Annotated in this window: 60 protein-coding genes, 4 tRNA genes and 1 pseudogene (1 of these 65 cut by a window edge); 35 read left to right on the plus strand and 30 right to left on the minus strand. The window is 71.5% G+C overall.

Annotation, left to right across the window (positions count from 1 at the left end; all coding sequences use genetic code 11):
- Positions 1 to 424 precede the first annotated feature (424 nt).
- The 4 genes from WMR31_RS17950 to WMR31_RS17965 all read left to right on the plus strand — a co-directional run bounded on the left by WMR31_RS17950 (position 425) and on the right by WMR31_RS17965 (position 3804).
- Entirely contained in the window at positions 425 to 1639 is a 1215-nt protein-coding gene (locus WMR31_RS17950) for a DUF222 domain-containing protein (protein WP_340540263.1), read from the plus strand.
- 75 nt (positions 1640 to 1714) lie between these two features.
- Entirely contained in the window at positions 1715 to 2221 is a 507-nt protein-coding gene (locus WMR31_RS17955) for a cysteine hydrolase family protein (protein ID WP_340540265.1), read from the plus strand.
- Between the two features lie 56 nt (positions 2222 to 2277).
- A complete protein-coding gene (locus WMR31_RS17960; RefSeq protein WP_340540266.1) occupies positions 2278 to 2745 on the plus strand; it encodes a MerR family transcriptional regulator in 468 nt (155 codons plus the stop codon).
- 24 nt (positions 2746 to 2769) lie between these two features.
- The gene (locus tag WMR31_RS17965) at positions 2770 to 3804 is read left to right on the plus strand and encodes an aldo/keto reductase (protein WP_340540267.1); all 1035 of its coding nucleotides are present in this window, start codon (positions 2770 to 2772) and stop codon (positions 3802 to 3804) included.
- Between the two features lie 12 nt (positions 3805 to 3816).
- Here the strand turns inward: WMR31_RS17965 and WMR31_RS17970 are convergent, their stop codons facing one another.
- On the minus strand, positions 3817 to 5766 hold the full coding sequence (locus WMR31_RS17970; protein WP_340540268.1) for a flavin-containing monooxygenase: 1950 nt from the start codon (positions 5764 to 5766) through the stop codon (positions 3817 to 3819).
- 167 nt (positions 5767 to 5933) lie between these two features.
- Between WMR31_RS17970 and WMR31_RS17975 the strand changes: the two are divergent.
- The 5 genes and pseudogenes from WMR31_RS17975 to scpC form a co-directional block, all read left to right on the plus strand.
- A pseudogene (locus WMR31_RS17975) lies at positions 5934 to 6404 on the plus strand (nitroreductase family protein); the annotation flags it as partial.
- Between the two features lie 160 nt (positions 6405 to 6564).
- Positions 6565 to 8160: a class I adenylate-forming enzyme family protein gene (locus WMR31_RS17980; RefSeq protein ID WP_340540269.1), complete on the plus strand. Its 1596-nt coding sequence runs from the start codon at positions 6565 to 6567 to the stop codon at positions 8158 to 8160.
- 104 nt (positions 8161 to 8264) lie between these two features.
- Positions 8265 to 8831, plus strand: a complete 567-nt coding sequence (locus tag WMR31_RS17985; RefSeq protein ID WP_340540380.1) for a TetR/AcrR family transcriptional regulator — start codon at positions 8265 to 8267, stop codon at positions 8829 to 8831.
- Positions 8828 to 9940 carry a CaiB/BaiF CoA transferase family protein gene (locus WMR31_RS17990; RefSeq protein ID WP_340540270.1) on the plus strand — a complete coding sequence of 371 codons (1113 nt, stop codon included), beginning with the start codon at positions 8828 to 8830 and terminating at the stop codon, positions 9938 to 9940. The genes WMR31_RS17985 and WMR31_RS17990 overlap by 4 nt, the downstream gene beginning before the upstream one ends.
- Before the next feature lie 34 nt (positions 9941 to 9974).
- A complete protein-coding gene (gene scpC / locus WMR31_RS17995) occupies positions 9975 to 11492 on the plus strand; it encodes a succinyl-CoA:acetate CoA-transferase ScpC (RefSeq protein ID WP_340540271.1) in 1518 nt (505 codons plus the stop codon).
- Positions 11493 to 11499: 7 nt separating this feature from the next.
- Here scpC and WMR31_RS18000 read toward each other — a convergent pair whose 3' ends face one another.
- Positions 11500 to 12054 (minus strand): dihydrofolate reductase family protein, encoded by a 555-nt coding sequence (locus WMR31_RS18000; protein ID WP_340540272.1) that lies wholly within the window; start codon positions 12052 to 12054, stop codon positions 11500 to 11502.
- A 108-nt stretch (positions 12055 to 12162) separates the two neighbouring features.
- Between WMR31_RS18000 and WMR31_RS18005 the strand changes: the two genes are divergently transcribed.
- A complete protein-coding gene (locus tag WMR31_RS18005; protein ID WP_340540273.1) occupies positions 12163 to 14274 on the plus strand; it encodes a heavy metal translocating P-type ATPase in 2112 nt (703 codons plus the stop codon).
- The gene (locus WMR31_RS18010) at positions 14271 to 15110 is read left to right on the plus strand and encodes an aldo/keto reductase (protein WP_340540274.1); all 840 of its coding nucleotides are present in this window, start codon (positions 14271 to 14273) and stop codon (positions 15108 to 15110) included. The genes WMR31_RS18005 and WMR31_RS18010 overlap by 4 nt, the downstream gene beginning before the upstream one ends.
- A gap of 103 nt (positions 15111 to 15213) precedes the next feature.
- Here WMR31_RS18010 and WMR31_RS18015 read toward each other — a convergent pair whose 3' ends face one another.
- From WMR31_RS18015 to mftR, 3 genes are all read right to left on the minus strand, one after another.
- A complete protein-coding gene (locus WMR31_RS18015) occupies positions 15214 to 16950 on the minus strand; it encodes a Kelch repeat-containing protein (protein WP_340540275.1) in 1737 nt (578 codons plus the stop codon).
- Complete coding sequence (locus WMR31_RS18020; RefSeq protein WP_340540276.1) at positions 16947 to 17435, minus strand: SigE family RNA polymerase sigma factor; 489 nt, start codon at positions 17433 to 17435, stop codon at positions 16947 to 16949. The genes WMR31_RS18015 and WMR31_RS18020 overlap by 4 nt, the downstream gene beginning before the upstream one ends.
- A 67-nt stretch (positions 17436 to 17502) precedes the next feature.
- The gene (mftR, locus tag WMR31_RS18025; protein ID WP_340540277.1) at positions 17503 to 18093 is read right to left on the minus strand and encodes a mycofactocin system transcriptional regulator MftR; all 591 of its coding nucleotides are present in this window, start codon (positions 18091 to 18093) and stop codon (positions 17503 to 17505) included.
- 84 nt (positions 18094 to 18177) lie between these two features.
- On the opposite strand from mftR, the gene mftA reads away from it, so the two are divergent.
- The 8 genes from mftA (at position 18178) to WMR31_RS18065 (ending at position 24295) form a co-directional block, all read left to right on the plus strand.
- Positions 18178 to 18303 (plus strand): mycofactocin precursor MftA, encoded by a 126-nt coding sequence (gene mftA, locus WMR31_RS18030; RefSeq protein ID WP_340540278.1) that lies wholly within the window; start codon positions 18178 to 18180, stop codon positions 18301 to 18303.
- Complete coding sequence (gene mftB / locus WMR31_RS18035; RefSeq protein WP_340540279.1) at positions 18303 to 18575, plus strand: mycofactocin biosynthesis chaperone MftB; 273 nt, start codon at positions 18303 to 18305, stop codon at positions 18573 to 18575. Before mftA ends, mftB begins: the two co-directional genes overlap by 1 nt.
- Positions 18572 to 19825 (plus strand): mycofactocin radical SAM maturase, encoded by a 1254-nt coding sequence (gene mftC / locus WMR31_RS18040; RefSeq protein ID WP_340540280.1) that lies wholly within the window; start codon positions 18572 to 18574, stop codon positions 19823 to 19825. The genes mftB and mftC overlap by 4 nt, the downstream gene beginning before the upstream one ends.
- 12 nt (positions 19826 to 19837) lie before the next feature.
- Complete coding sequence (mftD, locus tag WMR31_RS18045; RefSeq protein WP_340540281.1) at positions 19838 to 21082, plus strand: pre-mycofactocin synthase MftD; 1245 nt, start codon at positions 19838 to 19840, stop codon at positions 21080 to 21082.
- Positions 21083 to 21085: 3 nt separating this feature from the next.
- Positions 21086 to 21769 (plus strand): mycofactocin biosynthesis peptidyl-dipeptidase MftE, encoded by a 684-nt coding sequence (mftE, locus tag WMR31_RS18050; protein WP_340540282.1) that lies wholly within the window; start codon positions 21086 to 21088, stop codon positions 21767 to 21769.
- On the plus strand, positions 21766 to 22530 hold the full coding sequence (locus tag WMR31_RS18055) for a mycofactocin-coupled SDR family oxidoreductase (protein ID WP_340540283.1): 765 nt from the start codon (positions 21766 to 21768) through the stop codon (positions 22528 to 22530). Before mftE ends, WMR31_RS18055 begins: the two co-directional genes overlap by 4 nt.
- Positions 22527 to 23924, plus strand: a complete 1398-nt coding sequence (gene mftF, locus WMR31_RS18060) for a mycofactocin biosynthesis glycosyltransferase MftF (RefSeq protein WP_340540284.1) — start codon at positions 22527 to 22529, stop codon at positions 23922 to 23924. The genes WMR31_RS18055 and mftF overlap by 4 nt, the downstream gene beginning before the upstream one ends.
- 221 nt (positions 23925 to 24145) lie before the next feature.
- Positions 24146 to 24295, plus strand: a complete 150-nt coding sequence (locus tag WMR31_RS18065) for a hypothetical protein (RefSeq protein WP_340540285.1) — start codon at positions 24146 to 24148, stop codon at positions 24293 to 24295.
- Positions 24296 to 24386: 91 nt separating this feature from the next.
- Here WMR31_RS18065 and WMR31_RS18070 read toward each other — a convergent pair whose 3' ends face one another.
- The 3 genes from WMR31_RS18070 to WMR31_RS18080 form a co-directional block, all read right to left on the minus strand.
- Positions 24387 to 24689: a HepT-like ribonuclease domain-containing protein gene (locus WMR31_RS18070; protein ID WP_340540286.1), complete on the minus strand. Its 303-nt coding sequence runs from the start codon at positions 24687 to 24689 to the stop codon at positions 24387 to 24389.
- Between the two features lie 46 nt (positions 24690 to 24735).
- Positions 24736 to 25179 carry a helix-turn-helix domain-containing protein gene (locus tag WMR31_RS18075; protein ID WP_340540287.1) on the minus strand — a complete coding sequence of 148 codons (444 nt, stop codon included), beginning with the start codon at positions 25177 to 25179 and terminating at the stop codon, positions 24736 to 24738.
- 219 nt (positions 25180 to 25398) lie between these two features.
- A tRNA-Val gene (locus WMR31_RS18080) sits at positions 25399 to 25470 on the minus strand.
- 240 nt (positions 25471 to 25710) lie between these two features.
- Between WMR31_RS18080 and WMR31_RS18085 the strand changes: the two genes are divergently transcribed.
- On the plus strand, positions 25711 to 26127 hold the full coding sequence (locus tag WMR31_RS18085) for an SsgA family sporulation/cell division regulator (RefSeq protein ID WP_340540288.1): 417 nt from the start codon (positions 25711 to 25713) through the stop codon (positions 26125 to 26127).
- A gap of 33 nt (positions 26128 to 26160) precedes the next feature.
- Here the strand turns inward: WMR31_RS18085 and WMR31_RS18090 are convergent, their stop codons facing one another.
- A complete protein-coding gene (locus WMR31_RS18090; RefSeq protein ID WP_340540289.1) occupies positions 26161 to 26979 on the minus strand; it encodes an aminotransferase class IV in 819 nt (272 codons plus the stop codon).
- Positions 26980 to 27128: 149 nt separating this feature from the next.
- On the opposite strand from WMR31_RS18090, the gene WMR31_RS18095 reads away from it, so the two are divergent.
- The 3 genes from WMR31_RS18095 (at position 27129) to WMR31_RS18105 (ending at position 27449) form a co-directional block, all read left to right on the plus strand.
- Positions 27129 to 27201 (plus strand) — tRNA-Gly (locus tag WMR31_RS18095).
- Between the two features lie 57 nt (positions 27202 to 27258).
- Positions 27259 to 27332: transfer RNA gene (locus tag WMR31_RS18100), tRNA-Cys, on the plus strand.
- A 42-nt stretch (positions 27333 to 27374) separates the two neighbouring features.
- A tRNA-Val gene (locus tag WMR31_RS18105) sits at positions 27375 to 27449 on the plus strand.
- A 325-nt stretch (positions 27450 to 27774) separates the two neighbouring features.
- On the opposite strand, the gene WMR31_RS18110 is transcribed toward WMR31_RS18105, so the two are convergent.
- The 4 genes from WMR31_RS18110 to WMR31_RS18125 all read right to left on the minus strand — a co-directional run bounded on the left by WMR31_RS18110 (position 27775) and on the right by WMR31_RS18125 (position 31728).
- A complete protein-coding gene (locus tag WMR31_RS18110) occupies positions 27775 to 27978 on the minus strand; it encodes a hypothetical protein (RefSeq protein WP_340540290.1) in 204 nt (67 codons plus the stop codon).
- A 49-nt stretch (positions 27979 to 28027) separates the two neighbouring features.
- Positions 28028 to 29122: a potassium channel family protein gene (locus tag WMR31_RS18115; RefSeq protein ID WP_340540291.1), complete on the minus strand. Its 1095-nt coding sequence runs from the start codon at positions 29120 to 29122 to the stop codon at positions 28028 to 28030.
- A 9-nt stretch (positions 29123 to 29131) separates the two neighbouring features.
- Positions 29132 to 30184, minus strand: a complete 1053-nt coding sequence (locus tag WMR31_RS18120; protein ID WP_340540292.1) for a YihY/virulence factor BrkB family protein — start codon at positions 30182 to 30184, stop codon at positions 29132 to 29134.
- 83 nt (positions 30185 to 30267) lie between these two features.
- Complete coding sequence (locus WMR31_RS18125) at positions 30268 to 31728, minus strand: glycine hydroxymethyltransferase (protein ID WP_340540293.1); 1461 nt, start codon at positions 31726 to 31728, stop codon at positions 30268 to 30270.
- 346 nt (positions 31729 to 32074) lie between these two features.
- Here WMR31_RS18125 and WMR31_RS18130 point away from each other — a divergent pair, with 346 nt between their 5' ends.
- Genes WMR31_RS18130 through WMR31_RS18145 form a run of 4 tightly spaced genes read left to right on the plus strand, consistent with a single transcriptional unit; the run spans position 32075 to position 35493 of the window.
- On the plus strand, positions 32075 to 33793 hold the full coding sequence (locus WMR31_RS18130; RefSeq protein WP_340540294.1) for a nitrite/sulfite reductase: 1719 nt from the start codon (positions 32075 to 32077) through the stop codon (positions 33791 to 33793).
- The gene (locus tag WMR31_RS18135) at positions 33790 to 33948 is read left to right on the plus strand and encodes a hypothetical protein (protein WP_340540295.1); all 159 of its coding nucleotides are present in this window, start codon (positions 33790 to 33792) and stop codon (positions 33946 to 33948) included. Before WMR31_RS18130 ends, WMR31_RS18135 begins: the two co-directional genes overlap by 4 nt.
- Positions 33945 to 34691 (plus strand): phosphoadenylyl-sulfate reductase, encoded by a 747-nt coding sequence (locus tag WMR31_RS18140; RefSeq protein WP_340540296.1) that lies wholly within the window; start codon positions 33945 to 33947, stop codon positions 34689 to 34691. Before WMR31_RS18135 ends, WMR31_RS18140 begins: the two co-directional genes overlap by 4 nt.
- Before the next feature lie 34 nt (positions 34692 to 34725).
- The gene (locus WMR31_RS18145) at positions 34726 to 35493 is read left to right on the plus strand and encodes a sirohydrochlorin chelatase (protein ID WP_340540297.1); all 768 of its coding nucleotides are present in this window, start codon (positions 34726 to 34728) and stop codon (positions 35491 to 35493) included.
- Positions 35494 to 35690: 197 nt separating this feature from the next.
- Here WMR31_RS18145 and WMR31_RS18150 read toward each other — a convergent pair whose 3' ends face one another.
- The 14 genes from WMR31_RS18150 to WMR31_RS18215 all read right to left on the minus strand — a co-directional run bounded on the left by WMR31_RS18150 (position 35691) and on the right by WMR31_RS18215 (position 45873).
- Positions 35691 to 36089, minus strand: coding sequence for a DUF3037 domain-containing protein (locus tag WMR31_RS18150; RefSeq protein WP_340540298.1), 399 nt, complete (start codon positions 36087 to 36089; stop codon positions 35691 to 35693).
- The gene (locus tag WMR31_RS18155) at positions 36086 to 36844 is read right to left on the minus strand and encodes a HipA family kinase (RefSeq protein WP_340540299.1); all 759 of its coding nucleotides are present in this window, start codon (positions 36842 to 36844) and stop codon (positions 36086 to 36088) included. The genes WMR31_RS18150 and WMR31_RS18155 overlap by 4 nt, the downstream gene beginning before the upstream one ends.
- The gene (locus WMR31_RS18160; protein WP_340540300.1) at positions 36841 to 37686 is read right to left on the minus strand and encodes a PPK2 family polyphosphate kinase; all 846 of its coding nucleotides are present in this window, start codon (positions 37684 to 37686) and stop codon (positions 36841 to 36843) included. The genes WMR31_RS18155 and WMR31_RS18160 overlap by 4 nt, the downstream gene beginning before the upstream one ends.
- A 9-nt stretch (positions 37687 to 37695) precedes the next feature.
- Positions 37696 to 38445, minus strand: a complete 750-nt coding sequence (locus tag WMR31_RS18165) for a GNAT family N-acetyltransferase (protein WP_340540301.1) — start codon at positions 38443 to 38445, stop codon at positions 37696 to 37698.
- Positions 38446 to 38448: 3 nt separating this feature from the next.
- Positions 38449 to 38943, minus strand: a complete 495-nt coding sequence (locus WMR31_RS18170; protein WP_340540302.1) for a phosphoribosyltransferase — start codon at positions 38941 to 38943, stop codon at positions 38449 to 38451.
- A gap of 33 nt (positions 38944 to 38976) precedes the next feature.
- Positions 38977 to 39618 (minus strand): regulatory protein RecX, encoded by a 642-nt coding sequence (locus WMR31_RS18175; protein ID WP_340540303.1) that lies wholly within the window; start codon positions 39616 to 39618, stop codon positions 38977 to 38979.
- A complete protein-coding gene (gene recA, locus WMR31_RS18180) occupies positions 39602 to 40651 on the minus strand; it encodes a recombinase RecA (protein ID WP_340540304.1) in 1050 nt (349 codons plus the stop codon). The genes WMR31_RS18175 and recA overlap by 17 nt, the downstream gene beginning before the upstream one ends.
- 202 nt (positions 40652 to 40853) lie before the next feature.
- Complete coding sequence (locus WMR31_RS18185) at positions 40854 to 41048, minus strand: DUF3046 domain-containing protein (RefSeq protein WP_340540305.1); 195 nt, start codon at positions 41046 to 41048, stop codon at positions 40854 to 40856.
- Entirely contained in the window at positions 41045 to 41983 is a 939-nt protein-coding gene (locus WMR31_RS18190; RefSeq protein ID WP_340540306.1) for a class I SAM-dependent methyltransferase, read from the minus strand. Before WMR31_RS18190 ends, WMR31_RS18185 begins: the two co-directional genes overlap by 4 nt.
- Positions 41984 to 42201: 218 nt before the next feature.
- Positions 42202 to 42681, minus strand: a complete 480-nt coding sequence (locus WMR31_RS18195) for a hypothetical protein (protein WP_340540307.1) — start codon at positions 42679 to 42681, stop codon at positions 42202 to 42204.
- Positions 42678 to 43238 (minus strand): DM13 domain-containing protein, encoded by a 561-nt coding sequence (locus WMR31_RS18200; protein WP_340540308.1) that lies wholly within the window; start codon positions 43236 to 43238, stop codon positions 42678 to 42680. Before WMR31_RS18200 ends, WMR31_RS18195 begins: the two co-directional genes overlap by 4 nt.
- A 37-nt stretch (positions 43239 to 43275) precedes the next feature.
- The gene (locus tag WMR31_RS18205; protein WP_340540309.1) at positions 43276 to 44070 is read right to left on the minus strand and encodes an ABC transporter permease; all 795 of its coding nucleotides are present in this window, start codon (positions 44068 to 44070) and stop codon (positions 43276 to 43278) included.
- A gap of 67 nt (positions 44071 to 44137) precedes the next feature.
- Complete coding sequence (locus tag WMR31_RS18210; protein ID WP_340540310.1) at positions 44138 to 44932, minus strand: ABC transporter permease; 795 nt, start codon at positions 44930 to 44932, stop codon at positions 44138 to 44140.
- Positions 44932 to 45873 (minus strand): ABC transporter ATP-binding protein, encoded by a 942-nt coding sequence (locus tag WMR31_RS18215; protein ID WP_445321648.1) that lies wholly within the window; start codon positions 45871 to 45873, stop codon positions 44932 to 44934. The genes WMR31_RS18210 and WMR31_RS18215 overlap by 1 nt, the downstream gene beginning before the upstream one ends.
- 53 nt (positions 45874 to 45926) lie before the next feature.
- Here WMR31_RS18215 and WMR31_RS18220 point away from each other — a divergent pair, with 53 nt between their 5' ends.
- Both WMR31_RS18220 and WMR31_RS18225 read left to right on the plus strand, forming a co-directional pair.
- Complete coding sequence (locus WMR31_RS18220; RefSeq protein WP_340540311.1) at positions 45927 to 46319, plus strand: RidA family protein; 393 nt, start codon at positions 45927 to 45929, stop codon at positions 46317 to 46319.
- The gene (locus WMR31_RS18225; RefSeq protein ID WP_340540312.1) at positions 46316 to 46798 is read left to right on the plus strand and encodes a hypothetical protein; all 483 of its coding nucleotides are present in this window, start codon (positions 46316 to 46318) and stop codon (positions 46796 to 46798) included. Before WMR31_RS18220 ends, WMR31_RS18225 begins: the two co-directional genes overlap by 4 nt.
- A gap of 176 nt (positions 46799 to 46974) precedes the next feature.
- Here the strand turns inward: WMR31_RS18225 and WMR31_RS18230 are convergent, their stop codons facing one another.
- Positions 46975 to 47430, minus strand: a complete 456-nt coding sequence (locus WMR31_RS18230) for an HNH endonuclease (protein ID WP_340540313.1) — start codon at positions 47428 to 47430, stop codon at positions 46975 to 46977.
- Between the two features lie 105 nt (positions 47431 to 47535).
- Entirely contained in the window at positions 47536 to 49167 is a 1632-nt protein-coding gene (locus WMR31_RS18235) for an N-6 DNA methylase (protein ID WP_340540314.1), read from the minus strand.
- 66 nt (positions 49168 to 49233) lie between these two features.
- Between WMR31_RS18235 and WMR31_RS18240 the strand changes: the two genes are divergently transcribed.
- From WMR31_RS18240 to WMR31_RS18265, 6 genes are read left to right on the plus strand one after another with little or no spacing between them, the layout of a single operon-like run.
- Positions 49234 to 50574, plus strand: coding sequence for a nicotinate phosphoribosyltransferase (locus WMR31_RS18240; RefSeq protein WP_340540315.1), 1341 nt, complete (start codon positions 49234 to 49236; stop codon positions 50572 to 50574).
- On the plus strand, positions 50571 to 51140 hold the full coding sequence (locus WMR31_RS18245) for an isochorismatase family protein (RefSeq protein ID WP_340540316.1): 570 nt from the start codon (positions 50571 to 50573) through the stop codon (positions 51138 to 51140). Before WMR31_RS18240 ends, WMR31_RS18245 begins: the two co-directional genes overlap by 4 nt.
- Entirely contained in the window at positions 51137 to 51859 is a 723-nt protein-coding gene (locus tag WMR31_RS18250) for an NUDIX hydrolase (RefSeq protein WP_340540317.1), read from the plus strand. Before WMR31_RS18245 ends, WMR31_RS18250 begins: the two co-directional genes overlap by 4 nt.
- 9 nt (positions 51860 to 51868) lie before the next feature.
- Positions 51869 to 52360: a flavodoxin family protein gene (locus tag WMR31_RS18255; RefSeq protein ID WP_340540318.1), complete on the plus strand. Its 492-nt coding sequence runs from the start codon at positions 51869 to 51871 to the stop codon at positions 52358 to 52360.
- 26 nt (positions 52361 to 52386) lie between these two features.
- Positions 52387 to 53226 carry a septum formation family protein gene (locus WMR31_RS18260; protein WP_340540319.1) on the plus strand — a complete coding sequence of 280 codons (840 nt, stop codon included), beginning with the start codon at positions 52387 to 52389 and terminating at the stop codon, positions 53224 to 53226.
- Entirely contained in the window at positions 53219 to 54070 is an 852-nt protein-coding gene (locus tag WMR31_RS18265; protein WP_340540320.1) for a septum formation family protein, read from the plus strand. Before WMR31_RS18260 ends, WMR31_RS18265 begins: the two co-directional genes overlap by 8 nt.
- Positions 54071 to 54240: 170 nt before the next feature.
- Here WMR31_RS18265 and era read toward each other — a convergent pair whose 3' ends face one another.
- Positions 54241 to 55135, minus strand: partial view of a GTPase Era gene (gene era / locus WMR31_RS18270; RefSeq protein ID WP_340540321.1) — the 3' portion only. 53 nt of this gene lie beyond the right edge of the window; 895 of the gene's 948 nt are visible here — the last part of the coding sequence; the start codon falls outside the window, past its right edge; it ends in the stop codon at positions 54241 to 54243.

Genomic DNA, 55135 nt, shown 5'->3' on the forward strand with positions numbered 1-55135 from the left:
CCGGGTGGTGGGGTGGCCGCGCGCGTAGTCGACCGACACCCGCCGTCAAGGATCGCCTTCGGCGCCCGCTTCGCGGCGGACTTCGTCCGTCCTTGACTGCGGGTCCCGGTCGGTCGACTCATCCGGCGCGCTGCCGGCACGGGCTCCGCCCGCGCCGCCGCCTGCGCGGCCACCCCTGCTCGCTCCGCCGTCGCTGATTCGTCCGCGCCTGATTCGCGCGGCTCGCGTTTCCGGGGTCGGTTGCGAGGTTTCGTCGGCGCTGGTCGGGCTCGTTCCTCGCCCTCCCAGCTTGCTCAACCTCCGAGAACGGCCCACTCGCCGGAGGTTGAGCAAGCGAGCGCCAGCGAGCGCCGACGAAACCCCGGCACCCCAAGATCCTCTAGAACACACTAGCGAATACTCGTCATGAGAGGTAGAATCAGACATGGCCGCCACCACCGACCCCGGAACCGGGCACCCGCTCGCGGTACTGGTGGCGCGGTTCAAGAAAGACCTCACCGGCCACGTCGACACCCCGCTGTGGAGCCTCGACGCCGACGACACCACTGCGCTGTTGGTCGACCTGGCCGAAGTCACCGCCAGCCTCGCCGAGCTCGAGGCCCGAGCGGTGACCCAGGCCGAAGCGTTGGACCTGCCGGGCTCGATCGGCGCCCGATCGGCCAGTGCGTGGCTGCGGCGGCTGGTCCCGATCACCCCCGGCCACGCGCACCGCGCCACCCGCCTCGCCCAGGAGCTCGCGACCCACGAACAGACCCGGGTCGCGGCCGCAGCAGGCCGGGTCTTACCGGACCAGGCGCAGGTGATCGTTGCGGCGGTCGACGAACTCGACCCCGAACACCGGGATCTGGCCGAGAAGCACCTGATCGCAGAAGCGGCCCATCACGACGCGAAAGCGTTGAAGATCCTCGGCCGCCGCATCCTCGAAGTCATCGACCCCGCTCGGGCCGACGTGCACGAAGCCCGCCTGTTGGAGGCCGAGGAAGCACGCGCGCGGAAGAAGACGTCGTTCGCGATGTACGACGACGACCAAGGCCTCACCCATGGTCGGTTCACCCTGCCGGCCGCGCAGGGCTCGATGCTCCGCAAAGCCCTCACCGCGCTCGCCGCACCCAAACACGTCCGTGCGACCGACGGCGCGGGGTCGTATGACTACGCCAAGCCCACCCCGCAGAGACTGGGCCTGGCGTTCGCGGAGTACGTGGAGCGGTTCCCCACCGACCGGCTGCCCAAGGCCGGCGGGCTCAACGCCACCGTCATCGTCACCATGCAACTGGAGACCCTGCTCGGCGGGTTGAAGGCAGCCCACCTCGACACCGGCATCGACATCTCACCCGGCCAGGCCCGCCGCCTCGCCTGCGAAGCAGGGATCATCCCCGCCATCCTCAACGGCAACAGCGAGGTCCTCGACCTCGGCCGCACCCGCCGCTTCCACACCCCAGCCCAACGCATGGCGATCGGCCTCGAACAGACCCACTGCCAGACACCAGGCTGCGACACTCCCGCGGCGTTCTGCCACACCCACCACACCCACTCCTGGCAAGACGGCGGCGACACCAACACCAAGGACGCCCGACTCCACTGCCCCTTCCACCACCACCAACTCCACGCCACCGGACAAGCCCACCCGATGCGGACCTAAGCCGACCTTCCTCGACCGCGATCGTCTATCACGCACCTTGCGCTGGAGTCCACTCGAATTCGTACTGTCGCCCGCATGGACCTATCGGACCTGCTCTCCGAGCCGAACAGGCTCGCCCTGGTCGAGATCGACCACCAGGACTGGGTCCTCGCGCTCGGCCACCGCGACCCGATCGAGGCGGCCGGCGCAGTCCGTGCGCTCGTGCGACAGGCGGGAGCGCTCGTCGTGTGCACGCGCTATCTCGGTCCGCTCCCGGACGAGGCGGCCGCGACCGATGGCTCCAGCGCGTTCGCGCCCGGACTCGCGCCGGCTCCGGGGGACCTGGTGCTGACCAAGTACGGCGTCGACGTCACCGACAATCCCGACGTGGTCGACAACCTCCGTCTCCGCGGCATCGAGCGGGTCCTGCTCACCGGCGCGCTCACCGAGCACGGCGTCGCGGCGGCGGCGCGCTCGCTCCTGGTGGCGGGCTTCGAGGTGGGGGTCGTCGGCGCGGCGTGCGCAGGAGCCTCGGCCGCTGGTCACGCGGCAGCGTTGGACGAGCTCGCGGTCGCGGGCGTCCCGGTGGTGGACCTCACCTGATCGGCGATGATCCGCACCTTGCGTTGGAGTGCACTCCAAGACCTACTGTCGAAGACATGACCACCAGCACCGCCGACGTGAGCACCTCCCCCGACGAATCAGTCGGCATCGCGGAGGTGGCCGCGGCCACCGGACTCACCCAGGACACCCTCCGGTGGTACGAGAAGGAGGGGCTGCTGCCCGCGCCGCCCCGGGGCACCGACGGACGACGCCGCTACGACCCGGCCGCGGTCCGGCTGGTGCAGCTGCTGGTCCGACTGCGGCGTACCGGCCTGCCGGTGGCACAGATGCGCGCCTTCTCCACCATGGTCGCCGAAGGCGCCGCGACCCACGGACGCCGCCGCGCGCTGCTCGCCGAGCACCGCACCCACCTGCTGGCCTCCATCGCCCAGCTCCACGACGACCTGGCCGCCCTCGACGCGAAGATCGAGCACTACGACGACCTGATCGCGCGCGGCCTCGACTGCGGCGAGGAGCCGATCACCGATCCCCTGGTGCGCGCCGCCCAGGCCGCCACCCGCTGACCCGACCACGCGAGAGGAAGCCTCATGAGCTCCACCGACCCTGCCCACCCCACCGTCGACCTCGGCGGCCTCGAGGTCAGCCCGATCGGCTTCGGAGGCATGGCGCTGAGCCACGTCTACGGCGGCATCGACCACGCCGACGCCGCCCGTGTGCTGCGCGAGGTGATCGACGCCGGCGTCACCTTCATCGACACCGCCGACGTCTACGGCGAACCCCGCCCCGGAACCAGCGGCCCCGCGGGCACCAACGAGGAGCTCGTCGGCGAGGTCATCGCGCCCGTGCGCGACCGGGTGCAGCTGGCCACCAAGTTCGGCATCACCGGTGCCGTCGGAGCCGACGGCACCCCCGTACGCGGCGACCGGGCCTACGTCCGCGCCGCAGCGGAGGCCTCACTGCGGCGGCTCGGCGTCGACCACATCGACCTGTACTACATGCACCGCCGCGACCTGAGCGTCCCGATCGAGGAGACCGTCGGCGCCATGGCCGAGCTGGTCGCCGAGGGCAAGGTCGGCCGCCTCGGCCTGTCGGAGGTCACCGCCGACGAGCTGCGCGCCGCCGTCACCGAGCACCCCATCGCCGCCGTGCAGAGCGAGTGGAGCCTGTGGTCGCGCGACGTCGAGGCGCACGTGGTGCCCACCGCCGCCGAGCTGGGCGTCGGGTTCGTGCCCTACTCGCCGCTGGGTCGCGGCTTCCTCACCGGCACGATGACCCGCGAGTCGGTCCAGCAGACCGTGATCGCCGGCGCCGAGCGCTTCGGGGAGCACTTCGACGCCAACCAGGCCGTGGTCGAGCAGGTTCGAGCGGTGGCCGAGGAGCTCCACGCGACCCCGGCCCAGGTGGCGCTCGCCTGGCTGCTCCACCAGGGCCGGCGCTTCGACGTCGCCACCGTCCCGATCCCCGGCTCGCGGCGCGTCGAGCGGACCGTGGAGAACCTCGGCGCGCTCACCCTCGAGCTCAGCGAGGACCAGGTCGCCCGACTCGACCGGGTGGCCGACCTGGCCGTCGGCGGGCGCAACATCGTGTCCGACCCGCGCTGGATCTCCAGCGGGCGGGAGTGAGGCACGCGAGACTCAGGCCCGCGCAGACGTCCGGGCGGGCTCGAGGAGATAGTCGTCCAGGTCGATGTCGCGGGTCATGGTCCAGTAGTCGATGATCCGCCACGGGACCACCGCCACCACGCGACCCTCGGCGTTGCGGTACCAGTTGTCCATCGCCGGGTGGGTCCAGACCATCCGCGCGTGTGCCTCGTCGACGCGCCGGTTGTAGTCCGCACAGACCTCGGCGCGGCATTCGAGCACCGCGAGTCCCTCGCGGTCCATGGCGGTCAGGGCGGCCATGATGTAGCGGATCTGGCACTCCAGCATCGTGATGAAGCTGCCGCCGTGGCCCAGGGCGGTGTTCGGGCCCGTCATCACGTACAGGTTTGGGAAGTCCGGGATCGTGACCCCGAGATAGGCGCGTGCGTCGTGGTCGCCCCACACCTCGCGGGTGGTCCGCCCCGAGCGGCCGCGGATGTCCATCGGGTAGAGCAGCCGGTCGGTGTGGAAGCCGGTGGCCAGGATGACGACGTCGAAGTCCCGCTCGTCGCCGGCGGTGTCGACCAGGCCGGTGGGGGTCACCTCGGCCACACCCTCGGTGACGAGCTCGACCTGCGGACGGCGGAGCATCCGGTACCACCCGTTGTCCAGGAGCATCCGCTTGCCGAAGGGCGGGTAGTCGGGCAGCGACTTGGCCACCAGGTCCTCGCGGTCGCCGAGCTCGTCGCGCAGGTAGCGCTCGTAGAAGCGCCGGTGGCCGTGGTTGGCGGCGTTGATCGAAGCCCGCTCCTCGGGCCAGTCGGGGTCGACCTGCAGTGTCGGATGCACCTTGTCGTTGAAGATCCACGACAGCCGGGCGCGGTACCAGCGCCGGTAGAACGGGACGTGCGCCATCACCCAGTGCACGTCGTCCCCCACCTGCTCGAAGTAGACGTCGTTGGGGGCGATCCACTGCGGTGAGCGCTGGTAGACGGTCAATGACTCGACCGAGTCGACGATCGCAGGACCGATCTGCATCGCACTCGCGCCGGCGCCCACGATCGCCACCCGTTTGCCGGCCAGGTCGGCCACCTCCAGGCCCTCGGGCCAGCGGGCCGAGTGGAATAGTCGGCCCTCGAAGGAGTCGAGCCCCGGCAGCTCGGGCACCTTGGGCCGGTTGAGCAGCCCGACCGCGCTGATCAGCACCGGAGCCTCGAGCTCGGACTCGGTGCCGTCGGCCGCGCGCGTGCTGACCCGCCACCGCTGCGCGGCGGCGTCGTAGTGCGCCCCGGTGACCTCGACGCCGAACCGGATCCGCTCCCTAAGCCCGTGGGCGTCGGCGAAGGCGTCGAGGTAGCCCTGCACCTCGTCGCGCTTGCCGAAGTGGGTCGACCAGTCGTGGTCGAAGAAGGAGTAGGAGTACAGGTAGCTCGGGGTGTCGACGCCGGCGCCGGGGTAGCGGTTCTCGAACCAGGAGCCGCCGACGCCGTCGTTCTTCTCCAGCACCACGTGGTCGATCCCGGCCTCGGCGAGGCGCACCGAGGCGAGCATCCCGGCGATCCCGGCGCCGATCACCACCGCGCTGATCCCATGCCCGTCCGCGAGCCGTCGCACCCCGGGCTCGGGAGTGCCGTGGATGATCTCGGCCATCATCGGCGCGAACTCGTGGGGGATCTCCTCCCCCGCGGTGAAGTCGAGCAGTTCGACGACGTCGGCCTCGCTCGGCTCGGGGATCGCCGCCGGCCGGCCGGCGGCGTACGCGCGGACCGCATCGGCGACGGCGTCGCGGATCTCGGCCTGGACGTCGACGGGCAGGCCCCCGGTCCGGTTCTCGTCCATGCCGCGCGGACGGGTGGGCCGATAGCGCTCGCTCAGCCAGCGCCGGTCGCCGGTGAGCTGGACGAGCACTGCGAGCAGGGTCGGGACGCTTGCTGCGCGCAGCGCCTGGTCGAGCCGATCGGCCGGATCGGGTGCTGCGTGGTCTGCGCGAGGTGTGGACGTCACTCGCGAAAACTAACAACGGATAGTCCTTTTGCCAAGGGAGGGGCCGACTCCCTGGTAAACACCCTCCTGAGCGGCTACTGTGCGATCTGCTTCACACTATCGACGGACAGTTTCCGCCGTCGACCAATGCAGACGACACAGGGAGAGACATGGAGCTCAGCGAGGCGATGCGGTCGACCGGGACCTGCCGCTACTACACCGACCAGCAGGTTCCCGACGACGTGCTGCGACGCGCGTTCGACGACGCACGCTTCGGCCCGCAGGGCGGCAACCGGCAGCCGGTGCGATGGATCGTGGTCCAGGACGAGGCCAAGAAGAAGCGCCTGGCCGAGCTGTACCTCCCCTACTGGGAGGGCTACTACGCCGCCGTGGTCGAGGGCACCAAGGCCGTCGGCGCGGTCCCGAAGACCGTGGAGAGTGCCAACCACTTCGCCCACCACCTCGCCGAGGTCCCGACGCTCATCGTGGTCTGCGCGGAGATCGAGGGCCTGCACCCCACCGACCACGAGCTCGACCGGCTCAGCGTCGTCGGCGGCGCCTCGATCTACCCCACGGTCCAGAACCTGACCCTCGCCCTGCGCCAGGAGGGCGTGGCCACCGCGATCACCACGCTGCTGTGCGCGGAGGAGCCGGCGGTCAAGGAGCTGCTCTCGATCCCCGACGGCTTCCTCACCGCGGCCCTGGTCGCCGTGGGCTACCCCGCGAAGGGGTTCCCGAAGAAGCTCACCCGCACGCCGGTGGAGGAGATCGCCTTCCGCGACGACTTCACCACCCCCATGTACGCCAGAGAGGTCACCCATGAGCCAGCTCACCGACATCCAGCGGTCCCCGCTCGGCCGCGCGACCCTCGGCGACCAGTTGCACCGCCACGCCCGGACGCTCGGCGACAAGCCCGCGGTGGTGGCCTACGACGCGCAGGGACGACGGCAGGCCACCAGCTACGCCGAGCTCGACGCCGCGGCCAACCGGTTCGCCCACGCGCTGCTCGACCTCGGGGTCGGACGCGGCGACCGGATCGCCGTCATGGCGCGCAACCGGGTCGAGACGCTGATCGCCTACTACGGAGCCCTCAAGATCGGCGCCGCCTACTCCGGCATCAGCCCGCTCTTCGGCGTGCGCGAGGTCGCTCATCAGCTGGCCAGTCTCGAACCGGCCGCGGTCGTGGTCGCCGAGGAGTTCACCGACGTGGTCGACGCCGCCCTCCAGGACGGCCCCGAGACCCGGCGGATCGTGCTCGGCGCGGACAGCGGGGATTGGCGCTCCTTCGAGACGCTGAGCGCCGAGGCCGCCGCGAGCGCGCCGGAGTGCGACGTCGACGAGCACGACCTCGCGCAGATCATCTACACCAGCGGCACCGAGGCGGCGCCCAAGGGCGTGATGATCCCGCACCGCAACTACCTCATCTCGACCACGCCGGCCTACACCTGGGGCCTGCGCTGCCTGCCCGACGACGTGTGGCTCTACGTGATGCCCTTCCACACCATCGCCGGCATCGGCTCGGCGACCTCGCTCCTCACACTGGGCGCCACCTTGGTGCTTCCCGCGACCGTCGAGGCCGGCACCGCGCTCCGGCTGATCGCCGAGGAGCAGATCACCGTCATCGCCCAGACCCCGACGTTCTTCATCGCCCTGGCCAACCACCCCGACTTCGGGCCCGAGACGGTGGGCACGGTCGAGCGCTGCCTGACCTACGGGGGCCAGGTGTCGCCACATGCGATCGATGCGTGGGCGAACGCCGCCCCGCAGGCGATCTGGGGCACCTACTGGGGCCAGTCGGAGCTGACCCAGCTCGGTTCGGTCGGCTGGTTCAAGCGCCTGGAGGACATCCCCGACCAGGACCCGACCTGGATCGGCAAGCCCGTGGGGCACCTGGAGATCCGCGTCGTCGACGCGTCCGGAGAGGATGCCGAGTCCGGCGAGCTGTGGTGCCGGACGCCGTCGGTGATGGCCGGCTACTTCCGCGACCCCGAGCGCACCGCGGCGGTGCTCGCCGACGGGTGGGTGCACACCGGCGACATCGTGCGCCGCGACGCCGAGGGCAATCTCTTCTTCCTCGACCGCAGCAAGGACATGATCAAGTCCGGCGGCCTCAACGTCTCCTCCCAGGAGGTCGAGCGCGCACTCCAGGCCCATCCCGACGTCGAGCGCGCGGCCGTGGTGGGTCTGCCCGACGACTACTGGTCGGAGGTCGTCACCGCCTTCGTCGTGCTCCGCGACGGATCCAGCACCACCGGAGAGGACCTGCGGGAGCACTGCCGTGGTGAGATGGCCTCGTACAAGGTGCCGAAGGCGGTGCACGTCATGACCGAGCTGCCCACCGACCCGCAGGGCAAGCTGCTCAAGCGCGAGCTGCGCCGCGTGCACGCGCGGCCCGACGCGCAAGGAGCGCAGTAGCCCTGACCGGAAGACAGGACCGCGCGGCACAGGCCCCTGCACAGGCCCCGGAGGAGCCCACGCGGGGCGCCCCCCGTCCGGCCACGCTGCGCCGCCGCGACGACATCGTCGTCGCGGCGGCGGCCTGCTTCGCCGAGCAGGGCTACCACGCTGTCGGGCTGCGCGAGATCGCCGAGGCGGTGGGGATCAAGAGCGCGAGCCTGTACAACCACTTCGGGTCCAAGGAGGAGATCCTCCACGCCGTTGCGCTCCGCATGACGCGCGACTGGGCCGAGCGGCAGCTGCCGATCCTGGAGACCGAGGGAGGCCCGGAGGAGCGTCTGGCCGCGCTCGTGCGCTCCCACGTCCTCGATCTGGCCGAGCACCGCGTCGCCCACCTGGTCAGCCTGCGTGAGCTCTCCGCCCTCTCCGCCGAGCACCAGGCCCAGGTGGCCGACTACCGGCGCTACTACCAGCGCCGCGTCCGCGACGTGATCGCTGCCGGCGTCCGAAGCGGAGCCTTCGACGTCGCCGACCCGACCCGCGCGGCGATCGCGATCCTCGACATGCTCAACGGCATCGTGTGGTGGCTGCGCGACGACCACGACATCGAGGCTCTCGCCGACGACTACGTGGGGTTCGCGATCGGCGGCATCCTCGGCGGCGGTCGGACCCGGGCGGAGGACCGGTGAGCTCCCCCGCGGCGAGGGGCCCGCTCGCCGGCACCCGCGTCGTCGAGCTGGCCGGGCTCGGCCCCGTCCCGCACGGCTGCATGATGCTCGCCGACCTCGGCGCCGACGTCGTCCAGGTCCGCCGCGAGGCCCAGGCCGGTCCCGACGGCGTCGCCGACGCCGACGCGGGGATGTGGCGCGGTCGGCGGATCGTCGAGGCGGATCTGAAGGACGCCGCGGACCTGGCCATGGTGCGCGACCTGATCGGCCGGGCCGACGTGCTCGTCGAGGGCTACCGCCCCGGCACCACCGAGCGTCTCGGCCTCGGACCGGAGGAGTGCCTGGCGGCCAACCCACGGCTGGTCTACGCCCGGATGACCGGCTGGGGCCAGACCGGCCCGCTGGCCACGAGCGCCGGCCACGACCTGAACTACCTCGCTACCACCGGCCTGCTGAGCCTGCTCGGCCCGGCCGACGGGCCCCCCAGCCCGCCGCTGAGCCTGGTCGCCGACTTCGGTGGCGGGTCCATGCTGCTGGTCAACGGCGTCCTCGCCGCCCTCCTCGAGCGCACCTCGTCGGGGCGTGGGCAGGTGATCGACGTCGCGATGGTCGACGGCGCCAACCTCCTCGGCCAGCTGCAGTGGTCCTGGTTGGCCGCCGGCCGGATGTCGGGCGAGCGGAGCACCGACCTGCTCAACGGCAGTGCCCCCTGCTACACCACCTACCCGTGCGCGGACGGCAGGTACGTCGCGGTCGGCGCCCTCGAGGACCGGTTCTGGGACCACCTGCTGTCGGTCCTCGGCCTGGACCCGGCCGACCTCGGCGGGCGCTGGGACACCGAGCAGTGGCCGCGCCAGCGGGCCGTGCTCGCCGAGGTGTTCGCGACCCGCGACCGCGACGACTGGGCCGCGGCGTTCGCCGACGTCGACGCGTGTGTCACCGCCGTGCTCGACCACACCGAGGCACCTCGGCACCCGCATGCGGTCGCGCGCGAGGCGTTCGTGGACGTCGACGGTCAGGTGCAGGCCGCGCCCGCACCCCGCTTCTCGCGCAGCGTGCTCCCCCAGCCGAGTGCACCGCGGGTGGTGGCGCCCACCGACGTACGCGACTCGTGGAGCGGTACTCCCTGAGACCGGCGGCGCGGCATGGGGTGAGATAGCTGTCATGTCCTCCTCGGCCAGCCGCGTCACCTGCCCCGTCCTGAGCACCCGGCTCACCACCGCCGCACGCGCGGCCGAGCTGATCCACGACGGCGACAACATCGGGATCAGCGGCTTCACCGGAGCCGGCTACCCCAAGGCACTCCCCCAGGCGCTGCACGACCGGATGGTCGCCGCCCACGAGCGGGGCGAGCAGTTCAGGATCGGCCTGTGGTCGGGTGCCTCCACCGCGCCCGACGCCGACGGCGTCCTGGCCGAGGCCCACGGCGTCTCCACGCGGCTGCCGTACAACTCCGATCCCACGATGCGCGCGCTGATCAACTCCGGCGAGGTCGACTACATCGACGCCCACCTGAGCCATTCCGCGCAGTACATGTGGTTTGGCTTCTACGGCAACCTCGACGTCGCGATCGTGGAGGTCACCGCCGTGCTCCCCGACGGGCTGCTGGTGCCGAGCAGCTCGGTCGGCAACAACAAGACCTGGCTCGAGCAGGCCGACCGCGTCATCTTGGAGGTCAACGACTGGCAGCCGCGTGCACTCGAGGGATTCCACGACGTGTACTACGGCGCCGCGCTGCCGCCGCACCGCAAGCCGATCGAGCTCACCGAGCCGATGCAGCGCATCGGCGAGCCGTACCTCCGGGTCGACCCGGCGAAGGTCGTCGCGGTGGTGGAGACCGACCGCCCCGACCGCAACGCCCCGTTCAGCGAGCCTGACGAGAAGTCGGCCGCGATCGCGGGCCACGTCCTGGACTTCCTGCGCCACGAGGTCGCCGCGGGCCGGATGCCCCCCGAGCTGCTGCCCATCCAGTCGGGCGTGGGCAACGTCGCCAACGCCGTCCTGGCCGGCCTCGACGGCAGCGAGTTCACCGGCCTGACCGCCTACACCGAGGTGATCCAGGACGGCATGCTCGACCTGCTCGACAGCGGCACCCTCCAGGCCGCCTCGGCCACCTCGTTCGGGCTCTCCGACAGCGGGGTGCAGCACTTCATGGATCGCATCGACTCCTACAAGGGGAAGATCCTGCTGCGCAGCGAGGAGATCTCCAACCACCCCGAGCTCGTCCGGCGACTCGGCGTGATCGCGATGAACGGGATGATCGAGGCCGACCTGTACGGCAACGTGAACTCCACCCACGTGATGGGCTCGGCGATCATGAACGGCATCGGCGGCAGCGGCGACTTCGCGCGCAACGCCTACCTCAACTTCTTCCTCAGCCCGTCGACCGCCAAGGACGGCGCCATCTCGGCGATCGTGCCGATGGTCAGTCACGTCGACCACACCGAGCACGACGTCCACGTGATCGTCACCGAGCACGGGCTGGCCGACCTGCGCGGCCTTTCGCCGCAGGACCGCGCCCCGAGGATCATCCGCAACTGCGCCGACCCGAGGTTCCGGGACGCGCTGAGCGACTACTTCGACCGGGCGTGGGCCGAGCGTCCCACCGCGCGGCACACGCCGCACCTGATGTCGGAGGCCCTGGGCTGGCACCAGCGGTTCCTCGACACCGGAAGCATGTGAGCGCCGCTCACTCCGAACGCTTCTCCGCGGGCTCGTAGCGCAGCTGGACGACCTGGCCGTCCACGACGTCGGAGCCGATCAGCCGCAGGTCCGGCCGGGCGCCGGCGAAGTACGGGGTGCCCTCCCCGAGGACGACCGGGTGCAGGTAGATCTGGTACTCGTCGATCAGGTCGCGTTCGGCCAGGCTCGCCGCGAGCCGGGTGCCCCCGACGTCGATGCGCCCCTCGAGTTCGTCGCGCAGGCGCCGGACGAGGGCGTCGACCTCGTCGAGATCGCCGTCGACCAGCGTGGCGTTCGGCCCCACCTCGGTCAGCGAACCGGACACGACCCACTTCGGCTGGGCGCGCCAGGCCTCGGCGAACTCCCGCAACGGCTCGTCCCAGTCGGACTGGTCGTCGTCCCAGTAGCGCATCAGCTCGTACAGACGGCGCCCGTAGACGCTCCCGGAGAGCGCACGCGCCTGGTCGATGAAGTGACGGAACAGCCGGTCACCCGGCCCGAACCGGTCGTGGTCGACGAAGCCGTCGAGTGACATGTTCATCCCGAATACGAGCCGGCCCATGGCGCGTGAGCCTACGCCGTCGATCGGGACCCCACCACCAACGGTTGATCTATACCCCCCAGGGGTATATGTTCGATCGCGTCGAGACCGACGGAAGGCGATGGACACATGAGCACCACCCACGAACAGCACGACCCGACCGCGCACGAGAACCACGGCCGACCCGATGGTCAGGGTGGACACGGCGGACACGGGGGACACGGCGGCGGACACGCCGGACACGGCGACCACGTCGCGGTGTTCCGCAGGCTGTTCTGGGGCTCACTGGTCCTGGCGGTCCCGACAGTCGTCCTCTCGGAGATGTTCGCCGACCTACTCGGCTACTCCCTACCCGACGTCGCCGGGCTGGAGTGGGTCTCCCCCATCCTCGGCACGGTGCTCTACGGCTGGTTCGGCCGCCCGTTCCTGACCGGGGCCATCTCGGAGATCCGCGCCCGGCAGCCCGGCATGATGCTGCTGGTCGCGCTCGCGCTCACCGTCGCGTTCGTGGCCTCCTGGGGCTCGACGCTGGGTCTGCTCGCCCACGACCTCGACTTCTGGTGGGAGCTGGCACTCCTGGTCGTGATCATGCTGCTGGGCCACTGGATCGAGATGCGCTCGTTGGTGCGCACCACCTCCGCGCTCGACTCGCTGGCCACCCTCCTCCCCGACGAGGCCGAGCTCGTCGAGGGCGACCGGATCGTCACCGTCTCCCCCGCGGACCTGAAGGTGGGCGACGTCGTTGTCGTCCGGCCCGGCGGGAGCGTGCCCGCCGACGGCCGGATCGTCAGCGGGTCGGCCTCGATGGACGAGTCGATGATCACCGGCGAGTCCCTCCCGGTCCGGCGCGGAGAGGGCGACACCGTCGTCGCCGGCACGATCGCGACCGACTCCGGTATCCGGGTCGAGGTCACCGCGGTCGGCGAGGAGACGGCACTCGCCGGCATCCAGAAGCTGGTGGCCGACGCGCAGTCCTCGGCGTCCCGCGCCCAGCGGCTGGCCGACAAGGCGGCCGCCTGGCTGTTCTGGTACGCCCTCGGCTCCGCGGTGATCACCTTCGTGGTGTGGGCGCTCCTCGGCCTGCCCGACGACGGCGTCGTGCGCACCATCACGGTGCTGGTGATCGCCTGCCCCCACGCCCTGGGGCTGGCGATCCCGCTGGTCATCTCGATCTCCACCGAGCGCGCGGCCCGCGCCGGCGTCCTGGTGAAGGACCGGCTGGAGATGGAGACGATGCGCACCGTCGACACCGTCCTGTTCGACAAGACCGGCACCCTCACCGTCGGCCGGCCGACCGTCACCGCCATCGAGACGGCCCCCACGACCGACCTCGACGCCGACCAAGTGCTCACCCTGGCCGCGGCTGCCGAGTCCGACTCCGAGCACCCGCTGGCCCGGGCGATCGTCCGCGCCGCCGCCGACAAGGGACTCGACGTGCCCACCGCCACCGACTTCGCGTCAAGCCCGGCCGAGGGCGTCACCGCGACCGTCGAGGGGCGCACCGTGCACGTCGGCGGACCGGCGCTGCTGACCCGCGAGGGCCTCGCCGAGCTGCCCGTCGCCGACACCTGGCGCGAACACGGCGCGATCATCCTGCACGTGGTCGTCGACGGCGCCGTGGTCGGCGGACTGAGCCTGGCCGACGAGATCCGCGAGGAGTCGCGCGCGGCGATCGCGGCCCTGCACGCCCGCGACATCCAGGTCGTCATGATCACCGGCGACGCCGAGGCCGTGGCCCACGCGGTCGCCGATGAGCTCGGCATCGATCGCGTCTTCGCCGGCGTCCGGCCGGAGGACAAGGCCTCGAAGGTCACCGAGCTCCAGCAGGAGGGCCGCAAGGTCGCGATGGTCGGCGACGGCGTCAACGACGCCCCGGCGCTCGCCCAGGCCGACGTCGGCATCGCGATCGGCGCCGGCACCGACGTCGCGATCGGCTCGGCCGGGATCATCCTGGCCTCCGACGACCCCCGCTCGGTGCTCTCGATCATCGCGCTCTCGGAGGCCACCTACCGCAAGAGCGTGCAGAACCTGGCCTGGGGCGCCGGCTACAACCTCGCCGCCGTCCCGCTCGCGGCCGGCGTCCTGGCGCCGATCGGGTTCGTGCTGCCGATGTCGGTGGGCGCGGTGCTGATGTCGGCCTCCACCGTGGTGGTCGCGCTCAACGCCCAGCTGCTCCGCCGACTCGACCTGGCACCGGACCGGTTGGCTCCGGCGGTCGGGCGACGCACGATGGAGTCATGACCTCGGCTCCCCTGCGCACTCTCAACGACGGCACCACCCTCCCCGCGATCGGTTTCGGCACCTACCCGATGCGCGGGGAGGAGGGGGTCGCCGCCGTCGTCTCGGCCCTGGCGGCCGGCTACCGCCTCCTCGACACCGCGGTGAACTACGAGAACGAGACCGAAGTCGGCGCCGCGATCCGCGAGTCCGGCGTGGCGCGCGAGGAGATCGTGGTCGCCTCCAAGATCCCCGGACGCCACCACGGCTACGACGAGGCCCTCGCCTCGGTGCGCGACTCGCTCGACCGGCTCGGCCTCGACCGGATCGACCTGATGCTCATCCACTGGCCCAACCCCAGCCTCGGCAAGTACCCCGAGGCGTGGCGCGCCCTGATCCAGGCGCGCGAGGACGGCCTGGTGCGCTCGATCGGCGTCTCCAACTTCACCGGCGCGCACCTGGACCGGATCATCGGCGAGACCGGCGTCGTCCCGGCGGTCAACCAGGTCGAGCTGCACCCCCGCTTCCCGCAGGAGGAGATGCGCGAGCTGCACCGGCGCCTCGGCGTCGTCACCGCCGCGTGGAGCCCGCTCGGCAAGGGCACCGCGCCGCTGGAGGAGCCCGCTGTGGTCGCCGCGGCCGAGGCCCACGGCGTCACCCCCGGCCAGGCGATCCTGCGCTGGCACCTCGAGCTGGGCAGCCTGCCCATCCCCAAGTCCGCCGACCCCGAGCGCCAGCGCCAGAACCTCGACGTCTTCGACTTCTCCCTCACCGACGCCGAGATCGAGGCGATCTCCGCCCTCTCCGTCCCCAACGGCCGCTGGTTCGGCGGCGACCCGGACGTGCACGAGGAGATGTAGCGCGTGGGCCCGGCCCGGCTTGTTACTGACCGTTGTTACCTCTGACCTGCTCTTGCAAGCGCAGGTCAGAGGTAACAACGGTCGGTAACAAGCGAATCGGCCCTCAGCGCAGGACGGCGCGGAGCCGGTCCAGGAGACCCGGTGGTGCGGTGAGGACGCCGGGGACGAGGCCGTCGGCGTCGCTCTCGCCTGCGGGAACCGTGGCCGGGTCGTCGGTCAGGCGGACCCAGTCGCAGCCGAAGTCGTCGGCAAGGACGCCCACGGTCCGGTCACCGCTGCGGTAGGCCAGCAGGTACGTCGGACCGAGGTCGTCGTCGCACCCGTCGGGGTTGGAGGGGCGCAGGTCACGGACGTCGGCGGCGAGTCCTGGTACGGCGCCGCCGGGCACCGGGTGCGGGCCCGCGTCCAGGTGCCATTCCAACGACGACTCGCCGTCGTTCGACTCGCTCCGGTCAGCCACCGTGTAGCGGCAGACCCACGCCTCGTCGGGCTCCGGCAACGACGGCGCCTCGGCTGCCGGATCGCCGGTCCCAAGTCCTTGGTTCTCATCGGACCGCGCCAGCGTCTCGGGGCAGACCGGGTCGACGGCGCCGGTCGTGTAGCCGAGCGCGGTGCCGGCCGACCAGTCGGCGTTCGGGCCGCCCCACACCAGCAGGTCGTCGCCCGCCCAGACGGCGACGTCGGGGTCGGCGAGCCCCGGACAGTCGTCCACTACCGCGGACTCGCCGTCGGCGTCGACGAGCACGCGGCCGCCTCCGGCGATCCAGCGGTCGCTGACGCCGACGGCCGGCAGGGCACACGACGCCTGGCTCACCTCCGGGACGTCGAAGTGGCTCCAGATGCCGACCTTCGGGTCGTAGGTGAGAGCCCCGAGCCGATGTCTCGGCGACAGCACCAGCCTGCGCTCCGACCAGACCAGTTGTTGGCCCTGCTCGACGTCGACAGTCTCCTCCTCGACGATCCGCCACGTGCCGTCCATCAGCCCACCCTCTAGTACCGCCAGGCGCGACGGCGCGCCGTCGACGGCGTCGAAGTGGTGCTCGACGCCCATCGACAGCAGCCACAGCCGCTCGCCGTCCCAGGCCACGCTGCGGTCGTAGGACTCGCCGAACGGGTCGTGCGGGAGCCGGGTCCACGTGCCGCTGGCCGGGTCCAACACGCGGTCGGGCGAGTCCCCCTTCGCGCGTTGCTCATAGGAGGCGAAGACGATGCCCTCGGGCGTCACGGCCGGTGCCGGCTCGTAGGGTTCGGTGGACAACCTCTGGGAGCCCAGGGTCCGCCAGGAGTCGGCGACCGGGTCGTAGGCGAACACACCCGCCCAGGCGGTGACGATCATCTCGGTGCCCGACCACACCGCCCCGGCCCGCGCCAGCGGCGCCGGTGCCTCGGCGATCGCCCGCCACCGGGCGGTCGCCGGGTCGTAGGCCGCACCGTCGCGGAGATAGCTCGACGGCGCCGTCGCCGCACAATCCGCGCCGGGCGGGCAGGGACGTGCCGTCGTGCCGCCCGCGACGAGCAACTCGGACCCGGTCCACACCCCGACGCTCTCGTGGCGCGGTTCGAGTGGTGCCTGCGGCAGCTCGGTCCACGGTCCGGGCGCGCCGACCTCGTGCCGCTCGGCCGGATCGGCGCCGTCCCGCTGGCCCCGGACCAGCCCGGCGCCCACACCGACGCCGATCACCAGCGCCGCGGTCACGCCGGCCGCGGCGAACGCCGTGCGACGACGGCGACGCCGATGCAGCGCGTCGAGCACGCGCCGCGTGCCGCCCACGGGCGCCTCGGCGGGAGCGGCGTAGGAACGCAGGGCTGCCCGCTCGTTCTCGCGCAGGTCGTCAGTCACGGGATCTCCTCCTGCCGGTCGGGGGCGACGTCGCGCAGTCGCTGCACGCCGCGGGACAGATGACTCTTGGCGGTGCCCACCGAGCACCCCATCCGCTCGGCGACGCCGATCAGCGACAGGTCGTCGACGTAGCGCAGGACGACGGCGGTGCGCTGCCGCGGGGTGAGCGAGCCGAGCGCCGCGGCCAGCCACGGCTCGACGCCGTCGGGCAGGCTCGGGACGGCGCCGGCGTCGGGAACCGCCTCGACCACCGACTCCCGGGCACCGCGGCGCAGCCGGTCGATGTTGAGCCGCACCATCGTGGTGCGGGTGTAGGCAGCCGGGTTGCCCTGACGGTCGACCTTGCGCCAGCGCAGCCCCACCTTCACCAGCGCGTCCTGCACCAGATCCCAGGCGTCGTGGTCGTTGCCGGTCAGGACGCGGGCGTATCCGAGCAGGCGGGGCAGCTCGGCGTCGACGAACTGCTCGAACTCCTCGCGTCGCACCCGCCACACCCCCTCGGCCAACCGGGTCTGGACAAGGTACGTGCGAGCGGGCCCGAAAGGTTGAGGGTCAGCCGATCCAGTTCTGACCGGACAGGGCGGCCATGCCCTCCTCGATCACCTCGGTGATCTCGCGCGAGGGATCGTCGAGCCAGAGCTCGTAGGCGGTCCTGGCCAGGGCCAGGCCGGTGTGGCCGAGCAGCCGCGGCTCCAGGGCATCGACGGGGACGCCGAGACGGGCGGCGGCGTACTCGACGATCACCTCACGCCACTCGGCGTAGCGCAGCGCGGAGTGGGCCTGGAGTGCCGGCGTGCGCAGCAGCAGCCGCATCCGCTCGACATGCGGCGGGGAGGCGTCGGCGGGGAACCGGTTGAACTCCACGATCGCCCGCCCGATCGCCTCGTGCAGTCCGAGCTCGGGCGGACTGGCGGCGAGCAGGTCGCGGAAGTGGGCCAGGGTCTGGTCGAACTGGCCCCAGGGGATGTCGTTCTTGGAGCGGTAGTAGCGAAACAGGGTGCGGCGCCCGACGCCGACCGCGTCGGCGATCGCGTCCAGCGTGGTCGCCTCGAACCCGCGCTCGGCGAAGAGGGCGAAGGCCGCCTGCTCGATCGCGGCATGGCTGGTCGCCTCCGGCCGACCCACCGACACTCGCTTCGCCACGGGCGACAGAGTAGGGCCCTTCCATTTCTGCCACCAGTGCAGTTATTGTGTGGCGCACGCCACTCACCAGCGGAAGGAAACGCGATGAACCCCGAGCACACGAGCAGCGACAACACCGAGAACGCCGAGAGCGCCGGCCAGGTCGAGGAGCTCACTGCAGAGAGCCTCATCGAAGAGGTCTCCATCGACGGCATGTGCGGCGTCTACTGATGCTCGACGAGCCCTGGACCCTGTCCCCCGCCGTGGCGCTGCGCCCGGAGCCGTTCGGCGCGCTCGCCTATCACTTCGGCAACCGCAAGCTGACGTTCCTCAAGCGCCGCGAGCTGGTGACGGTGGTCCGGGCGCTCGCCGACCACCCCGACGTCCGCTCGGCGCTCGTGGCGGCCGACATCCCCGAGGCGCAGCACGCCGCGTACGCCGACGCGCTGGCCGGCCTCGCCCGCACCGACATGATCCGACCCCGCAAGCAGGTGGCCGCATGACTCTCGCGCCCGAACGTCCCGCCCGCCCGACCACCGGCACACTGATCGAGCAGTTCGAGCTCGGTCTGGACGCCCCGATCTGCCTGACGTGGGAGCTCACCTACGCCTGCAACCTCGAGTGCGCGCACTGCCTGTCCAGCAGCGGCCGGCGCGACCCCCGCGAGCTCAGCACCGAGCAGTGCGAGGCCGTCATCGACGAGCTCCAGCGGATGCAGGTCTTCTACGTCAACATCGGCGGCGGCGAGCCGACGATCCGCCCCGACTTCTGGCACCTGCTGCAGTACGCCGTCGACCACCAGGTGGGCGTGAAGTTCTCCACCAACGGCGTCCGGCTCACTCCCGAGCGCGCGGCCTTCCTCGCCTCGCCGGCCTGCAACGGCTATGTCGACGTCCAGATCTCCCTCGACGGCGCCACCGCCGAGGTCAACGACTACGTGCGCGGGCCGGGCTCCTACGACACCGCCCTGCGCGCCCTGCAGAACCTCCAGGACGCCGGCTTCGCCGACGCCAAGATCAGCGTGGTCTGCACGCGCCAGAACATCGGCCAGCTCGACGAGTTCAAGGCCCTGGCCGACCGGTTCGGCGCCACCTTGCGCCTGACCCGGCTGCGGCCCAGCGGCCGGGGCGCCGACGTCTGGGACGAGCTCCACCCGCTGCCCGAGCAGCAGCGCGAGCTCTACGACTGGCTGATGGCCCACGGCGAGGACGTGCTCACCGGCGACTCGTTCTTCCACCTCGCCGCCTTCGGCGAGTCGCTGCCGGGCCTCAATCTGTGCGGCGCCGGGCGCGTGGTCTGCCTGATCGACCCGATCGGCGACGTCTACGCCTGTCCGTTCGCCATCCACGACAACTTCCTGGCCGGAAACCTGCTCGACGACGGCGGCTTCCGTCGCGTCTGGCAGGACTCCGCACTCTTCGCCGACCTCCGCTCCCCGCAGACCGGAGGCGCCTGCTCCTCGTGCACCTTCTACGACAGCTGCCGCGGCGGCTGCATGGCCGCGAAGTTCTTCACCGGCCTCCCCCTCGACGGTCCCGACCCCGAGTGCGTGCAGGGCTACGGCGAGGCGGCGCTGGCGGCCGACCGCACGATCCCGGCGGCCAGCCAGGACCACTCCAAGGCCAACCCCACCCGCAACCAGCCGGTGATGCTCACCCTGTCCCGTCGGCCCGAGTCGTGGACGCCGGCAACGCCGCCGACGTCCGCCTGCGCCGAGTCTCCCCTGGCCGGATTCGTCCCGTCCACCCACTGAAAGACCGAACCCATGAGCAAGCCCGAGTGGCTGAAGAACCCCTGGAAGCAGAACCCCTGGTTCGAGTCGGTGGCCGTCGCCCAGCAGCGCGCCCGCAAGCGACTGCCCGCCCCCGTCTACGGCGCCCTGGTCGCCGGCTCCGAGCGCGGACAGAGCGTCGCCGACAACCAGACGGCCTTCGCCGAGCTCGGCTTCGCCCCGCACGTCGCGGGCAACCCGGCCGAGCGCACCATGGACACCACCGTGCTCGGGCACTCGATCTCCCTCCCCGTCGTGATCAGCCCCACCGGCGTGCAGGCCGTGCACCCCGACGGCGAGGTCGCCGTGGCCCGCGCGGCGGCGTCGCGCGGCACACTGATGGGCCTGTCGAACTTCGCGTCGAAGTCGATCGAGGAGGTCGCCGACACCGGCGCCCCCACGCTGTTCCAGATGTACTGGACCGGCGACCGCGACGTAATGGTGCAGCGGATGCAACGCGCCCAGGACGCCGGCGCGGTCGGCCTGATCGCCACGCTGGACTGGTCGTTCTCCATGGGCCGCGACTGGGGCAGCCCGGAGATCCCGGAGAAGGTCGACCTCGCCACGATGGTGCGGATGGCGCCGAAGGTCGCCACCAAGCCCCGATGGCTTTGGGAGTTCGGCCGCACCGGTCAGATCCCCGACCTCACCGCCCCCAACCTCGCACCGCCCGGCGGAGACGCGCCCACCTTCTTCGGCGCCTACTACGAGTGGATGACCACGCCACCGCCGTCCTGGGACGACGTCACGTGGATGCGAGAGCAGTGGTCACAGTTGAGCGGCGGCAAGCCGTTCCTGCTCAAGGGCGTCTGCCGCATCGACGACGCGCTCCGCGCCCGTGACGCCGGTGTCGCCGGCATCTCGGTCTCCAACCACGGCGGCAACAACCTCGACGGCACCCCGGCCGCGATCCGGATGGTCAAGCCGATCGCCGACGCCGTCGGCGGCGACCTCGACGTCGTGATGGACGGCGGCGTCCGCCGCGGCTCCGACGTCGTCAAGGCGGTTGCGCTCGGCGCTCGCGCGGTCCTGATCGGGCGCGCCTACCTGTGGGGCCTCGCCGCCAACGGCGAGGCCGGCGTGGGCAACGTGATCGACGTGCTGCGCTCGGGCATCGACTCCGCGCTGCTCGGCCTCGGGGTCTCCTCGATCCACGACCTCACGCCCGAGCACGTGCTGGTCCCCGACGGCTTCCACCGGGCGCTCGGCGCTCAGAACCCCGTGGTTGAGAGAGTCTGAGCGATGTCTCGGAGTCTCGCGCAGGCGACGTCGTCGGAGGCTTCGGGTGCACGGCTGGTGCTGGTGCCGGTCGGCTCCACCGAGCAGCACGGCCCGCACCTGCCGTTGAACACCGACTCGCTCATCGCCTCCGCGGTGGCGCTCGGCGTCGCCGATCGACTCGGCGGTCACGACGCCGGGGTGTGGGTGGCGCCGACGTTGGAGTACGGCTCGAGCGGTGAGCACCAGTCGTTCCCGGGCACGGTCTCGATCGGCACCGACGCGCTGCGGCTGGTCGTGGTGGAGCTGGTGCGCTCGCTTCGCACCTGGGCCGACCGGGTGCTGCTGGTCAACGGTCACGGCGGGAACCTGACGGCGCTGCGGGCCGCGGTCGAGCAGCTCGTGAACGAAGGGCACGAGGTGTCCTGGGCGGCCTGCGCCACCGAGGACGTCGACCTGCACGCCGGGCGCACTGAGACCTCGCTGCTCCTGCACCTCGCTCCCGGCCTGGTGCGGCTCTCCCGCGCCGAGGCCGGCGATCGCCGCCCGCTCGCGGAGATCCTGCCGCTGCTCATCAAGGGCGGCGTCAGCGCGGTCTCGCCCAACGGCGTCCTCGGCGACCCGGCCGGGGCGAGTGCCGCGGAGGGCAGGTCGGTGCTCGCCTCGATGATCGACCAGATCGCCTCACGGGTGGTGATGGTCGCGTGACCCGGGTCGCCTTGGTCACCGGGGCGGCCCGCGGCATCGGCGCGGCGACGGTCGACCGGCTCGTCGCCGACGGCTACCGGGTGCTGGCGGTCGACTCCTGCGAGGGCCCGCCCCTCGCCACGCGGTCCGACCTCGACTCGCTCGCCGAACGACACGGGCCGCGGGTGCTGTGCCGGGTGGTCGACGTCCGCGACCGCGCCGGGCTCGACGCGGCCGTCGGTGACGCCGTGGCGGCGTGGGGGCGGCTCGACGTCGCGGTGGCGGCGGCCGGCATCATCGAGGGCGGGCAGCCGCTGTGGGAGACCCCCGACGCCGTCCTCGACTCCCTGTGGGACGTGGTGGCCAAAGGCGTCTGGAACACCGCGGCAGCCGCGATCCCCGCGATGCTGGACGGCCCCGATCCGAGCGGCTGTCGCTTCGTGGCGGTCGCCTCGGCGGCCGGCACGCACGGCCTGTTCCGGCTCGCGGCCTACACCGCGACCAAGCACGCGGTCGTGGGGATCGTGAAGGGACTCGCCGCGGACCTGGTGGGCACGGGGGTCACCGCCGCCGCGGTCTCCCCCGGCTCCACCGACACCGCCATGCTGCGCCGCACGGCGTCGCTCTACGACGTCCCGATCGAGGAGTTGGTGTCCCATCAGCTGACCCGCCGGGTCATCGATCCGGCCGAGATCGCCGGCGCGATCGCGTTCTGCGCCTCCCGGGCCGGCGGCGTCGTCAACGGCACCGTGGTGCACGCCGACGGGGGCTTCGGCGGGTGAGCAGACCGTCCCCGCTGCCGCCCGGCTTCGTGGTCGGGCTGGCGCCCGGCGTGCAGCGGCTCGACGGCGGACGGGTGCTGGTCGGCGGGTCGCCGCTGACCGCGATGCGACTGGCCGTCCCGGTACCGGAAGGGGGTCGGCTCGTCGTCACCGACCGGGCCTCGTCCCTGGTCGCCGAGCGCCTCCTCGCGACGAACCTGGCGCTGCCGGTGCTCGACGCCGTGCCACCGATGTCGGCCGACGACCTGACCGTCGTGGTCCCGGTCCGCGACCGCCCGGCGCAGCTCGATCGTTGTCTCGCCGCGCTCGCACCGCTTCGGGTGATCGTGGTCGACGACGCCTCGCGCGACACCGCCTCCGTGGCCGGGGTGGCCGCCCGGCACGGCGCCGCGGTCGTGGCCCTGTCCACGAACCTCGGCCCGGCCGGCGCCCGCAACGCCGGACTGGCTCGGGTCACCACGCCGCTGGTCGCATTCGTCGACTCCGACGTCGAGGCGCCGGCGTCGGAGCTGCTCGCGCTCACCCGGCAGCTCGCAGACCCGTCGGTGGTCCTGGTCGGGCCGCGGGTGGTCGGCCAGGTGCGTTCGACCGCACCCTCCTGGTTCGAGCGCTACGACGCCGCCGCCTCCTCCCTCGACCTCGGACCGCGGCCCTCGGCGGTGCGGCCGGGCGCCACCGTCGCCTGGCTGCCGAGCGCGTGCCTGGTCGGGCGGACCGCGTCGCTGGCCGGCGGCTTCGACACCGCGATGCGGGTCGGCGAGGACGTCGACCTGGTGTGGCGACTGGTCGGGGCCGGGCACCGGGTGCGCTACGAGCCGGCCGTCACGGTGCGCCACGACGTGCGCGGCACGGTGCGCGGCTGGCTGGGGCGCAAGGTGCTGTACGGCTCCAGCGGCGCCCCACTGGCCGCACGCCACGGCGGGAACGTCGCCCCCGCCGTCCTCTCCCCCGCGCTCGCCGTCGCCGGCGCTGCGATCCTGCTGCGACGGCGTTGGGCACTCCCGGTGGTCGGCGCCGCACTGGCCCACGCCGCGATGAGCGTTGCCGGTGCTCTCCCCGGAGACCTGCCGGCCGGCCCGCGTGCCCGGGTCGCGACCGCGCTCGCCGCGCGCGGCCTGGGCTGGGCGGTGCGGCAGGAGGCGTCGCTGCTCGTGCGGCACTGGTGGCCGGTCGCGGCACTCGGCTGTCTACTCGCACCGGTGCGTCGGGCGATGGCCACCGCCCTCGTCGTCGACTCGGCGGTGGCGCTGTGGCAGCACCGCGACACCGGCCTCGATGCCCCCACCGTGCTCGCTGCCCGCCGCCTCGACGACGCCGCCTACGGCCTGGGCCTGTGGAAGGGCGCCTGGCGGGCACGTTCCTGGGCGGCCCTGCGCCCCCGCCGCCCGGGATAGTTTGAGGCGTTATCAACCTCAGACCTGCCCGAGAAGGTTGATAACGCCTCAAACTATCCCGGCCGGTTCAGCCCACTGACCTGGCAACGCGTGACGGATCGCGCCGCGATGCAACCTTCGGGCGGCCCGGCGGGTGGTGGGGTCCTGGCGGGCTCGCTGCTGGATAGCCCTGCGTCCTCGCGTCCCGGCTCCCGTCGACCAGCCCCGCGTACTCTCACGCCATGAATCTTGGTGTGGCCATCGCGTTGGGAGCCGCCGCCGGAACGGTGATGTTCGTGATCACCCGCCAGGCGTACTGGATCGCGATCGGTGCTGGACTCGGCGTCGCTCTGGGAGCCGCGTTCGGGGAGAGCGACGACGAAGACCAGTAGCGGGTCGCGGCTAGCTTCGCTAGGTGTTGGGCGTGCTCAGGCGGTCTCGTTCTTGAACTGCGGGCTCGCAGGTTGCGTCCAGCCTGATCGGTCAGGTCTCGAGACCCGGGATGACTTCCTCAGCGAGGTAGCGGCGTAGTGCGGGCACGTCGTGGGTAACGGTGCGCCACACGCGGCGCGGGACGAGGTCGTCGTACTGGTGCGCGGCAAAGTTGCGCATCGCGACGATCTCCCGCCAGGGCTGCTCGGGAAACCGGGCGAGCACGACGTCGGGGATGCGACTGACAGCCTCTCCGATCCGAATCAGCCCCATCTCGACCGCCCACTGGGTGCGGACGTCGGTCTCGAACGTCCCCAGGTCGTCCCCGATGATCTCCGCCAGCACGTCGCACACGGCGACCGCTCGTTCGGCTGCGTCGCGTGCGCTGTGGGGCGTCACATCACACCGGGACGGCTTCGCTGAGCACGCGTTCGCGGAATGCGCCCCGCAGCCCGTCCGAGGCGACGACGTCGACCTCGACCTGGAGCAAGTCCCGCAACGCCAGCCGCAGTCCGACCTCATCGAGGAGTGACGCCTCCTCGGTGAAGTCCACGACCAGGTCGACGTCGGACCCGGGCTCGTCATCTCCACGCGCCACCGATCCAAAGACCCGAGGGTCAACGGCGTGGAACTGGGCGGCGAGGTCGTGGATGGCGTCGCGGTGGGTCGCGACACGCGCCGACGGTCGCCCGGCCAGTGCTCGGCGGAGCCTGTCGAGGACCTCCGGTGATGGCCTTCGGCGACCGTTCTCGTACGCCGACAGGTTGGGCTGCGACACCCGCGCGGCGCGGGCGAGCTGTGACTGGGTCAGGCCAGCCGCGCGCCGCGCACCACGTATATCCACGCTTCGATCGTATCGCGATGGTTATCGGCCGCGATATATCTCGGTCGAAGACTGCGCCATCGAACCAGCATGTCGATTCGGCCCATGAAGAGGATCGCTGGCCGGGCGCGCCCACCTCCACGAGCTGACGTGGCCCGCACCGACCATGGTCGGGGCTCTCGGCCGGCCCGTACCGGTATGCGAGACCGGAGAAATGCCGCTGACCTGCGCAAACGAGTGTGGGCGATACTGGGTTCGAACCAGTGACCTCTTCGGTGTGAACGAAGCGCGCTACCACTGCGCCAATCGCCCCGGGTGCGATCGCAGACTCTAACGCATGGGTCCGGGCAGCTCCCAGTCGGTGCCCCCTCACCCCCACCTCACCCACGCCAGGAAGCCGCACCGCGCGCCGCGTTCGACAAGAATCGTCGTAAGAACTTGCGTCGAGATGGCAACCGAATGCCGGCCTGGCGCGTCTGAACCAGAGAAGGACGGACGATCGCCCGCCGGCGACCGTCTCCGCTCAGCCTCCCTCGGACCAGGAAACCGCCCATGCCGATCCAGCCGCTCGCCCCCACGATCTGCGCCGACGTCGCGCTCCACTGCGACGACCAGCTCGGGCGTCCGATGGCCTTCATGGCGACCTTCGCCTACGACCCGGGCGACCCGTATGCCGTCCTGGTCACCTTCCACATGCCCTCCTGCGACCAGCCGTGGGTCCTCTCCCGCTCGCTGCTGACCCGGGGTCTCTCCGAGCCGGCGGGCGACGGCGTCATCCGGCTCCGCCCGGGCATCGACGAGGACGGCCGCGCGGTGGTCCGCATGGTCTTCTCCTCGCCCGAGGGCCGGCTGCGCGTCGACGCGCGCACCAGCGAGGTGCTCGACTTCCTCGCCCGCACCTGGCTGGCCGTCCCGGCCGGCGCCGAGGACCTCGACGCCGACGCGCTGGTCGCCGCCCTGCTGAGCTGATCCCACCAGCTCCCGGACCGTCGCCTTGGGCGGTCAGCCGGCCAGCTCTGATGCCTCGTGCCGACGCCACGCCGCGGCTGCGGCCTCGGTGACCGGGCCGACCGGGAGGCTGCGCTCGCCCCATCGGGTGACCGCCTGCACGTCCCTCGTCGTGGAGACCAGGAAGACCTCCTCGGCCGCCTCCGCGACGGCGATCGGTTCGTCGACCTCGCGGGCGCCGAACCACTCCAGCAGGAGCGCACGGGTCACGCCGGCCAAGCAGCCGCTGGCCAGGGTCGGGGTGCGCAGTTCACCGTCGACGACGTAGAACACGTTGGACCCGGTCCCCTCGCACAGATTGCCGGCCAGGTTCGCGAAGATCGCCTCGGTGGCCCCGAGCCGCTGCGCCTCGGCCAGCGCGACGACGTTCTCGGCGTACGACGTGGTCTTCAGGCCGGCGATCGCGCTGCGCTCGTTGCGCGGCCACGGCACGGTGACCACACTCGTCGTCTCAGCCGTCGGCGCCATCGGCGCGAGGACCACGATGACGGTCGGAGCATGATCGCCGCGGCCCGAGCCCAACGGCGCTGGGCCGGCGGTCACGGTGATCCGGAGCCGTCCCAGGGGCAGGTCGGCTCCTTCCAGCACCGCGGCGACGCCGGTGCGCACGGTGTCGAGTGCGAGGCCCGCCAGTCCGAGTCCGGCCGCCGACCGTTCGAGTCGGTCGAGGTGGCGCTCGAGCGCGAAGGGCCGCCCGTCGACGACCTTGACCGCCTCGAACACGCCATCACCCACGGTGACGCCGTGATCGACTGCGCTGATCGCCGGGCCGAAGGGGTCAGTCAGCAGCTCGCCGTCGATCCACACTCGCATGGGCGTCACTCTAGAAGCGCGCGGCAGCGGCCCGAGCACGGGCTCCGACACGTCGGACCGGGGGTCGGTTTTGGCCTCGCGGATGGCATCGGCTACTGTTCTCACGCACTCCGGATCGGGCCCTCGGGCCGCGGATCGGAGATACGCAGGCGGACATAGCTCAGTTGGTAGAGCGCAACCTTGCCAAGGTTGAGGTCGCGAGTTCGAGTCTCGTTGTCCGCTCGGAGAGGTCAGTGTTGAAGGGCCTGGGCCTGCCGCCCGACCTCCAGCCAGGAACATGGTGGGTTGGCCGAGAGGCGAGGCAACGGACTGCAAATCCGTGTACACGGGTTCAAATCCCGTACCCACCTCCATCGCAGCGCAACCGCAGTACAACTCCACAGCTACACCCACTCGGACGATTGGCGCAGTGGTAGCGCGCTTCCTTGACACGGAAGAGGTCACTGGTTCAAACCCAGTATCGTCCACCATCCGGTTTCGCCGGTCAGGCCCCGTCTTCGTCGAGGACGGGGCCTTCTCATCCCAGAACCTCGGTGCGAACTGGCCGGCTCACCCGCCGCGGGCTACGTTGGAGACGGTGCGGCGCAGCGAGTCCCCCGTCGCTGGGTCGCACCCACGGCGCCCTGCCTGCCTCGGGCTCCACGGCGGGGCCCGTGCCCGGGCTCGGATTCTCGGCTTTTTCTCAGCCGATTCCCGCACGCCGGCGCCCGCCGCCCGCTAGACTCAAGACTGTTGAGCCGCTGGTGACCCGAGACGCCAGCGGCTCAACTCTTTTTCGGCCCCGATCCCGGCGCCTCACATCGGCGTGAGCAAGGCGGCCGGGAGCCACTCCTCCACCACCGCCCACGACGCCGGGCGCGGCTGGGCGGCATAGACGACCCGGCCCTCCCAGCCGTGCTCCACCTGACGCCACTCCACCAGCAGACCGGGGCGCTTCACCGCCCGGCCGCCGTCGGCGTCGGAGACCCAGCAGTGGCGCACCGGACAGACCAGATCCATGCGCCCAGTCTGCCAGGTCATCGAACACCTGTTCGAACTACTCGTGGATTCAGTCCTCGTCGGCGGCGAAGTCCTCGTTGTGGGTGCCAGGACGTGGCGCCCAGGGAAGCTCCCTGGCCGGGCGGACGACGATCAGCCGGTCCCCTCGGGCCAGCAGCGCCACTACCGGGTCGAAGTAGCGATAGACCTGCTCGTCGCGGACCACGGCGATCACCTGGTCGGGCAGGCTCTGGGGCTGCTTGCCGACCTCGGAGACCAGCAGCTCGCGTTCGGCGACCTCGAGGCCGTCACCGCGGGTGAGCAGATCCTCCATCACATCGCCGAGGGTGGGCGACAGGGTCGAGAGGCCCAGCAGACGGCCGACGGCGTCGGAGGAGGTGATCACCGAGTTGGCGCCGGACTGGCGCATCAGCGGAGCGTTGTCCTGCTCGCGCACCGCGGAGACGATGTATGCCTCCGGGTTGAGCTGGCGCACGGTGAGTGTGGTCAGCACGTTGGAGTCGTCGCGGTCAGTGGTGATGATGACCTGCTCGGCGTCGGGCACCCGCGCCCGGCGCAGCACCTCGCGTCGGGTGGCATCGCCGGTGACCACCGCCAGACCGTCGGCGTGCGCCTCGGCCAGCGCCGTGGCGCTCGGGTCGACGATGACGATGTTCTCGCGGTCGTAGCCGTTGTGAACCAGTGTCTTGACGGCGCTTCGGCCCTTGGTGCCGTAGCCGACGACGACGACGTGATGCCCCACGGTCTTCCTCCAACGTGCGATGCGGATGAGCTCGCGCCCCTGGGTCGCCAGCACCTCGAGCGTGGTCCCGATGAGGAGCACCAGGAAGGCGATCCTGGCCGGGGTCATGACGAACGCGTTGATCAGTCGCGCGCTGTCTGTGACCGGTGCGATGTCGCCGTATCCGGTGGTGCTCAAGGTGACGGTCGAGTAGTAGATGGCGTCGATCAGGCTGAGCTTGTTGGTCGGGTCGTTGCCGTCGACGTAGCCGTCGGCGTCGAGATAGACCATCAACACGACGCCGGCGAGGATCGCCAGCGCCAGCAGCAGCCGCTTGCCGAGCTGCCACCACGGCGAGCGGTGGCGCTCGGGCAGCGACACCTTGCCCCGGCCGCGCTGGTCGGGATCGGACTCGAATTGCACGAGCCGAACCTAGTCGCTCTCCTGCTGAGTGCCGTCGTCGCCTCGCTCGAGACCCTGGACCGACCCGGCCGCGGGATCGCGACCGACCCGCGTGCGGAGCCGGGCCATCAGCTCGCGGCGAGCCCGGGTGGTGTTGCGCTGCGGGAACACCTGGTCGAAGGCGGCGTTCACCGCCGCGCCGATGAGCACCGCGATGGCCACGAGGTAGAGCCACAGCAGGACGGCGATCGGGGCCGCCAGCGGACCGTAGATCGAGCGCGAGTCGGCCGCCGTCGTCGTGAGAACCCACCGCAGCACGTAGGAGCCGAGGATCCAGGCGACCAGGGAGAAGGTGGCACCGGGGAGGTTGAAGCTCCAGTTCGTCTTCACCGGCACCGAGACGTGGTAGAGCGTGGCGAGGAAGCAGATGCAGACGACGATGACGATCGGCCAGTAGAACTGGATGAGGAAGTCGGCGCGGTTCGGCAGCCACTCCCGCACCAGCTTGGGCCCGGCGATGATCAACGGGATCGAGATCGCGCCGGTCACGACGGCCAGGATGTAGAGCGCGAACGACAGCGCCCGGGTCTTGACGATCCCGCGGTGACCGCCGAGCCCGTGCATGATCGTGATGGTGTCGACGAAGACGTTGAGCGCGCGCGATCCCGACCAGAGCGAGAGCACGAAGCCCAGCGAGATCACGTCGAGCCGGCCGCCCTTGAGCACCTCGTTGAGCGTGGGGTCGATGACCTTGTCGACCGCGGAGTCGGTCAGGAAGGTGGCGCTGAAGTCGAGCACGGCGCGGCGCACGTCTTGCACCTGGGCGGCGCTGAACTGCTCCGAGACGTAGCCGATGCCGCCGGCCAGCGCGAAGATCAGCGGCGGCACCGACACGATCGCGAAGAACGCACCCTCCGCGGCCAGCCCGGTCACCCGGTACTTCAGGCACGAGGAGACGGTGGTGACGATCAGGCGCCACAGGATGTGACCGGCCCGCCGGGCGCGTTCGGAGAACCCGGACGCCGGCACGGTGTCCTCGGCCGGCGAGGCGTCCGCCTCGTCGGAGGCACCATCGGTCGTCACGGCGTCACGCTAACGAGTGCGGCACCCGCTCCCGGGGACCCTCGACCCGACTCACGGGTGAGATGGGCGACGCCCCGGCCGGGTCAGGTCAGCTCGAGACCGGGGTAGAGCGGGTGCTTGTCGAGCATCTCCGCCGAGGCCGCCTTGACCCGATCGGCGATCCCGTCCGCGAGCACGTAGGAGGCCTTCGAGGGGGCGCCGGCCTTGGTGGTGCCGGGCTCGGTGCTGCCGAGGACCTCGACGATCAGCTCGGCGACCCGGTCGAACTCGTCGTGACCGAAGCCGCGGGTGGTGAGCGCCGGGGTGCCCAGGCGGATACCGGAGGTGTACCAGGCGCCGTTGGGGTCGGCCGGGACCGAGTTGCGGTTGGTGACCACCCCGGCGTCGAGGAGCGCCGACTCGGCCTGCCGTCCGGTGAGGCCGAACGAGGAGACGTCGAGGAGTACGAGGTGGTTGTCGGTGCCCCCGGTGACCAGGTTCGCACCGCGGGAGAGGAAGCCGTCGGCCAGGCTCTGGGCGTTGTCGGCGACCTGCTGGGCGTAGGTGCGGAACGCCGGCTGGCGGGCCTCGGCCAGGGCGACGGCCTTGGCCGCCATCACGTGCGAGAGCGGACCGCCGAGCACCATCGGGCAGCCGCGGTCGACGCTGGGGGCGTATTCCTCGGTGGCCAGCACCATGCCGCCGCGCGGGCCGCGCAGGCTCTTGTGCGTCGTGGTGGTCACCAGGTGGGCGTGCGGCACGGGGTCCTCGTCGCCGGTGAAGACCTTGCCCGCGACCAGCCCGGCGAAGTGGGCCATGTCGACCATGAGAGTGGCGCCGACCTCGTCGGCGATCTCGCGCATCTTGGCGAAGTTGATCCGCCGCGGGTAGGCGGAATAGCCGGCCACGAGCACCAGCGGGCGGAACTCGCGGGCCTTGGCGGCGACGACGTCGTAGTCGAGCAGCCCGGTCTCCGGGTCGGTGCCGTACTGCTGCTGGTGGAACATCTTGCCGCTGATGTTGGGACGGAAGCCGTGGGTGAGGTGGCCGCCGGCGTCCAGGCTCATGCCGAGCAGGCGCTGGTTGCCGAGCTCGTGACGCAGCGCCTCCCAGTCGGCCTCGGTGAGCTCGTTGACGTTGCGCAGCTGCGCCTTCTCCAGCCACGGCCCCTCGACCCGGTGGGCCAGGATCGACCAGTACGCCACCAGGTTGGCGTCGATGCCCGAGTGCGGTTGCGCGTAGGCGTACTCGGCACCGAACAGCTCGCGGGCGTGCTCGGCCGCCAGCGCCTCGACGGTGTCGACGTTCTGGCAACCGGCGTAGAAGCGGTGGCCGACGGTGCCCTCGGCGTACTTGTCGCTGAACCAGGTCCCCATGGTGAGCAGCACCGCCGGGGAGGCGTAGTTCTCGCTGGCGATGAGCTTGAGCGACCCGCGCTGATCGGTGAGCTCTTGGCGCGTGGCCTCCGCGATCCGCGGCTCCACCGACGCGATCACCTCCAGGGCGTCGCGATAGGCGCTGCTGGTGAGGCTGGAGATGCTGGGACGGGCTGCGTCATCGGCCATGGCGGTCAGACTAGTGAGACACCCCGGTTACCGACGAGTCGGATCCAGTGCCAGGACGGGCTTGCGATGTGACGTGGCTCGCACGCCGCTCGCGCGTCAGGCGTAGGCATCGGCCACTCGTCTCACATCATGGATCAGGATCTCACATCACGAGATTGCGGTTTGTGGACAAAGCGTCCAGCAGGTGAGACTCCGGACCATGGTCACCGCCGCAACGCACGCCCACCTCGTGGTACGCCGCCACGTGGACTATGGGCGCACGCGCAGCAGCATGTGTCCGCATCGCTGATCCACCTCGGAACCTCCCGGCCGCCGCGGCGGCGACGCTTCAGCGAAGGACATTGCCATGACCGATCGGCGCTACCAGGCCAAGCCGGCCGCTCACACCGAGATCCCCCGTCCCAAGCGGGCGGAGGGGCAGTGGGCGCTGGGCTACAGCGAGCCGCTGAACAAGAACGAGCAGTCCAAGAAGGACGACGATCCGCTCAACGTCCGTGACCGGATCCTCCATACCTACTCCAAGCGCGGCTTCGCCTCGATCGACCCCGCCGACCTGCGCGGCCGCTTCCGGTGGATGGGCCTCTACACCCAGCGCGCTCCGGGCTTCGACGGCGGCAAGACCGCGACCCTGAGCGAGGAGGAGCTCGACGACGAGTACTTCATGCTCCGCGTGCGCTCCGACGGGCGCCTGCTCTCCCACGACGCGGTCCGCGCGCTGGGCCGCATCGGCGTCGACTACGCCCGCGACACCGCCGACGTCACCGACCGGGAGAACATCCAGTACCACTGGATCCGGATCGAGGACGTGCCGTCGATCTGGGAGCAGCTGGACCAGGCCGGGCTGAGCAGCCTGGAGGCGTGCGGCGACTCCCCGCGGCCCTTCCTCGGCTCCCCCGTCGCCGGCGTCGCCACCGACGAGATCATCGACGGCACCTCGGCGCTGGAGGAGATCTACGAGCGGTTCATCGGCGACCCGGCGTTCTCCAACTTCCCCCGCAAGTTCAAGACCGCGGTCACCGGGCACCCCAGCCACGACGTCTCCCCCGAGACCAACGACGTCTCGTTCGTCGGCACCGTCCACCCCGAGCACGGCCCGGGCTTCGACCTCTGGGTAGGTGGCGGCCTGTCGACCAACCCGATGCTCGCGCAGAAGATGGGGGTCTGGATCCCGCTCGACGAGGTGGCCGACGCCTGGTCGGCGGTGGCCTCGGTCTTCCGTGACTACGGGTACCGGCGGTTGCGCTCGCGCGCGCGGCTGAAGTTCCTGGTCGCCGACTGGGGCATCGAGAAGTTCCGCGAGGTCGTCGAGAACGAGTACCTCGGCCGCAAGCTCGTCTCCTGCCCCTCGCCGCCCTCGCCGGAGGGCCACCGCGACCACATCGGCATCCACGAGCAGCGCGACGGCAGGCGCTACGTCGGCGTCGCACCGATCGCCGGTCGCATCTCGGGCACCGTCTTGGTGCAGCTCGCCGACCTCATCGAGGAGTTCGGCGTCGACGGCGCCCGTCTGACCCCGTACCAGAAGATCGTGCTGATCGGCGTCGAGCCCGAGCGCGTCGAGCCCCTCGTGGCCCGTCTCGAGGAGATCGGGCTCTCCGCGCGCCCGTCCAACTGGCGGCGCAACACGATGGCCTGCACCGGTATCGAGTTCTGCAAGCTCGCGATCGTCGACACCAAGGAGCGCGCCCGTCGTCTGGTGGGCGAGCTCGAGCAGCGCTTCCCCGAGCTCGACACGCCGATCACCGTGAACGTGAACGGTTGCCCGAACGCCTGCGCCCGCACCCAGGTCGCCGACATCGGGCTCAAGGGCCAGCTGGTGATGTCGGAGGGACAGCAGGTCGAGGGCTTCCAGGTGCACCTGGGCGGCGCCACCGGGCTGAACGCGAACTTCGGCCGCAAGCTGCGTGCCCACAAGGTCACCAGCGCCGGCCTCGACGACTACATCACTGCGATCGTCACCAACTACCTCGATGACCGCACCGGCGCCGAGGAGTCCTTCTCCGCGTGGGTCGCGCGCGCCGACGAGGACCTGTTGCGCGGCGAGAAGGTGCTGGAAGCGGTATGAGCGAGCGCGCGATCCCCTTCCACTGCCCCTACTGCGGCGACCAGAACCTCTGGCCGCACGAGGCGACCCACGGCTCGTGGGAGTGCCGCGACTGCCAGCGCGTCTTCTCCTTGAAGCTGGTCGGCCAGCTGCGTCCGGACGGCGTCGTCCGATGACCACGCTCGCCACCCAGACCGCTCGCGACGCCCGCGGCGTCGCGACCGAGGGGCGCTCCCCAGAGCAGCTGCGCGACCTGGTCTCCCACTGGGGCGCCGAGCTCGAGCTCGCGCCCGCCGAGACGATCATCGAGTGGGCCGCGGCGACGTTCGGTAAGCGGTTCGCGGTCACCTCCTCGATGGGCGACGCCGTGTTGGCCCACGTCGCCTCGAAGGTGGTGCCGGGCATCGACGTGGTGTTCCTCGACACCGGCTACCACTTCGTCGAGACCATCGGCACCCGTGACGCCGTGGCGGCCACGATGGAGGTGAGCCTGCTGAGCATCACGCCGAAGCAGAGCGTCGCCGAGCAGGACGCCGCCTACGGCAAGGACCTCTTCCGCACCGACCCCGACCGGTGCTGCGCACTGCGCAAGGTCGCGCCGCTGGCCGACGCCCTCGCCGGCTACGACGCCTGGGCCACCGGCCTACGGCGCGCGGAGACCCACAACCGGGTCATCGCGCCGGTCATCGGCTGGGATGCGAAGAAGGGCAAAGTGAAGGTCTCCCCGCTCGCGCGATGGAGCGATGAGCAGGTAGAGCGGTACATCGCCGACAACGGCGTCCTGGTGAATCCGCTCGTCTACGACGGCTACCCGTCGATCGGGTGCGCACCCTGCACCCGACGCGTCGCGCCCGGAGAGGACCCGCGCAGCGGGCGCTGGGCCGGCACCAACAAGACCGAGTGCGGGATCCACTCATGATCCCCGCTCGCGAGAATGAGAGGAGGCAGCGCTGATGGCTGCTCCCGCCTTGGTCGCCCTGGCTCACGCGAGCCGGGACTCCCGATCCACCAAGACGATCACCGCATTGGTCGAGGAGGTGAAGGCGCAGCGCCCCGACCTCCGCGTCGAGCGCGCCTTCCTCGACACCGGCGCGGCCCGTACGCGCCGGGTGCGCCCGGAGTTCCAGGCCGTGATCGACCGCCTCGTGAAGGCCGGCCACGAGGAGATCGTCGTGGTGCCGCTGGCGCTCTCCGACGGCTCCGGCGCCGAGGTGCCCGGGGTCGCGGACGCCGTCGCCGAGGCCACCGCACGCCACCACGGCCTGCAGGTGCGCGTCAGCGCAGACCTCGGTCTGGAGACGTGCTACCTGGAGGTGCTCGACGAGCGGCTGCGCGAGGTCCTGCGCGCCTCCCGGGTCCGCGAGCTCGACGCTCTGGTCCTGGCCGCCGCCGGCTCGACCGATGCGCTGGCCAACCAGACCGTGGCGCGGCTCGCCCGGCTGTGGGGCACCCACCACCGGCTCCCGGTCACCGCGGCCTACGCCGCCAGCGCACCCCCGGCGACCGGTGAGGCCGTGCGCGCCTTCCGCGCCGAGGGACGCCGCCACATCGCGGTCGCCTCGCTCTTCCTCACACCCGGTGAGCTGACCGACCGCGCCGCCGAGCTGGCCCTGGAGGCCGGCGCCGTGGCCGTCTCGGAGCCGATGGGCGCCCACCCCGAGATCGCCCGCGTCGTCCTGGCCCGCTACGCCGTCGGCGCCGTGGAACTCGTCCCGGTCTGATCCCGCCGGACGAGGTACGAGTCCGGCGGGATCGATGGTCGTCGAGCAAGCGGCGCGACCGAGGGACGAGGTCGCGACCCGCGTGTCGAGACGTCTGGCCCTGGGCTGCCAACCAGCATCGAGCGTTGGCAGCGCGGGTTCCCGGGGTTTCGCTGGCGCTCGCTGGCGCTCGCTTGCTCAACCTCCGGGCGGGGTGCTCAACCTCCGACCAGGTGGTGGAGCAGGTGGTCGAGCTGGCGGGCGGGGTCGGTGGTGAGGCCGCCGTGGACGGGGCCCGGCTGGAGGACCGTGCTTCGGGGCGCCTTGAGGAAGCCGAAGCGCTGGCTCAGCGGGGCCTCCCCGGCGCTGCCGGCCTCCGGCGCGCCCGCGCACACGGCGTCGACGTAGGTGAGCGCGGCGCGGAGCTGGTCGGCGTCGACGACGTCGCCCAAGGCGTCGAGGCGGTCGGTGTCGAGGTGCCAGGCGGCGGCGAGGAAGTCGGTGGCCTGGCAGTAGAGCACGACGCCGACGTTGAGGAACTCCTCACGATCGACCCTGGGCACGCAGCGCAGGGCGACGTACTGGTACGCGCGCCGCATGGCCTGGTCGCTGCTCACGTCGGCAGCCACTGACGGGTTCCGAGGCGGGCGGTGAGGAAGGCGAGGTAGGCCTCGCGCAGGGCCTGCGGCGTCTCGGCGCCCGGGACCGGCTCGAGCCACTCGTCGGGCACGAGGTCGATCACCTCGGAGAGCAGCTCCGGGGTCACCAGCGCGGACAGCTCCTCGTCGACCTTCGCCAGGTCGCCGGCCCGGCGGCGCAGGACGTGGTCGCCGGCGTCCCAGGGCTGCGCGGCGAAGCGGGCCGGATCCGTGAGACCGCCGGACCAGGCGTGGTGGAAGTAGAGCGAGGCGCCGTGGTCGATGACCCACAGGTCCTCCCCCCACAGCAGCAGGTTGGGATTGCGCCAGGAGCGATCGACGTTCGCGGTGAAGGCGTCGAGCCAGACGACCCTGCCCGCGATCTCCGCCGACGTCGCAGCGTCGCCGTCGAAGCCGAAGGATCCAGGCAGGAAGTCGATACCCAGGTTGGACCCGACACTCGCGGTGAGCAGGTCCTGGACCTCCTCGTCGGCCTCGTAGCGGGCGATCTCGGAGTCGAGGTCGAGGACGACCTGGCGCGGGGTCCGCAGGCCGATCCGGCGCGCCAGCTCCCCCACGATCACCTCAGCCACCAGTACCCGCGGGCCCTGCCCGGCGCGACGGAACTTGCACACATAGGTGCCCAGGTCGTCGGCCTCGACGACGCCGGGCATGCTGCCGCCCTCTCGGAGCGGAGTGACGTAGCGGGTGACGACGACCCGTTCCAGACTCACTCGACCGGGGTCTCGTCGAGCAGGCGGGCGCGCTCGACGTCGACGTCGAAGTCCGCCGGCGGCCACTGCGGGTCGAGATCGCGCAGGGTGTCCAGCAGCAGAGTGCCCACGGCCAGGTTGCGGTACCACTTCTTGTCGGCCGGGATCACGTACCAGGGTGCGATCTCGGTGTTGGTCTTCTCCAACGCGAGGTCGTAGGCGGCGCGGTACTCGCCCCACAGGGCGCGCTCGTCGATGTCGCCGGGGTTGAACTTCCAGTATTTCGACGGGTCGTCGAGCCGGGCCAGGAGCCGCTGCTTCTGCTCCTCGGCGCTGATGTGCAGCATGCACTTGACCACGGTCGTGCCGGAGTCTGCCAAGCGCCTCTCGAAGTCGTTGATCGCGCCGTAGCGCCGCTCGATCTCCTCCGGTGGCGCCAGCGAGCGGACCCGACCGATCAGCACGTCCTCGTAGTGGGAGCGGTCGAAGACCCCGAGGATGCCCGGCCCCGGCAGCGCCCGCTCGATCCGCCAGAGGAAGTCGTGGCTGCGCTCCTCCTCGGTGGGCGCCTTGAAGGAGGTGATCCGCACGCCCTGCGGGTCGACCAGCCCGACGGTGTGCCGCAGCGTCCCGCCCTTGCCGGAGGTGTCCATGCCCTGGAGCACCAGCAGGATGTTGCGGGTGCCGCCGGTGCGCCCCTCGGCGAACAGCCGCTCCTGCAGGTCGGCCAACTCGGGGCCCATCGCGGCGAGCGCGGCCTCGCCGTCGGCCTTCTTGCCGTCGTAGCCGGGCGCGGCATCGGTCTCGATGGACTTCAGGTCGACCGGTCCGGCAGGGAGGCGCAACGCGTCGCGGATGCTCATGCCCTCACCCTATTGAGTGCCTCCCGACCGATCGACCGGACCACCGAGCACCCGCGGGACGTCGAGGGTGCAGCCGATGACGGTGTCGACCGACCCGTCGAGCTGGGGCTCGTCGAACCACAGGCCCTCCACGAAGCCGACCTTGGCCAGCACCCGCAGCGACGGCCGGTTGCGATGGTCGGGCGCGGCGAAGAACGAGGGCACCTGAGCCTCACGCCGGACGGCGTGCACCGCCCAGGCCCACAGGCATCGGGTCCCGAGACCGCGCCCCACCCACTCCGGCTCGCCGATCAGGTAGTCGACGCCGAGCGCGCTGGAGTCGGGAGTCAGCAGCGCGTACTCCGGGTAGTCGGCGATCGCGTAGTCCTGCACGAATCCGACCGACCGGCCGTTCACCTCCCAGACCCACATCCGCGTGGGCTCGGCACCCGTGATCCGCCGCAGATAGAGCGCGGTGACCGCCTCAGGCGTCGGCTCGCCGTCGCCTGCCCACCAGCGTCGCACATGCTCGGCCGTGCGCCACCGGACGACGTCGGGCAGGTCGCCCGGCGTCATCGGTCGCAGCGTGATCCGGAGGTCCGGGTCGATCTCGAACCGCTTCACCGGCCCCGACAGGTCCACCGCTGCCGGGTCGGCACCGCCGACCGCTGCTCCCGCGGTCGCGGCGAGGCGGCGGGCCGCCGACCACCACGACTCGTCAGGTGCGCTCACCCCAGCGAGCACTCCCTGGGGCGTGCCGACCTCGATCGGCGCATCCACGGCTCAATGGGCCAGGCCGCCGCGCCGGTCGACGATCGGGCCGGCGGCCGACCAGGGGAAGTCGATCCAGCGGTCGGTGTGCCGCCACACGTAGTCGGCGTGGACGATGGTCTGCGGCTTCTCGTAGATGACCGCGATCCGGGCGTCGGCGACGTGTCCGGCGATGAAGGCGCGCACATGCTCCAGGGTGCGACCGCTGTCGCTCACGTCGTCGGCGATGAGCACCTTCAGGCCGGACAGGTCGATCGCGTCGGGCGTCGGCGGCAGCATGATCGGCACGTCGAGCCGCTCGTCGACGCCGGTGTAGAACTCGACGTTCACCGCGGAGAGGTTCTTCACGTCCAGGGCGTAGCCCAGGCCCATCGCCAGGCCGAGTCCCCCGCGGGCGATCGCCAGGACCAGATCCGGCTCGTAGCCGGAGTCGACGACCTGTCGGGCCAGGTCGCCGACCGCCTCCCCGAACAACGGATAGGTCAGCACTTCGCGCTCGGAGCTCACCGGAGCAGTCTGACGTGTCCCTCGCGCGCGGCGCTAGGAGTCGCCCAGGTCCGCGTCGGCGGTCGGGTCGTCGCGGCCGGCATCGGCCAGCTCCTCGCGCACCACCGCGAAGGCCAGCCCGGCCGGATAGCCCTTGCGCCCGAGCATGCCGACCAGCCGGCGGGTCGCGGTGACGTCGTCGACCCGGCTCAGCGAGCGCAGCTTGCGCCGGACCAGCCGACGTGCGGCCTCCTCCTCCTCGGCCGGATCCACCTCGTCGAGCGCGGCCCGGGCGACCTCGTCGTCGACGCCCTTGCGGCGCAGCTCCTGGGCCAGGGCACGACGCGCGAGCCCCTTGGCGCTCTGCCGGCCCTCGACCCAGCCGCGGGCGAAGGCCGCGTCGTCGATCAGGCCGACCTCCTCGAAACGGTCGAGCAGGCGCTCGGCGATCTCGTCGGGCACACCACGCCCGGCGAGCTTGTCGGCCAGCTCCCGGCGCGAGCGGGCCCGGCCGGTGAGCTGGTCGAGCAGGATGGTGCGGGCCACCGACTCCGGGTCGGCGTCAGGGCCGAGCGCCTTCGTGTCCGGCGGGGGCTCCGCCTCTCGGCCGGCCCGGGCCGGCGCCTGCCGGACCCAGGCCTGCACCCCGGCGTGGACGTCGCCACGCCAGCGGTCGGACTCAGAAGTCGTCGACACCGATCGGAGCCTCCGAGAGCGCCTCGGCCGGGTCGTCGACGTTCGGGCCGACGCCGAGCTTCTCGAGGATCTTCTTCTCCAGCTCGTTGGCCAGGTCGGGGTTGTCCTTGAGGAAGGTGCGTGCGTTCTCCTTGCCCTGCCCCAGCTGGTCGCCCTCGTAGGTGTACCAGGCGCCGGCCTTGCGGATGATGCCCGCCTCGACGCCGACGTCGATGAGGCCACCCTCGCGGCTGATGCCCTTGCCGTACATGATGTCGAACTCGGCCTGCTTGAACGGCGGGGCCACCTTGTTCTTGACGACCTTGACCCGGGTCCGGTTGCCGACCATGTCGGTGCCGTCCTTGAGGGTCTCGATGCGGCGCACGTCGAGCCGGACCGAGGAGTAGAACTTCAGCGCCCGACCACCGGTGGTGGTCTCGGGCGAGCCGAACATGACCCCGATCTTCTCGCGCAGCTGGTTGATGAAGATCGCGGTGGTGCCGGAGTTGTTGAGCGCACCGGTCATCTTCCGCAGCGCCTGGCTCATCAGGCGGGCCTGGAGGCCGACGTGGCTGTCGCCCATCTCGCCCTCGATCTCGGCGCGGGGCACCAGTGCGGCCACGGAGTCGATGACGATCAGGTCGAGGGCGCCGGAGCGGATCAGCATGTCGGCGATCTCGAGCGCCTGCTCGCCGGAGTCGGGCTGGGAGACCAGCAGCGCGTCGGTGTCGACGCCGAGGGCCTTGGCGTACTCGGGGTCGAGTGCGTGCTCGGCGTCGATGAAGGCGACGATGCCGCCGCGCGCCTGGGCGTTGGCCACCGCGTGCAGCGCCACCGTTGTTTTACCGGAGGACTCCGGTCCGTAGATCTCCACGACGCGGCCGCGCGGCAGGCCGCCGAGGCCGAGTGCGACGTCGAGGGCGATCGATCCGGTGGGGATGATCTCGAGGGGGGCGCGCGTCTCGTCTCCGAGGCGCATCACCGAGCCCTTGCCGAACTGCTTCTCGATGTTGAGCAGAGCAGTGTCGAGGGCCTTGTCGCGGTCTCCAGCCATGGGTTGCTTCCTTGTCTCTCGTCGTGGGCCAGGCACATCGACGACGCTAGAGCGAGCCACCGACAATGCCTGGTCAGCGCTGTCGTGCCTGTGGACAACCTCGGTCCGCGTCATGCCTGTGGAGAGAACCTATCCGGCGATCGAACAGATGTTCGGGACGCGGGTCCCGGCGTGTCGGTCGGTACCGGCCGATGCGGGCCGCTCAGCGCTCGGAGTCGGGGAGCTCCAGGGACCGCCACACCGCGGCCCAGACCTGCTTGGGCGGCACCCCGGCGTCCAGCGCCTGCTGCGGGGTACGCCGGTCGAGGTCGGCCAGCACCATCTGGTCGGCCCAGGTGCGGCAGTAGGCCGCGCCGAGGGCGCGCTCCATGCGTGCCCAGAACTCGGTGTGCCTCACGGGCACCCACGGTACGCAACGACGTCGAGCCACCGCTCGCCGCGCTGCCCAACCTCCCCGCGCTGCACTCTGTCGACGCGCCAGCCGGCCTGTTCGGCGACCGATCGCAGCGCCGGTTCGCGCCAGTAGGTGAACATCCTCGGCGCCCGGATGCTGCCGTGGGTCGACCAGCCCGCACCGTCGCCCTCCTTGAGGGTCATCCGCAGTACGCCCCCGGGCTCGGTGGCCTCCGCGAGCCGCTCCAGCACCGTGGGCAGGTCGGCGCGCGCGACGTGGAGCAGGGAGGCGTTGGCCCAGATCCCGTCGTAACGCCGCCCGGTCTCGTCCAGCAGCTCATCGCGCAGCGGGTCCAAGACGTCGGCGCGGTGGCCGTCGGCCCGCAGCCGGTCGACGAAGCCACGGGTGACGTCGGTGCGCCGTACCCGCACACCGCGCTCCTCGAGGGCGAGCGCGTCCCGCCCACCACCGCTGCCGATCTCCAGCACCCGCGCCTGCTCGGGGAGACGGTCCGCGAAGTCGTCGACCGCGGCTCGCACCGGCTCGGTGAGCGCGACGGTCGCCTCGCGGTAGGCCGCCGCGTCGGCGTCGTAGGCGGCCAGGGTCAGCTGCGTGCGGACGTCCCAGATGTGGTGCACGACGTCGTGCAGGTGGTAGCGGGCGAGCGAGGCCACGGTGAACACGCGCCCGTCCCCGCGCACGCCGGTGCGGTCCCAGGCGGTGCCCGCTACGGCCTCATAGCGACCGGCGACCTGCTCGGCCGCCGAGCTCAGCTCGGCGGCGACCGCTGCCGGATCGGCCAGGTCGTAGCGGCGCTCGGCGGCAACGGCGTCCTGGTCCCAGTTCGCGAACCGTGGCTCGTCCTGGTCGAGAACGGCCTGCACCCGGTGGCGGAACAGGTCGTGGACGTCGCGCACGTGGCAGGCGTACTCGGTCACCGACCACGGGGCGCGGGCGCTTCGAGGGAGCCGGGCCGCGGAGGGCGGCCTCCCACGACCGGGCGTTCTCGCGCAGGGCTCCCCCGATCGCGTCGACATCGGTGCGCGGCGCGTCGAATCCGCAGGCGTCGCAGCGGGCGTCGAGCACCCACGTCCAGTCCTTGGTGTCGCGCACCCGCCGAGTATCCCAACCCCGTACGCCGCCGCTGCCGTTGCGTCTACTCCGGAGCCGACCAGTCGCCGTAGCGGTCCTGCAGCCCAGTCACACTCACCCCTCCCTGGCCCGCCTCCCTGACGACGAGGGGGGCGAGGTCCGCAGCGGCCGTGCGCAGATCGACGCCGACGGGCCCCTCCGGGGAGTCGGCGCCGACGACGACGCTGACCGTGTTCGGCTCCCACGGCAATGCCGTCCAGATCGCCTCGAGCAGGGCGTCGAGCTCCTCGACGGTGAACGGCTCGGCCGAGTCCGACTCCATCCCGAGGCTGAGCCGGTGGCCGAAGCCGTTGGTCGACCGGGACGGCTCGTCGACCTCGACGATCCGCGGCACCGCTGCCCTCACCGCGGCCGCGACGTCGCCGTAGTCGGCGGGCTCCTTCTCGGCCTCCCAGATGCCCTTGATCGTCCCGCAGCCGGACAGTGCGCCGGTCATCAGCACCAGCGCGATCGCGGCGCCGAGAAGCCCTCGGGCGGGGCTCACGCGACCGCGGCCGTGCCGAAGGCCACGTTGAACCGGTCGCACCAGATCACCACCGTCGTGAGTCCATCCAGGTCGACGTCGTCGGGGATCTCGTAGTTCTGGTTGCCGTGGGTGGCCTTGAGGTCGCCGAGGTCGACGTAGCGATCGTCGTCGTAGGAGCCCCATTCGCCGCCGCTGGGCGCGTTCGAGAGGGCCACGACCAAGTCGGGCCCGTCGGAGGTGGCCAGGTCGTCCAGGCGCACGAATCGCCGGCCGTCGCCGAGCTCGATGATGGAGGCCGTGCCGGTGGTGCCGTGCTCGGCGTCGACGAAGTCGCCCGAGCCGTGCTCGACGAGGTCGGGGGCCTGCTCTCCGGGCTCCTTCGCGCTCGGCTGCCCGGGCGTGGTCGGCCCGTCGGACTCGCCCGCGGGACCGGACTCGCCGCCGGAGTCGGTGGCCTGCGACATCGGGAGCGCCTCGTCGACATGGCTCGAGGTCCACAGCCGCCACGGTTGGAAGGCCCACAGTCCCACGGCCAGCACCACGAGCGCGACGCCGCCGATCACCCACTTGATCACGCTTGCGAACCTAACCGGGACGCGGTGGGGCCAAACCTCAGGTGAGGAGCAGCCGGTCGAGACGTCGTCGCGTCAGCCAGAGCCCTAAGGCACCCATCGCCACCAGGTAGACCACCGAAATCACCGAGGCGACCGTAGGCGTGCCGGTGGTGAGCTCGCGACACAGGACGACGCCGCGGTAGAGCGGGGTGCACTCGACCACGAACCGCAGGATGCCGTCGTAGGAGGTGACCGGGAAGAAGGTCGCCGAGAACAAGAACATCGGCAGCTGGATCAAGGTGATCTTCTCGAAGTCCTGCCACGAGCGCATCCAGGTGGTGAGTGCCATGCACACCGCACTGAAGGCGTACCCGATGAGGAGCGCCGCCGGCAGCGCGAGCAGGGCCCACCAGCTCTGGAGATAGCCCAGGGCCAGCATCACGAGCAGGAAGGCGGCCGAGTAGGACCCGCCGCGGATCTGCCCCCACATGATCTCGCCGCGGGCGATGTCGATCGTGCGCATGGGCGTGGCCAGCACCTGGTCGTAGAGCTTGAGATAGCGCAGCTTGAAGAAGACGTTGTAGGTGGAGTCCATCAGGGCGCCGTTGAAAGCCGAGGCGGCGAGCATGCCGGGTGCGACGAACTCGGCGTAGGGGATCGTCTGCCCGTTGAACTCGAAGGACTCGATCAGCTGCCCGACGCCGATCCCGATCGAGAACAGGTAGAGGACCGGCTCGAGGAAGCCGGTGAGGAAGAGCTTCCACGCCGAGCGGTAGGAGATCGCGTTGCGCTCGACCAGCAGGAGGGCGGCCTGCCAGGAGGTGAGCGGGACGATCGGGACCCGGGCGCTCATGCGGGGTCCCCGACGAGTTGCGCCGCAGGCGAGCGCAGCGAGCCGAGCGCGGAAGTCGGTGGGGTGCTCATGTGGCCATCCGCTTCTCGAGGCCCGAGACCGACCAGCGCCAGCCGATCGCGCAGAGCACCACCAGGACGACGGTGTTGATCGCGGCCGTGGTCCAGTCGATGTGGTCGAGGGAGAACATCCGCGACAGGCTGACCCCCTGCCACAGCGGGGTGAGCCGGGCCGCCCAGGCGCCGACGTCGCCGAGATTGCTGACGGGGAAGAAGGCGCCGCTGAACAGGAACAGCGGGAACACGCCGATGCGGAAGAGCACGCCGAAGGCGGCCTCGGACTCGACCCGGCAGGCGAATCCGAACGTCAAGGTGGCGAAGGCCATGCCGGTGAGCACCTGGGCCGCGAACGCCACGAAGGGCCCCCACCACGACTCGAACACTCCGAACGGCGCGACGACGAGGTCGAAGACGCCGACGCTGACCGCCACCCGCACGGCCACGAAGCCGAGGTGGGCGGCCACGACGTCGCGCACGGTGAGCGGCGTGGCGATCATCGACTCATAGACCCGGTTCCACTTCAGGTTGCCCATCACCGGATAGGAGGTCTCGGCGACCGCGGTCTGCATGGCGTGCGCGGCGACCAACCCTGGGACGAGGAACGCGAGGTAGGACGTCGCCCCCTCGAGCCGGTCGGGATCGCCGTCGATGAAGCCGCCGAGCAGGACGCCCATCGCAAGCACGTAGAACAGTGGCGCGACGAAGCTGGAGACCACACTGCCGCGCCAGGTCCGCAGGGTGACGGTCTTCCAGTAGTCGACCTGGCGGCCGACCCCCTCGCGCAGGGTGAGCGCGCCGGCCATCAGTCGACCAGCGTCCGGCCGGTGAGGCGGAGGAAGACGTCCTCCAGCGTGCTGCGCCGGACCAGCGTGGCGACCGGTTCGAGTCCGCGCTCGTGCACCTTGGCGATCACCTCGTCGCCGTCGGCGGCGTAGACGAGGAGCCGGTCGGGCAGCACCTCGACCCGCTCCCCGAGGTCGGCGATCTTGTCGGCGAGCGTCTCGTGGGTGGCGCCCTCCTCGGCGAGGCCGAAGCGCAGCTCGGCCACCTCGCGGCTGGAGTACCGGTCGATGAGCTCGCGTGGCGAGCCCTCGGCGGCGATGACTCCCTTGTCCATCACCACCAGGCGATCGCACAGCTGTTCGGCCTCGTCCATGTAGTGGGTGGTGAGGACCAGGGTGACGCCCTGCTGCTTGAGCCGGAACAGCTGGTCCCACAGGACGTGGCGGGCCTGCGGGTCGAGTCCGGTGGTCGGCTCGTCGAGCAGCAGCAGCTCGGGACGGTTGATCAGGCTGCGCGCGATGGTGAGACGGCGCTTCATGCCGCCGGAGAGGTCGTCGACCTTGGCCTTGGCCTTGTCGGTGAGGTTGACGAACTCCAGCAGCTCGTCGGCGCGGGCGTTGACCTCGGCCTTCGGCATCCCGAAGTAGCGGCCGTAGACGTAGAGGTTGTCGCGCACGCTCAGCTCGACGTCGAGGGTGTCTTCCTGCGGGCACACGCCGAGCAGCCCGCGGATCGCGGGTCCGTCGGTGGCGGGGTCCATCCCCATGATCCGCAGCTCGCCTCCGCTGACCGGCGAGACGGCCGCGATCATCCGCATGGTGGAGGACTTGCCCGCGCCGTTGGGGCCGAGGAAGCCGAACGCCTCGCCCCGGCGGACGTCGACGTCGATGCCCTTGACGGCCTCGAAGTCGCCGAAGGACTTGCGAAGCCCGACGGCACGGATCATCGACTCATCACTCACCCACGGCACGTTAGCCGGATGCACGGACACGACGTACTGAATAGGTTGCTGCCATGCAGCGCACACAGGTGTCGTCGGGATCGCCGTACGAGCAGAGCATCGGTTTCAGCCGCGCGGTCCGGGTGGGCGACCTGGTCTCGGTCAGCGGGACGGCGCCGGTCTGGCCCGACGGCACGGTGGACCCCGATCCCGCCGCGCAGGCGCGCCGCTGCCTCGAGATCGCACTCGGCGCGCTCGCCGAGCTGGGCGGTCGCCCCGAGGACGTCGTCCGGACCCGGCAGTACGTCGTGTCCGCCGATGTGGCCGAGGCGGTGGGAGCCGTGCACGGCGAGGTCTTCGGCGACATCCGGCCGGCCTCGACGATGGTCGTGGTCGCGGGCCTGCTCGACCCGCGGTGGGTCTACGAGCTGGAGCTTGACGCCGTGGTGGCAGCGGCGCCGCGGTGATCCTCGTCGAGGGTGAGAGCGACCGCGCCGCGGTGGAGGTGTGCGCGCGGCGCCTCGGCGCCGGCCGCGTCGAGGCGGTGGCGATGGCCGGGATCACCAACCTGCGCGCCCACCTGCGCACGGCGACCGGTCCAGTGCGGCTGTTGCATGACGCGGCCGAGGCGGGCTACGTCGCGCGGGTGCTCGGCGCCTCGCCGGGCTTGTCGGTCGAGGCCTACGTGTGTCACGCCGACCTCGAGGACGAGCTGATCCGGGCGGTCGGGGTGCCGGGGGTGCTCGCGGTGGTCGACGCGCAGGGCGAGCGCACGTCGTACGAGCGGATGGCGCAGCAGCCCGCGCAGCGCGACCGCACCGATCACGCCCGGTTGCGTCGCTGGCTCGGCGCCCGCAGCGGCCACAAGCTCACCTACGCCACCTTGCTGGCCGAGGCGGTGCCGATCGACGACGTCCCTGCTCCGTTGCGGGCCGTGCTCGCCTGACGAACGCGCTGACAACCCTCCGTCCGCCCACCTCGCGCCGTCCCACCCGTCACACCGGGCGGCCGATCCATGAACTTGGAGGCCGGGATATCGGCCCCCAAGTTCATATTTCCCCGGTCGACCGGGGAAATCCCGCCGCAGCCGCGCAGTCCGAAGCCCCGCCGGACCGATCCGGCTCAGGACCAGGCGGCGACCTGGGCGCGGGTGGGGTGCCAGGGCTCGATGCGCAGCCGCATGCCGGCCTCGCCCGGGGTGCGGTTGCCCTTGCGCTCGTTGCAGGCGCTGCAGGCGGCGACCGTGTTCAGCCAGGTCCAGCCACCGCCGCGCGAGCGCGGCAGGAGGTGGTCGATGGTCTGGGCGCGGTCACCGCAGTAGGCACAGCGGTGCCGATCGCGGGCCAGCACGCCGTGGCGGGTGTAGCCGGCCGGCCGGTAGAGCCATTTGGTGGCCACGTAGCGCACCAGGCGGAGTGCCCGCGGCCACTGGTAGGGGCCGATCATCCGCTCGGGGTGCGCCTCGTGCACCACCGCGACCTCGCGCACCAGCATCTTGACCGCATGCTTGAAGCTCACCCGGCCCAGCGGCTCGAAGGAGGCGTTGTAGAGCAGCACCGTGCCGGCCAGTGTGGTCATGGGCGCTGCACCCCCTTCCGTCGTCGATCCTAATCTGCCTGGCCGCCCTTCGGCCCGGTTGCGCGCGGGTTGTCCGTGGATGAACCCCGCATGGACGGTAGGCAGTCAGGAGCGCGAGCGCACTCGGGTTTCGGCGCGCTCGACCCACCAGAGCAGTGCCGAGTCGTCGTCATAGGCCACGCACATCCGCTCAGCCACGGCTCGCAGCGCGTCACCGAGATCCTCGTCCGAGGCGTCCTGGGCGGCCCTTGCGAGCCTGGCGCCGTCGTCCCAGGCGGTGTGGTCCACGGGCAGCGGGAGCGCCGCGACCTGGCGGGCGCTGAGCTTGATCGCGGACGTCGCGAGGGCCGTCCCGGCGTACCGGGCCGCGGCCAGGGCGACCACCGGTGGGGACAGCAGGACGGCGAGGACGTGCCACAGCCGATCCGCAGGCGGCACCACCGAGACCACCGGCACCGACGGCAGCCACGCGCCGTCGGCGTCGACGACGGCCTCGATCACCCGCCCCTGGGTCGCGACGAGCACCTTCGGGACCAGGCGCGCGCGGGCCCACGCGGCGAGGGTTCCCTCGCGTTCGAGACGGCCCAGGTCGACCGAGGGAGCGCTGAAGGATCGCTTCGCGAATCGCGTCGCAGAGCGTCCCCAGTGGCAACGGGCCGGGTCGATCAGCCCGGAGGTGACCAGCGGCGTCGCGTCGATCCCGTCGGTGACGAACGGGACGAGGCCGTAGTACTGATCGCGGAAGTCGGCGGTGCACTCGGCGAGGTCGCCCAGCACGCCGGCAGCCCGGGGGCGGACGACCGGGAGACCCAGCGCGGGGGCCGCCAGTGCGCCCCACTCCCCCACGCCGGGGTCGAGGACGACGTCGGGCCCGCGGACGGCGTCCGGCCCGGACCAGGTGGCCACCGGACGCGGCGCGGCACCGACGGTCGCTACGGGCGCGCAGGTGATCACGGTGGTTCCGGGGAACACCGGCGTGGTCGAGGTCCAGAAGTCGGTAACGGCGCCGACCTCCGAGACGGCGTCGCGCACCGGCCCGGCATCGCGGGCCGCCAGTACCGAGATCGGCTGCACGAGGGCCACCACGCCACCGGTCTCGACCAGGCTCAGGGACCGGTGCAGGAATGCGGCACTGGTGTCGGTGTAGGCGCCCAGGCCCGGGCGCGTCGGGTCGGCGGTGCGTCCGCGCAGCTGGCCGAGGAAGGGTGGGTTGCCGATGACGACCGCGAACGGCGCGGCCGGGTGCTCCCCGAGTCCGTCGGCGACACGGATCCGCTCCGCCAGCACTCGTGGCTCGACCGAGGGCGCCTCTCGCCGCAGCCGGAGTCGGGTGATGGCCACCGCGATCGGGTCGAGGTCGGTGCCGTGCAGTCGATCCGAGGCCTCGGGCCCGAGCCGGCGCAACGCCGCCACCAGGACGTTCCCCGTGCCGCAGGCCGGATCGAGCAGCGGCCCCTCGGCGTCCGTGGACAGCGCCCGGTCCAGGAGCCACTCCACGAGTGCCGGCGGCGTGTAGAACGAGCCCGAGCCGTGGCGATCGTCCAGGAGCGACTCGTAGACCGGGCCGAGCCGGTCTATCGCGTCGGGGTCCCGCCAGGGGGCGAGCCCGTCGTCCGGGGGTGCAGCATCGGCCAGACCTTGGGCGCGTGCCACAGTGGCCAGGACGGCGTCCCATGCGGCAGTCCGTGACCCCAGGGAGCGTTCGGCGTCCAGCACGCTCCTCCGCAGGTCGTCCACGACGACACCCTAGAGAGCCACCATCCGGCGTGTTATAGTCACTTTGACTACAAATCAGGAGCGCAGATGACCACACCGCTCGACCCCGCTGCCGCCGTCTCCCCCGGCCTGCTCACCGACCACTACGAGCTCACCATGCTCTCGTCGTTCGTCACCGACGGCAGCGTCGACAATCCGACGATCTTCGAGGCCTTCGCCCGTAGGCTCCCCGAGGGGCGCCGCTACGGCGTCCTGGGTGGTCTCGGCCGGCTGCTGCCACTCATCGAGGCCTTCACCTTCGACGAGTCCGAGATCGCCTGGCTGCTCGCCGAGGGCGTGATCAACGACGCCACCGCCGCCTACCTGGCCGACTTCCGGTTCCGCGGCGACATCGACGCCTATCCCGAGGGGGACCTCTACTTCCCCGGCAGCCCGATCCTCACCGTGCGCAGCACGCTCGGCGAGGGCGTGCTGCTCGAGACCCTCGTGCTCAGCGTCCTCAACCACGACAGCGCGATCGCCAGCGCGGCGGCCCGCATGACCACGGCTGCGCAGGGTCGACCGCTGGTCGAGATGGGCAGCCGGCGCACCCACGAGGACGCCGCCATCGCCGTCGCCCGCGCCGCATACCTGGCCGGGTTCGCCTCCAGCAGCAACCTCGCCGCCGGACGCCGCCACGGCGTGCCCACGGTGGGCACCGCCGCCCACGCCTTCACCCTGGCCCACACCTCCGAGCTCGAGGCCTTCCGCAGCCAGGTGGCGGCCCAGGGCGTCGGCACCACCTTGCTGGTCGACACCTACGACACCGAGCAGGGCATCCGCAACGCGATCGAGGTCGCCGGACCCGAGCTCGGCGCGATCCGGATCGACTCCGGCGACCTCGCCGAGGAGGCGGTCAAGGCACGCACGCTGCTCGACTCGCTGGGCGCCACCGGCACCCGGATCATCGCCACCAGCGACATCGACGAGTTCGTGATCACCGCCCTGGGCGACGCGCCGATCGACGGCTACGGCGTCGGCACCCGGGTGGCCACCGGATCGGGCCATCCGACCGCCAGCATGGTCTACAAGCTCGTCGCCGTCGCCGACTCCCCCGACGGCCCGCTCCGGTCGGTCGCGAAGAAGTCGCACGACAAGATCTCCGTCGGCGGCCACAAGACCGCCTACCGCCACTACGACGACGGCGTCCTCACCCGCGAGTGGTACACCACCGAGGAGCAGGCCGGCTCCCCCACCTCCCAGGAAGCGGTGCCGATCCAGGTGCCGGTCATCCGCGGAGGGCGGATCGTCCACACGCCGGACCTGGACGCCGTTCGCAAGCACTGCGCCGACGCGATCGCCTCGCTGCCCGCCGACGCCCGCCGGGTGGCCGCCGGCGCCCCGTACCTGACCGCCGAACTCGCCGAAACCAAAGGAGCAGCCTCATGAAAGCCCTGATCGTCGTCGATGTGCAGAACGACTTCGTCGAGGGCGGCTCGCTGGGTGTCACCGGCGGCCGTGCCGTGGCCGCCGCCATCAGCGAGCACCTCGCCGCCCACGCGGACGACTATGCCGCCGTGATCGCCTCCCGCGACTGGCACGACGCCGACGGCACCAACGACGGCCACTTCGCCGCACCCGGCACCGACCCCGACTTCGTGAGCACCTGGCCGGTCCACTGCGTCGCCACGACCGCGGGCAGCGAGTACGCGCCGGCACTGGCCACCGACGCGATCACGCACCACGTCCGCAAGGGGATGGGCGAGGCCGCCTACAGCGCCTTCGAGGGCGTCACCGACGACGGCGTGCCGATGCCCGACCTGCTCGACCAGCTCGGGATCACCGAGGTCGACGTCGCCGGCATCGCCACTGACTACTGCGTGCGGGCCACGGTGCTCGACGCGCGACGCCACGGCCTCGGCGTCCGGCTGCTCGAGGGCCTGCACGCTGGTGTCGCGCCGGCCTCCAGTGAGGCCGCCGTCCGCGAGATGGCCGATGCGGGGGCCGAGGTATGAGCGAGCACCCGCCGTTCGCCGTCACCGTCGACCTGGCCGTCTTCACGATCCGCGACGGAACCCTCTCGGTGCTGCTGGTCCAGCGCGGCGCCGAGCCCTTCGCCGGCTCCTGGGCGCTGCCCGGCGGCTTCGTCGAGATCGACGAGGACGCCGAGACCGCCGCCTGGCGCGAGCTGCTCGAGGAGACCGGCGTCGAGCGGTTCGAGGGGCACCTCGAACAGCTGCGCACCTACTCCGCACCCGACCGCGACCCGCGGATGCGGGTGGTCTCGGTGGCCCACGTGGCCTTCGCGCCCGACCTGCCCGAGCCCTCGGCCGGCTCCGACGCCGCCGGCGCCCGCTGGTGGGTCGTCGACGACGTCCTGGGCAGCGGGCCGGACGCGCCCGGGCTCGCCTTCGACCACGCCGAGATCCTCGCCGACGCGCGAGAGCGGATCCGCGCCAAGCTGGAGTACACGACCCTGGCCCTCGACTTCGTCACCGAGCCCTTCACCCTGCCGGAGCTGCGCCGCGTCTACACCGCGGTGTGGGACACCCCGCCGGACCTGGGCAACTTCCGCCGCAAGGTGCTCGGCACCGACGGCTTCGTCGTCCCGACCGACGCCCCGCGCGACTCCGGGCAGGGGCGACCGGCCCTGCTCTACCGACGCGGCACCGCCACCGACGTCCAGCCGCCGATGCTGCGGCCGAGCCGCCCGGCGAACGCCGAGCGCCCGTAGTCTGGAGCCATGGCTCGGCTCCTCGTCGTCCACCACTCCCCGACCCCGCTGGTGCAGTCGCTCACCGACGCGGTGATCGCCGGCACGCGCGACGATGCGATCGAGGGCGTCGAGGTGGTGGCGCGGCCCGCGCTGGAGGCGAGCGCCGACGACGTCCTGGCCGCCGACGGCTACCTCCTCGGCACCACGGCCAACTTCGGCTACATGTCCGGCGCCTTGAAGCACTTCTTCGACTCCATCTTCCTCCAGGCCGGCGGAGCGCTCACCGACGACGGCTCGGGCGCGCCCGCCGACGGCGGGCCACGGCCGCCGAAGCCGTACGGACTGTGGGTGCACGGCCGCTACGACACGACCGGCGCGGTGCGCAGCGTGCAGTCGATCGTCCAGGCGCTCCCGTGGCGGCAGTCCGCCGACGTGCTGGAGGTGCTCGGCGACGTCGACGAGGCCGAGCGGGCGGCCGCCTACGAGCTCGGCGGCACCTTGGCTGCTCTGCTCTCGTGAGGGTGCCCCCGGTAGCATCGCGCCACGTGGACTTCCCTGGGCGATCCGTGCGCATGGTCACGGGTTCGGCACCGCTGGTGGCGTTGGTGGTGCTCGCGGCGCTGCTGCTGAGCGCCTGCAGCGATCCGGCCCGGGTCGACCCCGAGGGCGATCCCGACCAGGTCGACGCCGTCGAGGCCCCTCCGCTCGGTGCCTGCCGGCAGCTGAGCCTGGAGGAGACCGCCGCGGTCACCAACGCCACCCGGATCGTCGACTGCGCCAAGCCGCACACCGCACAGACCTACGCCGTCGGCGACCTGCCCGAGGAGTTCGCAGAGGCCGACTACGACTCGGCCGAAGTCGGCGCCTTCGCCTACCGGACCTGCACCAGTGAGCTGATCAAGTTCCTCGGTGGCGACGAGAGCATCACGATGCGCAGCATCCTCGGCTGGTCGTGGTTCCGGCCCTCGGAGAAGGCCTGGGACAAGGGTGCCCGCTGGTACCGCTGCGACGTCACCGGTGGCGCCGGCCCGCAGAGCGCGTCCCTGGTGCCCCTTCCGGAGAAGGCCAAGGGACTCCTCCAAGGTCGCCCCGACGACGCCTGGATGGCGTGCGCGGCCGAGCCGGCGTTCTCCGAGGCCGCCAAGGTGCCGTGCAGCGAGGACCATCTATGGCGAGCGGTCACCACGATCAAGCTCGGCGAGATCAACGACCCCTATCCCGGCGACGAGGCCGTGGAGGCCCAGACCGGCAAGTTCTGCCAGGGCTCGGTGAAGGCCTACCTCAACTATCCCGACGACTTCGAGTTCGCCTACACCTGGTTCGGCGAGAAGGACTGGGCCGCGGGCAACCGGAGATCCGTGTGCTGGGCGAAGACCGATGAGTGAGTCGCGCCGCGCTCTCCCGCCGCTGCTCGTCGCCGTCGCGGTGCTGCTCACCGTGCTCGTGGGGTGCTCCTCGGACAGCGAACCCGACCCCGATCCGACCTCGTCTGCTCCCTCGACTCCGACCCAGACGCCGACGCCGCCGCCACGGGCCACCGCGGCGCCGTCTCCCGAGGCCGGCGCGTGCCACCAGATCACCTACCGCCAGGCCGTCGCTCCGACGTCGTCACCCAAGACCGTGCCGTGTCGTGACGCGCACACCGCCGAGACGATCTCCGTGGGCCGCCTCGACAACCTCGTCGACGGGCACCTGCTCGCCGTCGACTCGGCGCAGGTCCAGGACCAGGTCGCCGCGGCCTGCCCGGACGCGCTCGGCTCGTTCGTGGGCGGCACGGCCGAGGACCGGCGGCTCAGCATGCTTCGCGCGGTCTGGTTCACCCCGAGCCTCGAGGAGGCCGCCGCCGGCGCGGCCTGGTACCGCTGCGACGTCGTGGCGCTCGCCGGGCGCGACCGCCTCGCCACGGTCAAGGGCTCGCTCGAGGGCGTGCTCGGCACCGAGTCCGGCCGCGACCAGTACGGCATGTGCGGCACCGCGAGTCCCAAGGCGAAGGGCTTCGCCCGCGTGCCCTGCGGGGCCCAGCACTCCTGGCGCGCCTTCGACGTCATCGAGCTCCCGGAGGGCAAGTACCCCGGCGCCGGAGCGATCAGCACCGCCGGCAACCAGTGCGAGGACGCGGCCACCGCCGTCGCCGACGACCCCCTCGACTTCGAGTGGGCCTCCGAGGGCCCCGACCGCGCCCAGTGGGACGCCGGCCAGAACTACCTCCTGTGCTGGACGGCGGTCTGAGCGGCCGTCTGCAGGGGTCCGGGATTTCCCCGGTCGACCGGGGAAGTATGAACTTGGCGGGCGAAATATCGGCCGTCAAGTTCAGGGATCCCCGGTCGACCGGGGAAATCCCGCCCCACGAAGGAGCGAGCTGGTGAGGGCCGGTCGCGGCGCCTCGCGGCCCGAGTCGCTCAGAAGCCGAGCTTGCGGAGCTGGCGCGGGTCGCGCTGCCAGTCCTTGGCGATCTTGACGTGCAGGTCGAGGTAGACCGGTGTGCCGAGGAGGGCCTGGATCTGGAGCCGGGCGCGGCGACCGACGTCCTTGAGGCGCGAGCCCTTGTGGCCGATCATGATCCCCTTCTGGGAGTCGCGCTCGACGTAGAGGTTGGCGTGGATGTCGAGCAGCGGCTTGTCGGCGGGGCGGTCCTCGCGCAGGTTCATCTCCTCCACGACCACCGCGATCGAGTGGGGCAGTTCGTCGCGCACGCCCTCCAGCGCGGCCTCGCGGATGAGCTCGGCCACCAGGATCTCCTCGGGGGCGTCGCTGAGGTCGCCGTCGGGGTACAGCTGTGGGCCCTCCGGCAGCAAGGCGACCAGCAGGTCGGCGAGGAGTCCGACCTGGTGACCCGACTCGGCGGAGACCGGCACGATCTCGGCCCACTCGGTGCCCGTCTCGACGCCGAGGGCGGCGATGTCGAGGAGGTGCTGACCCAGCTGCTCGGGACCGACCAGGTCGGTCTTGGTGGCGATCGCGATCTTGGTCGTCCGCTTGATCTTGCCGACCTCGTTGACGATGAACCGGTCGCCGGGGCCGATCTTCTCGTTGGCGGGGAAGCAGACCGCCACGATGTCGACCTCGGCCAGGGTGGTGCGGACCAGGTCGTTGAGCCGCTCCCCCAGCAGGGTGCGCGGACGGTGCAGGCCGGGGGTGTCGACCAGGATCAGCTGGGCGTCGTCGCGGTGCACGATGCCGCGCACGACCGTGCGGGTGGTCTGGGGCTTGGAGCTGGTGATCACCACCTTGGCTCCGACCAGGGCGTTGGTGAGGGTGGACTTCCCGGCGTTCGGGCGCCCCACGAAGGACGCG

The organism is Nocardioides epinepheli (assembly GCF_037936805.1).
In the GTDB taxonomy this organism is placed as follows: Bacteria; Actinomycetota; Actinomycetes; order Propionibacteriales; family Nocardioidaceae; genus Nocardioides.

Bases quoted from the DNA above. Each gene is read 5' to 3' on its own strand.
- WMR31_RS17950 (WP_340540263.1), top strand. From the start codon at position 425: ATGGCCGCCACCACCGACCCCGGAACCGGGCACCCGCTCGCGGTACTG.
- WMR31_RS17955 (WP_340540265.1), top strand. From the start codon at position 1,715: ATGGACCTATCGGACCTGCTCTCCGAGCCGAACAGGCTCGCCCTGGTC.
- WMR31_RS17960 (WP_340540266.1), top strand. From the start codon at position 2,278: ATGACCACCAGCACCGCCGACGTGAGCACCTCCCCCGACGAATCAGTC.
- WMR31_RS17965 (WP_340540267.1), top strand. From the start codon at position 2,770: ATGAGCTCCACCGACCCTGCCCACCCCACCGTCGACCTCGGCGGCCTC.
- WMR31_RS17980 (WP_340540269.1), top strand. From the start codon at position 6,565: ATGAGCCAGCTCACCGACATCCAGCGGTCCCCGCTCGGCCGCGCGACC.
- scpC (WP_340540271.1), top strand. From the start codon at position 9,975: ATGTCCTCCTCGGCCAGCCGCGTCACCTGCCCCGTCCTGAGCACCCGG.
- WMR31_RS18000 (WP_340540272.1), bottom strand. From the start codon at position 12,054: ATGGGCCGGCTCGTATTCGGGATGAACATGTCACTCGACGGCTTCGTC.
- WMR31_RS18005 (WP_340540273.1), top strand. From the start codon at position 12,163: ATGAGCACCACCCACGAACAGCACGACCCGACCGCGCACGAGAACCAC.
- WMR31_RS18010 (WP_340540274.1), top strand. From the start codon at position 14,271: ATGACCTCGGCTCCCCTGCGCACTCTCAACGACGGCACCACCCTCCCC.
- mftA (WP_340540278.1), top strand. From the start codon at position 18,178: ATGAACCCCGAGCACACGAGCAGCGACAACACCGAGAACGCCGAGAGC.
- mftB (WP_340540279.1), top strand. From the start codon at position 18,303: ATGCTCGACGAGCCCTGGACCCTGTCCCCCGCCGTGGCGCTGCGCCCG.
- mftC (WP_340540280.1), top strand. From the start codon at position 18,572: ATGACTCTCGCGCCCGAACGTCCCGCCCGCCCGACCACCGGCACACTG.
- mftD (WP_340540281.1), top strand. From the start codon at position 19,838: ATGAGCAAGCCCGAGTGGCTGAAGAACCCCTGGAAGCAGAACCCCTGG.
- mftE (WP_340540282.1), top strand. From the start codon at position 21,086: ATGTCTCGGAGTCTCGCGCAGGCGACGTCGTCGGAGGCTTCGGGTGCA.
- WMR31_RS18065 (WP_340540285.1), top strand. From the start codon at position 24,146: ATGAATCTTGGTGTGGCCATCGCGTTGGGAGCCGCCGCCGGAACGGTG.
- WMR31_RS18085 (WP_340540288.1), top strand. From the start codon at position 25,711: ATGCCGATCCAGCCGCTCGCCCCCACGATCTGCGCCGACGTCGCGCTC.
- WMR31_RS18090 (WP_340540289.1), bottom strand. From the start codon at position 26,979: ATGCGAGTGTGGATCGACGGCGAGCTGCTGACTGACCCCTTCGGCCCG.
- WMR31_RS18110 (WP_340540290.1), bottom strand. From the start codon at position 27,978: ATGGATCTGGTCTGTCCGGTGCGCCACTGCTGGGTCTCCGACGCCGAC.
- WMR31_RS18125 (WP_340540293.1), bottom strand. From the start codon at position 31,728: ATGGCCGATGACGCAGCCCGTCCCAGCATCTCCAGCCTCACCAGCAGC.
- WMR31_RS18130 (WP_340540294.1), top strand. From the start codon at position 32,075: ATGACCGATCGGCGCTACCAGGCCAAGCCGGCCGCTCACACCGAGATC.
- WMR31_RS18135 (WP_340540295.1), top strand. From the start codon at position 33,790: ATGAGCGAGCGCGCGATCCCCTTCCACTGCCCCTACTGCGGCGACCAG.
- WMR31_RS18140 (WP_340540296.1), top strand. From the start codon at position 33,945: ATGACCACGCTCGCCACCCAGACCGCTCGCGACGCCCGCGGCGTCGCG.
- WMR31_RS18145 (WP_340540297.1), top strand. From the start codon at position 34,726: ATGGCTGCTCCCGCCTTGGTCGCCCTGGCTCACGCGAGCCGGGACTCC.
- WMR31_RS18160 (WP_340540300.1), bottom strand. From the start codon at position 37,686: ATGAGCATCCGCGACGCGTTGCGCCTCCCTGCCGGACCGGTCGACCTG.
- recA (WP_340540304.1), bottom strand. From the start codon at position 40,651: ATGGCTGGAGACCGCGACAAGGCCCTCGACACTGCTCTGCTCAACATC.
- WMR31_RS18205 (WP_340540309.1), bottom strand. From the start codon at position 44,070: ATGAGCGCCCGGGTCCCGATCGTCCCGCTCACCTCCTGGCAGGCCGCC.
- WMR31_RS18210 (WP_340540310.1), bottom strand. From the start codon at position 44,932: ATGGCCGGCGCGCTCACCCTGCGCGAGGGGGTCGGCCGCCAGGTCGAC.
- WMR31_RS18220 (WP_340540311.1), top strand. From the start codon at position 45,927: ATGCAGCGCACACAGGTGTCGTCGGGATCGCCGTACGAGCAGAGCATC.
- WMR31_RS18230 (WP_340540313.1), bottom strand. From the start codon at position 47,430: ATGACCACACTGGCCGGCACGGTGCTGCTCTACAACGCCTCCTTCGAG.
- WMR31_RS18240 (WP_340540315.1), top strand. From the start codon at position 49,234: ATGACCACACCGCTCGACCCCGCTGCCGCCGTCTCCCCCGGCCTGCTC.
- WMR31_RS18245 (WP_340540316.1), top strand. From the start codon at position 50,571: ATGAAAGCCCTGATCGTCGTCGATGTGCAGAACGACTTCGTCGAGGGC.
- WMR31_RS18250 (WP_340540317.1), top strand. From the start codon at position 51,137: ATGAGCGAGCACCCGCCGTTCGCCGTCACCGTCGACCTGGCCGTCTTC.
- WMR31_RS18255 (WP_340540318.1), top strand. From the start codon at position 51,869: ATGGCTCGGCTCCTCGTCGTCCACCACTCCCCGACCCCGCTGGTGCAG.
- WMR31_RS18265 (WP_340540320.1), top strand. From the start codon at position 53,219: ATGAGTGAGTCGCGCCGCGCTCTCCCGCCGCTGCTCGTCGCCGTCGCG.